The following is a 56221-nucleotide window of genomic DNA, read 5'->3' on the forward strand; positions in this document are numbered from 1 at the left end:
CGAGTTGCCGATCCCCGGCACGATCACGATCGTTTGGTCCATCTCCATCTCCGTCTCCATGAACAGGCGAGCGCTCAGTCTCGTCCGCCGGAAACCGGCCGGGAATGGCAAGTCATCGGTTATTGAGACAATATGCCGATGAATTAACGGAGCGGGAGAACGGACATGTCGAATGGAGAGCTCGATCGCCTGGATCTTTCGATCCTCGAGGCACTACAGGAAAACGCGCGGATGCCGCTGTCCGAAGTGGGCCGGCGCATCGGGCTGTCGCAGCCTGCGACGTCGGAGCGCGTCAAGCGGCTGGAAGAACGCGGCATCATCGCCGGCTACGGCGCGCGCATCGACCCGGCGGCGCTGGGGTTGGGGATGATGGCCATCATTCGGCTGAAGACGACGCACGAACACATCAAGCCCGCGCTGCGCGCATTCGCCGAGATGCCGCACGTCATCGAGGTCCACCGGATGACCGGCGAGGATTGCTTCTTGCTGAAGGTACTCGTGCCGACACCGGGGCAACTGGAAACCATCATCGACGCGATTGCCCGTTTCGGCGCGGTCACGACGTCGCTGGTGCTCCGCTCCGAGCCGGTCAAACCGCTCGGCAAGGCGCTGCTCGGCTGACACGGCATCGGGCCGCCGCCACGCCCGCGCCGAGCGGCGATGCATTCGCATGCATCGCTGCCGCGAACGACGTCGGTCGCCATGATCGAGGCCATCGAATTCCTGATAAAAATTCGCCGAATGCAATGCATCGATTCCGATTCATTTCATTGAAAAAATGACCTGGAATCCGTCAGGCCATTTACCCGCGTTTTACCGCACGCGCCTCGTCAATCCCCGTTGTTTAGCACGCCGAGGCTAAAATCCTTGCAACGCATTGCATTCGTAAATTCGTCAGACTAATATCAACGCCACTCATCCGTCATTCACGAAATGCCTGATGAGGAGTGGCAACTTTTTAGCCGCGCTTTCATGTTGAAACACTCATGTTCACCACAGGAGAATTGACATGCAGGACACCCAGCAGATCGAATTGCTTGACTGGATGCAGGAAGACACGCACCCCGAGGCCATCGACATGATGGTCGAGGACGCCGTGGTGCCGTTCGGCACCGCGCTCTGGCCGGTCTGAGCGGGCCACCCGTTCTCGCGGAAGGGCCGCGGCCCTTCCGCCGCTTCCGGAGACACGCATGCTGAACCTGCACCGCGCACTCGGCTTCCACCCCGCGCTGCGCGACAAACTGGCGCGCGGCGAATCGGGAAAACTGCTGGTCGGCCACGACACCCGCAACCGCGACATCGCGTTGCGCGCATTTGCCGCCCTGCCCGATTCACTCGACGCCACGACACTCTGCCTCGAAAGCACCCCGCCCGCCGATATCACCGCCGCACTCGATGAAGCCGACCTGTTCGTGCTGCTGTACGACTCGTCGTGCCTGCCGACACCGTCGCCGAGCGGGCCGCCGTTCCTCGCCGCGATCCGCCCGGCGATCGTCGAGCACTGGAGCAAGTCGGTGCTGTTCAAGGATTACGGCCCGCATCTCGACGAGGCGTTCGCCGAATCGCTCGACGACATCGCGGCACGCAACGGCCGGCTGATCGACGCGGCCGCGCGCGCATCGCAGATCCGCTTCATCGACGAAGCCGGGAACACGCTGACGGGCTCGCTCGCGCCGGACCAGAAATGGACGAGCGTGGACGGAATGGGCAACCTCGACGTCGTGCCCGGCGAGATCGCGACGCACGTGACCGATCTCAACGGCACGATCGTCTTCAGCGGCACGTTTCTCGGCACCGTGCCGTTCGCGATCAAGTACAAGGTGGCCGAGCGGCTCGCGACGCTGCAGGTCGAGAACAGCACGATCGTCGGTTTCGATACCGACGACACGGGCTTCCGGCGCGATTTCTCGGCCTATCTCGACCGGCATCCGAATCACCGGCGGATCGAGGAATTCGGCATCGGCACGAACCTCGGCATTCGCGGGCTGTACGGCCGCAATGCGGGGTTCGAGGAGCGTCATCCGGGCCTGCACCTCGGGCTCGGCGGCGGCGAAAACGGCAGCCACCATCTCGACCTGATCTTCGCGCGCGGCACGCTCGCGCTCGACGACCGGATCGTGTTCGACGGCGCGTTCGCCGTCTGATTCGCCAGTTGCGCGCTCAGGCTCCGGCGGCAGGTGTGTCGCCGAGCCACTTGAACATCACGAGGCAATCGACGAACCCGAGCCGCGCGTGACGATACGCACGCGGCAGCCGCCCGACGATTTCAAATCCCAGCTTCTGCCACAGCGCGACCGCCACCTCGTTCGTCGAGACGACCGAGTTGAACTGCATCGCGAGGAAACCGCGCTCGCGCGCAACCTGCTGCGAGTGCTCGCACATCAGGCGCGCGACGCCACGGCCGCGCGCGGCCTCGCTCACCATGTAGCCGCAATTGCACACGTGATTGCCGGGGCCGGCCGCGTTCGCCTTCAGGTAGTACGAGCCCAGTACCACGCCGTCCTCCTCGGCGATCCACGTGCAGAGCGGCGCATCGAGCCATAACGCGCGCGCTGCTTCGGGTGTCGCATCGGGATCGAATGCATAGGTTTCCCGAGCAGCGACGATGGCGCGATAGGTCGGCCAGAAGCGCGGGAAATCGTCGTCGGTCATCGGGCGAATCGTGATCATGCGGGTTCTCTCTTGATTGGAATGCCGGCAGGACAGCCGGCGATCGTGGCGTGAGTCAGGAACGGCCGCCGTCCCGTTGCGCCGCGCTGCGATATGCGCCCGGCGGCACGCCGTACCAGCGCTTGAACGCCTGCGAGAAACTCGACAGGTCGCTGAAGCCGAGCCGCTCGGCCACTTCCGCAAGCGACAGGCGTGCGTCGCCGAGCAGCGTCTCGGCCATCGCGCCGCGCGCCTGCGCGAGCAGCGCCCGGAACGTCGTGCCCTCCTCCTGCAGCCGGCGCTTGAGCGTACGCGGGCTCGTGTTCAGCAGCCGCGCCATGTCCTCGAGCGAGAACGGCGCGGGACCGGGCGTCGCGCCCAGGTACTGGCGCACCATCTCCGACGTGCCCACCCGCGCGCGCCGCGCTTCGAGCAGCTGGCCGCACATCTGCTCGCACATCGACACCGTCAGCGGATTCGCGTGCGGCAGCGGCCGGTCGAGCAACGCGCGGTCGAACGCGAGGCTGTTCGCGCGCGCCGAAAAAACCGGCTCGACGCCGGCGATGCGCGGCACCGGCACGGACGGCGCGCGCGTCGCCTGCACCGTGAAGCGCGACAGCTCGAATGCGTCGCCGCCGATTTCCCGCAGCAATACGGCCGCCGCCGTCATGTCGCGCTCGACGAGGAACCGGCTCAGCGCACCATCGAGTTCCGGCGCGCCGAAACTGAGCACGCACGTGCTGCCCTCTTCACGATACGTGATCACGGTGAACGCATAGGTGAGCGGCAGGAAGCGCATCGCCAGCGCGAGTGCGTCGCGCGCGGTCGCGCTCGCGATCAGCCCGTAGCCCCACACGCCGTACGCGGAGAAGTGGTAGCGCAGGCCGACCTCGAACCCGAGGCCCGGCGCCCGCCCGAGCGCGCGCAGCAGGTTGCCGGTCAGCCGCAGTTCCTGCGCGGCCGTCACCTCGACCTTCGGATCGTCGAGCTGAGCGTTGGCGAGCCCCGTGCCGGCCAGCAGCGTCGCGTGCGGCACGCCGCGTTCGTCGCCGAAATCGACCAGCAGCCGGGCGCTGGCCGGACTCCGGGTGAAATCCCAGAAGCTCATGCGGAGAAACCCTCGAAGCGCCGATTTGGCCCAAATACTAAAACAATTGTCCCGAAGCAGCATTGGTGTTTTCCCATGCGGCCAGCACCATCGGCGTCATCCAGTCGTCGCCCGAACGACGCCAACGCCCCCCCGGAGGAGACACCATGCGACGCAGTCGCCCGACCGATCCCGCAACCCGCTTCGCACGCCGGCGCGCCGTGCCTGCACGAACCCCTGCCCCTGCGCGGCCGAGTGCCGGCCGCCCGTGCGCGCTGCCGCGCCCCGCCTGATCCATCGACCATCGGAGGATGAACCCATGAGCAGGACTTTCGACTACATCGTCGTCGGCGGCGGGTCGGGCGGCTGCGTCGTCGCCGGGCGGCTGACCGAGGACCCGGCCGTGACCGTCTGCGTGCTCGAGGCCGGCGGCCGCGGCGACGGCACGCTCGTCAACGTGCCGACCGGCGCGGTCGCGATGATGCCGACCCGCGTGAACAACTGGGCCTTCGACACGGTGCCGCAGCGCGGCCTCGGCGGGCGCATCGGCTACCAGCCGCGCGGCAAGGCGCTGGGCGGTTCGTCGGCCATCAACGCGATGGTCTATATCCGCGGCCATCGCATCGACTACGACGGCTGGGCCGCGCTCGGCAACGAAGGCTGGGCCTACGACGACGTGCTGCCGTACTTCCGCCTGAGCGAGCACAACGAGCGCTTCGACGATGCGTGGCACGGCCGCGACGGCCCGCTGTGGGTGAGCGACCTGCGCACCGGCAACCCGTTCCATGCGCGCTACCTGGAAGCGGCGCGACAGGCCGGCCTGCCGCTCACCGACGATTTCAACGGCGCGCAGCAGGAAGGCATCGGCATCTACCAGGTCACGCAGAAGCACGGCGAACGGTGGAGCGCGGCGCGCGCGTACCTCTTGCCGCACATCGGCCGCCGCGACAACCTGACGGTCGAGACCCACGCGCAGGTGCTGCGCATCCTGTTCGACGGCACGCGCGCGACCGGCGTCGAAGTCCGGCAGCACGGCGAGGTCCGCACGCTGCGCGCCCGGCGTGAAGTCGTGCTCGCGGCCGGTGCGCTGCAAACGCCGCAACTGCTGATGCTGTCGGGCGTCGGCCCGGGCAGCGAGCTCCGGCAACGGGGCATCGCGGTGCACGCCGACCTGCCCGGCGTCGGCCGCAACCTGCAGGATCATCCGGATTTCATCTTCGGCTATCGCACGCGCAGCGTCGACACGATGGGCGTATCCGCGCGCGGCGGCATGCGCATGCTGCGCGAGCTCGCGCGCTTTCGCCGCGAACGGCGCGGCATGCTGACGTCGAATTTCGCGGAAGGCGGCGGTTTCCTGAAGACCCGCGCGGACCTCGACGCACCGGACATCCAGCTGCACTTCGTCGTCGCGCTCGTCGACGATCACGCGCGCAAGCTGCACGCCGGCCACGGGCTGTCGTGCCACGTGTGCCTGCTGCGGCCGCGCAGCCGCGGCTCGGTCACGCTCGACAGCGCCGATCCGCTCGCGGCGCCGCGCATCGACCCCGCGTTCTTCGACGATCCGCGCGACCTCGACGACATGGTCGCGGGCTTCCGGCTCACGCGACGGCTGATGGAAGCGCCGGCGCTCGCCGGCTGGACCACGCGCGACCTGTTCACCGCGAACGCCGACACCGACGATGAAATCCGCGACGTGCTGCGGCGGCGTACCGACACCGTGTACCACCCGGTCGGCACGTGCCGGATGGGGCACGACGCGCTCGCCGTCGTCGATCCGCAGCTGCGCGTGCGCGGCCTGCAGGGGCTGCGCATCGTCGATGCGTCGGTCATGCCGACGCTCGTCGGCGGCAACACCAACGCACCGACGATCATGATCGCCGAGAAGGCCGTCGACCTGATCCGCGGCGTGTGCCGCACGCCCGCGCGGCCGCAGCGCGAAACCGTCAGGACAGCGACGGATACAGTTTCCGCTTCGCGCGCCGCGCACGAAGCCGTCCAGCCTGAGGAGACCCGCCATGTCGTCGCGTGACGCTGCCCACCTGACCGAATCCGCCGCACCGCTCGCGGCGATCATCATCGGCGCCGGCTTCGCCGGCATCGGCATGGCCATTGCGCTGCAACGTGCCGGCATCCACGATTTCGCGATCGTCGAACGCTCGCACGACGTCGGCGGCGTGTGGCGCGACAACAGCTACCCGGGCGCCGCGTGCGACGTGCCCTCGCACCTGTACTCGTTTTCGTTCGAGCCCAACCCGGCCTGGTCGCGTGTGTTCGCACCGCAGCCCGAAATCCATGCGTACCTCCAGCATTGCGCGCGCAAGTACGGCCTCGCGCGCTACCTGCGCTTCGGCGCCGACGTCGCGCATGCGCGTTACGACGAAGCCGCCGCGCTGTGGCGCGTCACGCTCGCCGACGGCACGACGCTCAGCGCCGCCGTGCTCGTCAGCGGCACCGGGCAGCTGAGCCGCCCCGCGATGCCCGACCTGCCCGGCATCGACACCTTCCGCGGCCGCGCATTCCACTCCGCGCACTGGGATCACGACTATGCGCTCGCCGGCAAGCGCGTGGCGGTGGTCGGCACCGGTGCGTCGGCGATCCAGTTCGTCCCCGCGATCGCCGGCGACGTGCAGCGCCTGACCGTATTCCAGCGTTCGCCGGCCTACGTGATGCCGCGCCCCGACCGCGCGTACCGCCCGTGGGAGAAGGCGCTATTCCGCACGCTTCCGTGGGCGATGAAGCTGCATCGCGCATCGATCTACCTGCGCTACGAATCGCGCGCGATCGCGTTCACGCGCCTGCACCGGTTGATGAAGGTCGCGGTGGGCCGGCCGTTCCGCAAGCTGCTCGCGCGCGACGTGCCGGACGCCGCGTTGCGCGCACGGCTCACGCCCGACTACCCGATCGGCTGCAAGCGCATCCTGCTGTCGAGCGACTACCTGGCCGCGATGAGCCGCGACAACGTCGAACTCGTCACGCAGCGGATCCGGCGCGTGACGGAGCACGGCATCGAGACCGTCGACGGCGTGCATCATCCGGTCGATGCCATCGTCTACGGCACGGGGTTCGCGGCGACCGAGTTCCTGTCGCCAATGCGCATCACGGGCCGCGACGGGCTCGACCTGAACGACGCATGGCGGCGCGGCGCGCAGGCGTATCTCGGGCTTACCGTGCCCGGTTTTCCGAACTTCTTCATGCTGTACGGCCCGAACACCAATCTCGGCCACAACTCGATCGTCTACATGCTCGAAAGCCAGATCGCGCACGTGATGCGCTGCCTGCACGCGATGCGGCGCAACGGCGCGCGCGAGATCGACGTCGACGCGCGCCGCTACCGGCGCTTCAACGCGCATGTGCAGCAGCGGCTCGAAGGATCGGTGTGGAACAGTTGCAAGAGCTGGTATGTCGATGCATCGGGACACAACAGCACGAACTGGCCGGGCTTCACGCTGACCTACCGGTGGATCACCCGCTTCACCGGAATGTCCGCCTACCGCTTCACGCATCCGGCGCCCGAATCGGTTGCCCCGACGCGCGACGTCGTAGTCGCGCCGCCCGCCGGCCCGCTGGAGGCGCTCACGGCCGCCTCGCTGCGCGGTTTCCTGCGCGTGGCGTTCCGGCCGCTGATCGGGCCGCCGTTCGGCGCACGCATGCAACGCCGCGTCGTCGCGCTGCTGTCGCCGCTGATGCCCGGCACGGGCGGCACGCTGCGCTACCGTACGCACGCGCACCGCGTGCCGGTCGAAGTGGTTGCGCCGAAACGCGGCGACACGGGCGGCGCGATCCTCTACCTCCACGGCGGCGCATTCTGCCTCGGCGGGCCGCATACGCATCGCGGCGTGACGACGCGGCTCGCGAACGACGCCGGCCTGCCGGTGTGGGTGCCCGATTACCGGCTGGCCCCCGAGCATCCGGGCCCGGCCGCGCTCGACGATGCGCTGGCCGTCTATGACGCGATGCGCGCGCAGGGTCACGCTCCGCACCGGATCGCGATCGCGGGCGATTCGGCCGGCGGTGCGCTGGCGCTGGCACTGGCCATCGCGCTGCGCGAGCGCGGCGAGCCCGCCGCCGCCGCGTTGCTGCTGATCTCGCCCGTGACCGATCCCGCGCTCGGCGGCGCGACGCTGGCCTCGCGCCGCCACGACGATCCGATGATCCGCCGCGGCTGGCTCGAGCAAGGGCTGCGCTGGTATCACGGCGCCGGATCGGCGGCGGCCCGCGGCCCGCTCGATACCGACCTGCGCGGCCTGCCGCCGATGCTCGTCCAGGCCGGCGACCAGGAAGTGCTGCTGTCGGACGCGCAGCGGCTGGCCAGTCACGCGCAGGCCTGCGGCGTGCCGTGCCGGCTGGAGATTCATGCGGCGCGCTGGCATGTGTTTCATCTGCAGTCGTTTTACCTGCGCTCGGCGCGGGACGCGTTGCGCACGCTGGCGGAGTTTGCATCGGCACGCGTTGCCGCGACGGCATGACGATGCAACGGTAACGCACGAGGACTTTCCGGCGGGCGCGCCGCGCGACGCGCCCGCCGTCGGACTGTTCGCGCACTTGCTTCACGTCCCGCTCATGGCGCGTGCCCTCGGCACGCGCCATCGACACCGGCCATTCGGCCGAATCGCCACGTCAGGTGACGGATGAAAGAATGATCTTCGTCCGGGAAGCCGGTTTCGCTGCCTGCACTGCAACTGCCACGCATGCGGCGTCGTGTGTCGTCCCGACTCGCCAATGCGCGCACGCCCCTGCGCGCACCACCCGGCAACTCGCACGACCGCCTCCTTTCTCACCCACCCTTTTTGTAGCTTATAAGTTACAATGCTCTCCAAGTTCGAACTTCTTCGCTACCAGCGCGACGATGGTCGCGAGCCCTTCACCGAATGGTTGAACGCCGTGCGCGACAAGCTTGCACAGGCCCGGATTCGCGAACGCCTGCGCCGCGTGCAGACGGGCAACTTCGGCGATTGCGAGCCTGTCGGCGAAGGCGTGATCGAACTGCGCGTCCACGTCGGCGCCGGCTATCGCGTGTATTTCGGGCGGTACGGCGGCGCACTGGTGCTGCTGCTGTCGGGCGGCGACAAAAGCAGCCAACCCGACGACATCAGGCGCGCCAAGGAACACTGGTCGAACTGGAAACGGAGGCAAACATGACCAAGCTCAAAGGTGCGGTATCGCACCACGACGCGGAAGTCGCCGAACTCGGCGCCGACCGCGAACTCGCAGTGGCCTATCTGCGCGTCGCGATGGAGTCGCTCGACGATCCCGACAACCGCGCGGCCGGCCTGCTCGCGCTGCGCACCGTCGCGGAAGCGTACGGCGGGCTCGGTGCGGTCGCGGCCGAAGCCGGCATCAGCCGCGAATCGCTGTATCGCACGCTGTCCCCCAACGGCAACCCGACGCTGAAAACGCTGCTCGCGGTGCTCAAGACCGTCGGCTTGCGCCTGTCCGTCGTCCCCGCGCAGCCGGCGCACGCGTAAGCGGCGCACGGCCCGCTCAGGGCCTGACCATCCATACCAGCAGCATCTCGGCCGGCGCGGCCGTCGTCCCCGCCGGCGGATGCCCGATCGTCGGCTCGACCGCCAGCGCCTTCGCAATCGACGCCGCATCGTCGATCGTCGTCGAGCGCACGATCGTCATCAGCCGCGCCGGCCGATGCAGCGTCTCGCGATACAGCGCGCCGTACCACAGCGGCCGCATGCCGAGCGCGTCCTGCAACACGTACGGATAACGCCACAGCCGCAGCACGAGGCGGCTTTCCGGCTGGCCCGGATCGACGCGCACGAACACGCGGCGCGTGCTTTCGCCGTGCGTGTAACGCGGCAGCACCGGCAGCGCCTCGGCCGGCGCCTGCGGCAGCAGCCAGCGCAGCGCGGTGGCGGGCGACCACGGCGTCGCGCGCTGCCAGCCGGCCTGCGCGAGATGCCGGTCGAGCGTGTCCGACGTCGCGCTCCATTGCAGCGGCAGATACTCCTCGCGGTCGCCGCCGATCTCGGTGCGCCGCACCGGCACGCGCTGCCATCCGCCGCGCAGCCACTGGTCGACGGTCATCGCGACCACGTCGCCGACATGCGGGCGCGCCGCGCGGTCGAGCTGCCATTGCGCGGGAACCGTCCATACGCCGGCCGTCGCGAGCACCACGGTCACCGCGACGAGCGCGCCCCTCGGCTGCACATGCTCGCGCACGCGCCAGTACGCATAGGCGCCGGCCAGCAACGCGAACCAGGCCAGCCCGAGGCTCCAGCCGCCCAGCAGGCCCGACAGCCACGTGTCTCCGACATACAGCCGCGCGAAGCCGCCGAGCACGATCCACAGCACCACCGCGGTCACGACCGGGATCCGCCACGGCGCGGGCCGGTCACGCGTCAGCACCCAGCCGAGGCCACTGCTTGCGAGAATCGCGAACGCGGCTTCGGCATCGGGCAGCGGTACGTGCAGCGCGCCGGGCGGCAGGCTCGCGGGCGTCGCGCCGGGTACGCCCGCACCGAACGCCGGCACGAGCAAGACGGCGACGCCGACGGTCGCGAGCCACCACGCGGCGGTCAGCCAGCAGCGATGGATCATCAGCCAGACGAGAAACGCGGCCGCGACGATCAGCCCCGTATCGTGCCCGTGCAACACGGCAAGCGCGCGCATCACGGCGTCCACCGGCGGCGTGCGCAGGTTCTGCAGGAACGCGTACAGCGCGATGTCCGCGTGCGTCAGCGGATCGTTCGCGACGACATCCTGCACGAGTCCCGCGAACAGCCACACGCAGCCGACGAACAGCAGCGCGAGCGCGGGCACCGCGCCCGGCAGGCCGCGCACGTATGCGATCGCGTCGTGCAGCCGCGCGCCGAACCGCGGCCAGCGGTGCGCGCATGCGTGCCCCCCTTCGGCGAGCGCACGACGCAACAGCGGCCAACCGCGCCGCAGCGCGACGCGCACGCCGATCCACACGAGCGCGACCAGCGCCGCGACGACCAGCAGGATCACGGCGACCCGCACGCTGATCGCCGCGGCCAGCGCGGCCGACGCGCCGAACACGATGCCTGGCGCGACGTGCACGGGCGCCCAGACGAGTGCCGAGACGACGTTGACCGGATAGAACGACCGGCGCGGCAGCGTCGCGCAACCGACGACGACCGGCACGACCGCGCGCACCGGCGCAAGAAAACGTGCGAGCACGATGCTCTTCACGCCATGGCGCAGCACGAACTCCTCGCCGCGCCCGTAGGCGCCCGCATAACCGAAGCGCGCCCATGCGTTGCGGATCATTCCGCGGTAGTGCCGCCCCAGCTCGTAGCTGATGCCGTCGCCGATCACGGCGCCGACCGCCGCGACACCGATCGTCGTCCAGCCGTCGAGCGCGCCCGCGCCGATCAGCGCACCGGCCGCGAACATCACGGCGCCGGCCGGCACGACCGTGCCGATCAGCGCGATCGCCTCGGCGCACGCGGTCACGAACACGACCGCGAGCACGAGCAGCGGATGCGCGCCGATCGCGCCGATCCACGCGTGGATCGTGTCGCTCATTGCACGCTCCATGGCGAAGCGACCCGGCGTGAGAACACCGGGCCGGCGATGGCATGGGGAGCGTTCATCGGGCGGTGCGCGCGGTCGCGCCGGCGTGGCGGATCAATCGAACTCGTGCTGCCGCGCGTCGGCCTCGAGCGGCGCGTCGTGGTAGCCGACCGTCGCGATCTCCTGCAGATAGCGCGCGAGAAACGCGCCGATCGATCCGGCGGCCTCGTACTGATGCACGTGGCGAAATTCATGGGTCAGCAGGCGGCGCGTGTCCTGTCCGCGCAGCACGTACACCGCATGACCGAGCGTGAGCCCGATCGTCCCCGGCGACAACAGCCCCGTGTCGCGGGCGATCGCGGCGAGCGTCGGCGTCTCCGGAAACGGCATGCGCTCGACGATCACCACGCGGATCCGCTCCGGCTGGGCGACACCCACCTTGCGCGCGTCGTCGGCCTGCGCCGGCGTCAGCGGCGCACCCTGCGCGATCCCGCGCGCCGCCTCCGCTTCGGCCCACGCGACGGCGGCGGGCAGTGCGGACGGCAGGATATCGGCAAGATCGATCATCACGGGGCTCCTCGTTAGTGTCGTGGCATCGGGCACCAGTTTAGTCCCGAATCCGGACGGTTCGCGGGGCGGCTGGCGACCCGCCGCGCCGCCCGGTTCCCGCCGCCGCGACCACTCGGGAATACCCTGATTCGCGCCCGCCCCGCCGCGTATGTTTTCTCGGGAATTATTTCGTTTCAGTGCACATTCGTCGAAAACCTGTCTCGAAAATTTACCGGATGAGTATCGTTTTCGGATTCGGCGGAATATATTGGTCAGAAGAACGGCCGCGGCGACCACCGGACAGCAGGGCGCGGCGTCATCCCGAAGAGGATCGCTAGATGATCAGGGTAATTCTGGCTGACGATCACGCAGTCATGCGGGACGGACTGCGTCACATCCTGGAGACGGCCGGCGGTTTCGAAATCGTCGGCGAGGCGAGCGACGGCTCGGCCACGCTCGCGCTGGTCGAGCGCGGCACCGCCGACGTGCTGCTGCTCGACCTGTCGATGCCCGCGCCGACCGGCATCGAGCTGATCCGGCTGGTGAAGCACCACGCGCCGTCGCTGCGCATGCTCGTGCTGACGATGCATGCGGAGGCGCAATACGCGGCGCGCGCGTTCAAGGCCGGCGCAACCGGTTACCTGACGAAGGACAGCGCGACCGCCGAGCTCGTGGAGGCGGTCGGCAAGGTCGCGGCGGGCGGCGTCTACGTGAGCCCGTCGGCGGCCGAAAGCCTCGCGCTCACGCTGCGCGCGCCGGCCGCGGCACTGCCGCACGAACGGCTGTCCGCGCGCGAGCTCGACGTGATGCGCCGCATCGTCGCCGGCCAGACCGTCACGCAGATCGCGACCGAACTCGCGCTGAGCGCCAAGACGGTCAGCACGTACAAGACACGGATCCTCGAGAAGATGGAACTGCCGCACGAAGCCGCGCTGGTCCGCTACGCGGTGCGCCACGACCTCGACCCCGGCGGCGACGCATGACGGCCGCCTTCCACCTTCCGCCCTCGCCCCCGGACGACGACACCTCCGACGCGTCGCGCCTGTTCATGTCGTCGCTGCCGCCGGGCCGGCGCGAACGGCGGCTCGCGCTCGCGACCGTGCTCGTGTCCGCCGTGATCTTCGCCGCGCTTGCGCCCTTCGCGGGCCGGCCGCTTGCGCCGGGCTGGGCGTTCATCCCCGTGTACCAGTCGGCGATCGTCGTCAACGACATGGTGACGGCCGGCCTGCTGCTCGGCCAGTACGCGATCCTGCGCGAGAAGCCGCTGCTCGTGCTCGCGGGCGGCTACCTGTTCACGGGCTTCATGGCCGGCACCCACATGCTGACCTTTCCCGGGCTGTTCGCGCCGACCGGCCTGCTCGGCGCCGGCGACCAGACCACCGCCTGGCTCTACCTGTTCTGGCACGGCGGCTTTCCGCTGGCGGTCGCCGCGTACGCGCTGCTGCGCGCGGCATCGCCTGCCGCGGGCCCGATCCCGGCGCCGCAACGCCGCGCGGCGATTCCCGTGGTGCTGTGCATCGCGGCCGCGCTCGGCGCGACGGCCGCGCTCGCGCTGCTCGCGACGGCCGGCCACGACCTGCTGCCGCGCATCATGAACGGCAACCGGATGGCCGCGACGATGACGAACGCGATCACGATCGTCTGGGGGCTGAATCTGGTGGCGCTGATGCTGATGTGGCAGCGGCGGCGGCGGCATTCCGTGCTCGACCTGTGGGTGATGACGGTGCTCGTCGCGTGGCTGTTCGACATCGCGCTGTCGGCGATGCTGAATCACGGGCGCTACGATCTCGGCTTCTACGCGGGGCGCGCGTACGGTCTGGTCGCGTCCGGCGTCGTGCTGTTCGCGATGCTGTTCGAAAACGGCCGGCTGCATGCGCAGACGGTGCGCGCGCTGGCCGGCGCGCGCTACCAGCATCTGCTCGTCGTGCAGAAGAGCGCGCAGCTGAACGACGCGAACGAGCGGCTCGAACAGCGCGTTGCCGCACGCACCGCGCAACTGAGCGCGTCGAACCGCGACCTGCGGCGCGAAGTCGAGGAACGCGTACGCGCCGAGCGTGCGCTGCAGGCGTCGCGCGAGGAGCTGCGCGAGATCGCCGCGATCAGCGCGAGCGCACGCGAAGCCGAGCAGCGCCGCATCGCACGCGAGCTGCACGACGAACTCGCGCAGACACTCGCGACGCTGAAGAACGATCTGGAATGGCTGATCGATCGCGTGCCGCAGGACGACGCACTGCTGGCGCGCAAGATCGCGGCGATGCACACGCTGGCGCGCGGCGCGGTGGCCGCGACACGCCGCATCGCGTCTGACCTGCGCCCGCTGATGCTCGACGATCTCGGCTTCGCCGCCGCGATGCAATGGCTCGTGGAGGATTTCCGGCACCGTCACGGCATCGACTGTGCGCTGCATGTCGACCCGCCCGAACTGCAACTCGACGAGCCTTACGCGACGGCGGTATTCCGCATCGCCCAGGAAGCGCTCGCGAACGTCGCACGGCACGCAGCCGCGTCGCATGCGAACGTCGCGCTCGTGCAGGCGAACCAGGCGATCGAGCTGACGATTCGCGACGACGGCGCGGGATTCGATCCCGGCGTGCCGCGCAAATCGGGATCGTTCGGGCTGGTCGGGTTACGCGAGCGTGCGTATCTCGTTGGCGGCACGCTGCGGATCGCGACGACGCTCGGCGAGGGGACGACGGTCGAGGTGGAGATTCCGCTGTCGCCTGCGCCTGCTGCGGTCGCGCATGGCGGGAATGGGGGGGCGAGGATCAATCGCTGATCGAGGCGGCAATATCGGCAAATGCCGGCCGCCGCGTCGATCATGCGTCAGTGGTAGTCGTCTTCCCGTTGATGTCGCACGGCCAGAATCGTGACTTGCCCGGCCGCTTCAATCTCGAACAGCAGGACGTAGCCCCACGTGCCGAAAGACGCGATCGGCTCACGCAGAAACGGATTCCCGTCGTCGATCTTGCGGCATGTGAACGGAAACATTCGGAGCATGGCGATACCTTGTTCGATCGCGTCCGCAGCCCGCTGCATCGGTATCACGTTCGAGCAGGTATCGATGCATCCGCACCAGGTCCCCACGGGCCGCACGTGTATATCGGACCCGATAGATCAATCAGCCGCCTTCGCTGTTCTCGCAGCGTTCAGCACGCCATCGAGTTCGGCCTGCACGTCGGCGGCGTCGACGTATTCGCCGGTACGGCGCGCCTCGTCGCGCGATGCAAGGCCACGGGTGACAAACTCGCGCCGCAGGCGACGACGCGCGATACCATCGCGAAGCGCCGACTCCATGAACGCAGACAACGTCTCGTTTTCCTCAAGGACCGACTCTGCCGCCTCCCGCAATTGCGGATCGACACGCAGCGCCGGTATGGTCGCGGTTTTCATCGCACACTCCATGGATTACATATGTAATCCATGGTAGCAAACCCTCTTTTACGCGTGCAGTCGGCCATTCGGCCTGACCAACGTGTCCGGGACCACAATCCGGCCGCGCCGCGAGCCTCACGCCCGCACCGCCACCATCCCCCGCTCCGAGCGGGTCCACGCGACCAGCGCGCCGATTCCGAGCAGCGCGAGACACACGATCGGCACGATCATCGGCCCGAATGCGGTGCCCGTCACCTTGCCGGCAAACGGCATCAGGTTCTGGCTGAAGAAGCCGCCGAGGTTGCCGATCGAGTTGATCGCCGCGACGCTCGCCGCCGCCCGCGCGCCGGTGAAGTAGCGCGGCGGCATCGACCAGAAGCACGGGTACAGCAGCGGGATGCATGCGCCGCCGAGCACCAGCGCGATGAAGCGCAGCGGCGTCGACGGCAGCACGAGGCTCAGCAGGAAGCCGAGCGCGCCAAGCGCCGCGACGATCGCGATCGTGCGCAGGATGCTCTTCGCGCGGCGCAGTTTCCCCGGCAGCCACACCAGCAGCAGCACGGCAAGCGCCCACGGCAGCATGCTCAGGAAGCCGTTCGTCGTGCTCGACACGCCGAACGATTTCACGAGCGTCGGCAGCCAGTACGTCACGCCGTACAGCGACGTCGACATCAGCATGTAGGTCGCCGCGAACAGCATCACGCGCGGGTCGAGCAGCGCTTTCCACGGCTGGCCGTGCTCGGCCTGCGCGGGTTTCTCGCGTTCGAGCGCGGCCTCGACGATCTGCTTCTCGCGGTCGTCCAGGAAACGGGCGTCGCGCACCGACGCGGGCAGCACGCGGAACACGACGATCGCGACGATCACCGCCGGGATGCCCGTCGCCACGAACACCCACTGCCAGCCCGCGAGCCCCCACACGCCGTTCAGGCTCAGCAACACGCCGCCGACCAGCGAGCCGAGCATGTTCGCGAGCGCGCTGCCGAGCGTGAAGATGCCGAGCACCTTCGCGCGATAGCTCTGCGGAAACCACAACGTCAGGTAGTAGATCACGCCCGGATAGAAGCCGGCCTCGGCGATGCCGAGCACGAAGCGCAGCGCGCAGAAAGCGGGCATCGACGTCGTGAAGCCCATCAGCACCGTGATCAGCCCCCACGTCAGCATGATCCGCGCGAGCCACACGCGCGCGCCGTAGCGATGCAGCGCGAGCGTGCTCGGCACCTCGAACAGCAGGTAGCCGATGAAGAACAGCGACGACGCGAGCCCGAACGCGGCTTCCGTCATCCCGAGGCTGTGCACCATCTGCAGTTTCGCGAAGCCGACGTTCTGCCGGTCGATGAACGCGATCAGGAACATCACGACGAGGATGGGCAGCAGGCGCCGCGCCATCTTCGACATGATGCGCTGTTCTTCGGCGGACGCGGGGTCCAGGGTGTCGGTAGCATTCACTTCAGGCTCCTTGCGTGAATCGGTTGCACAGCGGTTGCATGTCGTTTGAATCGGCGCCGCGCGCGACGATCGCGCGGGTGCGGGGCATGTCGGGGAAAGGACGCGGCGGCATCAGCGCGACCGGTAGTCGTCGAGCATCGGCGCGAACATCTCGTGCCACGCACGCGGCTTCGCCTTGATCGTGCCGGCCAGGTACAGGAATTCGACGTAGTCCATCAGCTGGTTCGGCAGTACCGAGAAACGCGTGTCGGGCGCGGCGAGCATCCGCATCACGTCGTCGTGCGACACGCCGACGCCCGACGACGCCGCATACAGCGCGGCCGCCGCGCGCGGGTCCTGCGCGATCAGGCGGTTCGCTTCGTCGAGCGCGCCGAGAAACGCGACGGCCAGCGCGGGGTCCGTATCGACGAGCCGCTTCGGCGCGAATACGACGTCGAGCGTCAGCGGGCCGAGCACGTCGACCGAATTCACGACGCGGTGAATGCCCGGCTGCCGCAGCTCGAGCGTCGAGAACGGCGGCGACGTGAAGTGCGCGGTCACGCCGTTCTCGCGCCGGATCAGCGCCTGCATCGCCTGCGGATGCGGGAGATTCACGGTGATCGAATCGAGCTGCGCGAAATGCGTCGCGCCGAGCTGCCGGCTCGCGACCATCTGCAGCACGACCGCCGACAGCGACGTGCGGATGCCGGGCACCGCGATCCGGTCGGACGGCGTGAAGTCGCGCAGCGACACGAGGCCCGCGCGGTTCGCGTTCAGCGACAGCGACGTGGTGGACAGCCCGCTGATGCCGATCACCTCGACGTTCGGAATGCCGCGCGCCCGTGCCCACAGCTCGATGAAACCCGGGGCGCCGGCGCCCGCGAAATCGAGCGTGCCGGCCATCATCGCGTCGTTGACGGAATTGCCGCCGTCGAGCAGCACCCAGTCGACCGCGACGTCGCGCACGCCGTGGCGCGCCGCGTGCCGCTCGAACAGCCGCTGCTTCTCCATCACGAGCAGCGGCAGGTACAGCACCCCGAAGCCTTTCGAGATCCGGACGGTGCGCGGCTTCGCGCGCACGAGCGGCGGCACGGCCAGCATGCCGATCCCGGCGGCGATCAACGCGCGGCGGCGCGGCGACGTCGTCATGCGCGGGCCGCCGTGCGACGGACGGAAAACGGCCACGCGACAACCCGCGTCGCGCTGCGCCGCGCGTTCGTCGTGCCCGTGACATGCTGCATGTTGCCGTCTCCTTGAATATTTCTGGTATTAATGCCGTCCTTGCGTGCTGCATCCGGCTCGACACAGGTTATCGACCGAGTCTGAGAAAATGCTGACATCCCGGCCCCGGGAAAACCCCTAACCCACCCATCTGCGAAACGGCACCATGCGTATTCTCGTCGTGGAGGACGATGCCGAAATCGGCGCGGCGATCCGCAGCCGCCTGGCGCGGCTCGGCCATGCCGTCGATCTCGAGACCGACGGCGCGACCGCGAACGGGCTGCTGCGCGTCGAGCGCTTCGACCTCGTCGTGCTCGACGCGAACCTGCCCGGCATGGACGGCTTCACCGTGCTGCGCAACCTGCGCGCGTCGGGCAGCACGACACCCGTGCTGCTCGTCACCGCACGCTCGGCGATCGACGACCGCGTGAGCGGCCTCGGCCTCGGCGCCGACGACTACCTGGTGAAGCCGTTCGACTACCGCGAGCTCGACGCGCGCGTGCAGGCGCTCCTGCGCCGCAACAGCGGCCACGCGAACGACGTGCTGACGCTCGGCGGCCTCGTGATCGACCGCAGCAGCCGCCTGGCGGAACTCGACGGCCAGCCGCTGTCGCTGTCGCGCCAGGAATTCGCGCTGCTCGAAATCCTCGCGAGCCGCCCGCAACGCATCTTCTCGAAGGACGAACTGCTGAACCAGCTGTTCAGCTTCGGCAACGAGCCGACCGCGAATGCGGTCGAGCAGTACGTGACACGCGTGCGCAGGAAGCTGCAGGGCAGCTCGGTCGAGATCCGTACCGCGCGCGGGATGGGGTATCAGATTGCGGCGCACTGACTGGTTCCCGAAGACGCTGTTCGGGCGCACGCTGCTCTTCATCGCGCTCGTCGTCGCGTCCGGCGCGTTCGCGCTCGCGGCGATCGCGCGCTACTACGCGGGCGTCGCGGCCGAACGCGCGTACGACCAGCTGCTTGCCGGCGCGTCGATCCAGGTCGCGGAAAACCTCTACGTGCAGGGCGGCGTGCTCGCGCTGAATCCGCCGGTGGCCGCGCTGTCGACGCTGTCGCGCTACGACCTCGTCTACTACAAGGTCGTCGATTCGCGCGGCATCGTCGTGGCCGGCTACAACGATCTCGCGAGCCCCGTGACGCTCGCCGCCGCGAAACAGGGCCCGGCGTTCGCGAACGGCCTGTACCAGGGGCACCGGATCCGCACCGCGACCATCGCGCGCTACATGCCCGAGGAAAGCACGCCGGGCTGGGCGCTCGTGACCGTCGCGCAAACCACCAACGCGCGCCAGCAGCTCACGAACGACATGAGCCTCAAGGTGTGGACGCTGATCCTGCTGATGAGCGTGCTCGCGATCGGCGCGAGCGGCCTCGCGATCCGGCGCGGCCTGCGCCCGCTCGCGCAGATCGGCACGATCATCGCCGCGCGCGACCCGGCCGACCTGCGGCCGGTGGCCGTCGACACGCCCAGCGAGATCGACGCGATCATCGGGTCGATCAACGGATTGATACACCGCCTGGCCGAGCGGATCAACGCGATGCAGCGCTTCATCGCCGACGCGGCGCACCAGATGCGCACGCCGCTCGCGCGGCTCGACGCGCAGATCGAGCTGCTCGACGGCGAATCCGATCCCGCGCGCCATGCGGCACGCCTCGACGCGCTACGCGCGACCTCTTCGGACGTCGGCCGGCTCACCGGCCAGTTGCTCAATCACGCAATGGTGATCCATCGCACCGAAGCCGTACCGCTGCAGCCGGTCGACCTCGTCGCGCTCGCGAAGGACGTGCTCGGCCGCGCGATTCCGCTCGCGGGCGAGCGCGATGTCGCCGTCGCATTCGCGAGCGACGCGCCGCTCGCCTGGATCGACGGCGACGCGATCAGCCTGCAGGAAGCGTTGTCGAACGTGCTGCACAATGCGCTGCTGCACGGGCATGCGGACGACATCGTCGTGTCGGTCGCGACGAAGGGCGACGCAGGCGACACCGTGACGCTGACCGTCACCGACAACGGCCGCGGCATTCCACGCGAGCATTGGGATGCCGCGCTGCAGCCGTTCGTGCGGATCGCACCGGACGGCAGCGAGCGGCGCACGGGGTCGGGCCTCGGGCTCGCGATCGTGCAGGAAGTGATGAAGGCGCACGGCGGGCGCATCGGGTTTGCGTTTCCCGATGCGGGCGGGTTCGCGGTCGTGCTGACGTTTCCGCGTGCGGCGGGGATCGGCGCCGCGCAGGCATGAAGGGACGGACCGGTGCCGGATCGGGCGCGGCAGGCGCTCAGTCGTCGTCGTTGTCGTCGAGGCGGTTCCGCTCCGCATGCCGCGCGACCAACTGGTCCAACTCGTCATACCGACGATCGCAGAACAGCCGGCACAATGTGTCGACTTCCGCGCGCGTGTCGACGTCGATCGTGTCGACATGCCGTTCCAGCTTGCCTTTGCCGATCCCGAACAGCCCCTTCTTCATCCGCCTCGAAACGGCATTCAACTGGAAACCGTCCGCATGCGCGTCGCTCAGCGCGGTCACCCACAATTCGCGCTGATCGTCGGCGCGCTGCAGCACGAGCGCGGGCAACGGCCCTTCCTGCGTGTCGTCCCATTCGGCATGCTGCGCCGCCCACGGGAACGTGTCGAAGGCGTGCGTGAACGACGCGTAGTCGGTCGCGCCCTGAGGGTCGAGTTGAGTGTAGTCGTAGCCGGTTTTCTGAATGGCGTAGGTCAACATGGCGCGGCGCTCCCGGTGGCGGTAATGGCGACTGCGCGTAATCTACCTGACAATTCGGTGTACCTCGCAGTTTTTCGCGAGGCCGGGTCCGGGCACCGCCATCGGCCACGCACGCTACGCCGCCACCGCCTCGCCACCGAGATACGCATCGCGCACGCGCTCGTCGTCGAGCAGCGCCTTGGCCTGCCCTTCGAGCACGACGCGCCCCGTTTGCAACACATACCCGTAATGCGCGATCTCCAGTGCGAGGCTCGCGTTCTGCTCGACCATGAACACGGTCACGCCCTGCTTGTTGATCGCGTCGATCAGTTCGAGCACCTTGTCGACATAGAGCGGTGACAGCCCCATCGTCGGCTCGTCCATGCAGATCAGCTTCGGCCGCGCCATCAATGCCCGCGCCATCGCCAGCATCTGCTGCTCGCCGCCCGACAGCGTGCCCGCGCGCTGCGTCAGCCGCTCGCGCACCCGGGGAAACAGGTCGAGCACGCGTTCATAATCCTCGGCCACCGCCGCACGGTCGCCGCGCGTGTACGCGCCCATCAGCAGGTTCTCGCGCACGCTCATGTCGCCGAACAGCCGCCGCGCCTCGGGCACAGCCGCGATCCCGCGCCGCACGCGCTGCGGCGTCGCGAGCGCCGTCACGTCGTCGCCGTCGAAGCGCACGACGCCGCGCTTCGGCCGCATCAACCCGAGAATCAGCTTCATCGTGGTCGACTTGCCGCTCGCATTGCCGCCGAGCAGGCTGACGATCTGCCCTCGGCCGACTTCGAAGTTCACGTCGAAATGCACCTGCACCGGCCCGTAGAACGTGTCGAGGTGTTCGAGTTTCAGCAGCGCATCGGTCATGTTCGTTTGCAATCCGGAAGAAGTGGCGCTCATGCGGCTGCCTGCGCCGCACGGTCGGCCGGCGTGCCGCCCGCATGGCGGCGGCCGAGGTACGCCTCGATCACGCGAGGATCGTGCCGCACGTCGCGCGGCGCGCCTTCGGCGATCTTCACGCCGTTGTCGAGCACCATCACGCGGTCGGACACGCGCATCACGAGTTCGAGCTTGTGCTCGATCAGCAGGATCGTCAGGCCGCGCGCCTTCAGCGACTGGATCAGTTGCAGCATCTCGGCCGTCTCCGTCTCGTTCATCCCGGCCGTCGGTTCGTCGAGCAGCAGCAGGCGCGGATGCAGCGCGAGCGCGCGGCCGATCTCCACGCGCCGCCGGTTCGCATACGACAGGCTGTGCGCCGGATGATCGATGCGCGGGGTGAGCCGTTCGCCGAACCCGGCGATGATGTCGCGCGCCTCGTCGCGCAGCGCGGCTTCCTCGCGTCGCACCGACGCGGGCCGCACGAGCGCGCGCCACACCTCGGCCGCCGCGCCGAGCGCGGGCCAGCCCGGCCGCGCCGCACGCAGCCGCGCATGCGCGCCGATCAGCACGTTGTCGAGCACGCTCAGGTTGCCGAACACGCGGCCGTGCTGGAACGTGCGCGCGATGCCGAGCGCCGCGAGGCGTTCGGGCGCGGTGTCCGTGATGTCGCGGCCGTCGAACGTCACGCGGCCGGCGTCGGGTCGGTCGGCGCCCGCAATCAGGTTGAACAGCGTCGACTTGCCCGCGCCGTTCGGGCCGATCACGCTCAACAGTTCGCCGTCGGCGAGCGTCAGGCTCGCGCCGTCGAGCGCGGTCACGCCGTCGAAGCGGCGCGTCAGGCCCTGCACGTCGAGCAAGGGTCGATTGGTGGTCATCGCATGCCTCCTCACACCGTACCCAACAGGCCCTGCGGCCGGAACCGGACGAGCAGCAGCAGCACGAGGCCGTAGATCAGCATCCGGTAATCGGCCGCCCAGCGGAACAGCTCGGGCAGCCCGATCAGCGCGATCGCGCCGGCGATGCCGCCGAGCACGTTGCCGAGCCCGCCAAGGATCACCATCGTCAATGCGAGGATCGACACCTGCGAATCGAAGGTCTGGTGATTGATGTAGCTGTACAGGTGCGCGGCGATCCCGCCGCTCACACCGGCCGCGACGCCGCCGACCGCGAATGCGATCGCCTTGTAGCGGTTCGGCGCGATGCCGTGCGCACGCGCGGCGACGTCGTCCTCGCGCACCGCGCGCAGCGTGCGGCCGAGATGCGAGCGCAGCAGCCGCACCTGCACGAGCGCGAACCCGACGAGCACCGCGAACGTGAACCAGTACGCGGCGCGCGCGGTACTCGCCCACGGCAGCGGCGCGATGCCGGTGACGCCGAGCGGGCCGCGCGTGAGGCTGTCCCAGTTCAGGATCACGAGGCTCACCACTTCGCCGATGCCGAGCGTCGCGATCGACACGTAGTGCCCGCGCAGCCGGAACGCCGGGTAGACGAGCAGCGTGCCGAGCACGGCCGTGATCGCGCCCGCGCACGGGATCGTCACGGCCGGCGACCAGCCGAGATCCGACGACAGCAGCGCCGACGCATACGCACCGATCACGAGCAGCGCCGCGTGGCCGAGCGAGATCTGCCCGACCGTGCCCGCGACGAGCGTGAGGCTCAGCGCGAGCAGCCCGTACAGCCACGCGTTGGTCAGCGTCTGCAGCACGTACGGCGACGCGCCGAGCCACGGCAGCACGGCGGCCAATGCAATCAGCGCGATGAGCACCGGACGCGGCACGCGCACGGCCTTCGCGGCCGCGAGGAAGGTGCCCGTCATCGGCTCGGGCGGCAGCGCGCGGTTCGCGCTGAACAGGCCGTTCGGCCGCCACACGAGGAACACGATCAGCAGCCCGAACGCGAACAGGTCGCGGTAGCTCGTGCCGAACAGCGCGACGCCGTAGCTCTCGACGAGGCCGAGCAGCAGGCTGCCGGCGATCGCGCCCGGCACGTTGCCGAGGCCGCCGATCAGCAGCGCGACCACGCCCTTCAGCGTCGCCTGGAAGCCCATCGCCGGATCGATGCTGTTGTAGTACATGCCGACCAGCAGCCCGCTCACGCCGCCGAGCGCGCACGCGATCGCGAACACGGTCTGGTTCACGCGGTCGACGTCCACGCCCATCTGCAGCGCCGCGTCGCGATCCTGCGCGGTCGCGCGCACGGCCCAGCCGAGTCGCGTGAAGCGCAGGAAGCCGTACAGCAGCGCGGCCGCCGCGATGCCGATGCCCGCGATCAGCAGGTCGAGCGAGCCCAACGTCGCGCCGGCAATGCGCAGATGCCAGTCCGGCAGCGGCGTCGGCACCGCGCGCGGGTCCGCGCCGAAGGCGAGCTGCGCGAGCTGGTCGAGGATGAAGCTGATGCCGATCGTCGCGAGCAGCGGCGCGATGCGCGCCGCGTGGCGCAGCGGCCGCAACCCGATCCGCTCGATCGCGACGCCGAGCGCGCCGCAGCCGACGACGACCGCCGCGAGCGCGACCGGCAGCGGCAGCCCGAAGCGGGTCAGGCACAGCCAGCCGATGAATGCGCCGACCATGTACACCGAGCCGTGCGCGAAGTTGATCAGGTGCGACACGCCGAAGATCAACGCGAGCCCGACCGCGAGCAACGCGTAGATGTTGCCGACGATGAGGCCGTTGAGCGTGTAGTCGAGCCAGGAAGCCATCACGATGCGTCCGTCACGTGCATGCGGTTCGGGGTCAGCGCGCGGCGAGCTGCGGTTTCGCGCCGTCCCACAGCGCCCACTGCCCCTGCTTCACGACGAGATACACGGTGCGCGCGCCCGCGACGCGGCGCGTCTGCGGATCGAAGCGCACCTTGCCGAAGATCACGCTCGGCACGTCACTGATCTTCGCGAAGCCGTCGTGCGCGGCCTGGCGTGTCGTGCCGTAGCGACGCAGCACTTCCGCCGACAGGATCAGCGCGTCGTATGCGCGTGCGACGAACGAATCGGGATCGGCATGGAATTTCGCGCGATAGCGCTGCACGAACGCCTGCACCTCGGGGCGCGGCTCGGCCGGGAAGAAGTTCGATTCGGTATACACACCGTCGACGGCCGCGCCGCCCAGCTCGAGGAATTTCGGCGAATACACGGAGCCGACCGCCGCGATCGGCAGCGTGACGCCCGACGTGCGCGCCTGCCGCACGATCTGCGCGCCGTCCGCGTAGTACGAGATCAGCACGATCGAATCGGGCTTCGATTCGCCGATGCGCACGAGCGTCGAACGGAAATCCTTCTCCGCCGGCTGGTAGCCTTCGGCCGCGACGACCTGCGCGCCGAGGCCGGCCACCGCCTTCGCGAAGATGTCCTTGCTGGTGCGGCCCCAGTCGGTGTTCAGGTACAGCACCGCGATCCGCTTGAAGCCGAGCTCCTTCACCGCGTAGCGCGCGAGCAGCGGCTGCTCCTCGGCCTGGCTCAGCGCGGTGCTCCACAGATAGTCGCCGCCTTTCGTGAAGTCCGGATGCGAGTTCGTGAAGCCGAATTGGATCAACTGCCCGCGCTGGTAGATCGGCGATGCGGCCATCGACGTCGCGCTCGAGAAGTCGCCCAGCTCGATCGCGATGCGCGGATCGGCGACGAACTTCTGCGCGATCGCGACGGCCTGGCGCGGGTCGCTGCGGCTGTCCTGGAAGTCGATCGCGAGCGGCCGGCCATGGATGCCGCCGCTGCCGTTGATCTCGTCGAGCGCGAGATCGAAACCGCGCTTCCATTGTTCGCCGTATTGCGCGTCCTGGCCCGTGAGCGGCCCGCTCACGCCGACCACCACCGGCTCGCCCGATACGCCCGCAGCGAGCGCGCCGCCCGTCGACAAGCCCCATGCGGCAGCGAGCGCCGCCACCGTGCCCAGCACGCGCCGCCATGCGCCGCGTACGTCGTTCCCCGAAACGTTCATGCGTCCCCCAGCTTCAGTCAGTCGAAAAGAGTGAGGGCATGTAACCATCCGGTTCAGGACGATCCAACGAAGTTTTGCGTATATCGATATCGGGCGCGGCGCGAAACCGGCGACGCACGCGAACAATCGCCCGCACGCGCTGCCGCGCGCGATGAGCCGGCATGCATCGCATCGCGTTGATTCGATTGGCGTTTCCTGTACGTCACGCATCGCCACCGGCGCGCCCGCGCGCCCCTCCGGCCATCGCGGCGATCGCGCGCTTCGCAGTTTTCGCGCTGTCGATAGCAAAATTCATTATATGAATCACGCATGCTCACACTCCTACAATGCGCAAATCGCATCATCGGAAGGTGTCATGGAGCTGCATCAACTCGAAGCGTTTTCCGCGGTCATGTCGGCCGGCAGCGTGACCGGCGCGGGCGAACTGCTCGGCCGCTCGCAGCCGGCCGTCACGCGGCAGATCCAGGAGCTCGAAGCCGATCTCGGCTACGCGCTGTTCGACCGGCACGGCCCGCGCGTCACGCCGACGCGGCGCGCCTTCCTGCTCTACGAGGAAGTCGAGCGCTCGCTGGTCGGCCTGCGTGCGATCGAGGCGCGCGCACGGGCGCTCGGCGACGAAACCGCCGAACCCGTGCGCATCGCGGCGACGCCTTCGCTCGCGGCGACGCTCGTGCCGGCCGCGCTCGCCGCGCTGCCCGACGGCGCGCAGGCGCCGCACTACCAGTTGCGCAGCGAATCGGCCGAGCATGTCGTGCACGAGGTGCTGGCCGGCACGGCCGACATCGGCGTCGTCACGCTGCCGATGGCGCATGCGGGGCTCGACGTGCACTGGATCGCGCAGACGCCCTGCGTCGCCGTGCTGCCCGCCGGCGACCCGCTCGCGGCGCAGCCGCGCATCGCGCTGCGCGATCTCGCGCGCCGCCGCATCGTGACGGTCGCGAACCGGCACCGGCTGCGCCAGCGGATCGATGCGGCATTCGCGGCCGCGCGGGTCGACGCACGCGTCTTCATCGAAACCAATGCGTCGCTGAATGCGGTGATGGCGGCGCGTGCCGGTATCGGCATCGGCATCGTCGATCCGGCCACCGGTGTCGCACTGCCGGTGGCCGGCGTCGTCGCCCGCCCGCTCGACGTCGACATCCCGTTCGCGTTCGGCGTCGCGACGCCGGCCGGCAAGGCGCGCACGGCGGCCGTCGATGCGCTGCTCGACGCGCTGCACCGGACGACGCGCACACTGCTCGACGACGTGATCTTTCACGAGGCCGCCGCGCACGACGCGCTGCTGCGCGGCGACCGGCTGCGTGCCGGGCGCCCGTCACGTCCTTCAAGTCCCTCAAATCCTGCACCGCCACGCACGGCACGATCGCGCCGCACGCGCCCGGAGGCCGCATGACGATGCCCGCCGATGCTCTCCACGCACTCGAAACCCGGCTCGCTCAAGACCTGCGCTGGCTCGACCTGCCCGCGCCATCGTGGGTGCCGCCGCGCGAGGCCGACGGCACACGCGTGCTCGACGTCGCGATCGTCGGCGGCGGCATGGCCGGGCTCGCGGCTGCCGCCGAACTGCGCCTGCTCGGCATCGACAACCAGTGCGTGATCGACCGCGCGCCGGCGGGTTACGAAGGGCCATGGGTCACGTTCGCGCGGATGGACACGCTGCGCTCGCCGAAGCAGCTCGCGGGCCCTGCGCTCGGCTTGCCCGCGCTGACGTTCCGCGCCTGGTTCGAAGCGCAATACGGCCGTGACGCATGGGACGCGCTCTACAAGATTCCGCGCACGCAATGGATGGACTACCTGCGCTGGTACCGGCACGTGCTCGACCTGCCGGTGCGCAACGACACCACGCTCGTCGCGCTGCGCCCGCGCGACGACGGCCTGCTCGCGCTCGACGTGCGCGGCAACGGCGAAGCGCAGACGCTGCTCGCGCGGCATGTGGTACTCGCGACCGGCCGCGACGGGCTCGGCGGCCCGTACGTGCCGTCCGTCGCGCACCGCGCGCCGCGCGCGCGTTGGGCCCATTCGTCCGAGCCGATCGACTTCGCGGCGCTCGCGGGCAAGCGCATCGGCGTGGTCGGCGCGGGCGCGTCCGCGTTCGACAATGCGGGTACCGCGCTCGAAGCCGGCGCCGCGCGCGTCGACCTGTTCTTCCGCCGCGCGGACATTCCGCGCATCAACAAGCTGACGGGCATCGGCAGCCCGGGGCTCGTGCACGGCTACGCGGATCTCGACGACGCGACGAAGTGGCGCTTCATGCACTACGCGCTGACGTCGCAGACGCCGCCGCCGCGCGACAGCGTGCTGCGCGTGTCGCGTCACGAGCATGCGCATTTTCATGCGGGCAGCCCGATCGAGACGCTCGCCGAACATGCGGACGGCCTCGACGTGACGACGCCGCGCGGGCGCTACACCGTCGATTTCATGATCTTCGCGACGGGCTTTCATTCGGACTGGACGACGCGCGCGGAATTCGCGTCGTTCGGCTCGCACGTGCGGCGCTGGAAGGATCGTTATCGGCCGGCGCCGGATTTGTGGCTCGACGAACTCGCGGAATCGCCCGATCTCGGCCCCGCATTCTCGTTCCAGGAGCGCGAGCCCGGTGCATGCCCGGCTGTCACGCGAATCCATTGCTTCAACCATGCGGCGAGCCTGAGCCACGGCAAGCTGTCCGGCGATATCCCGGCGATCAGCGCGGGCGCCGAGCGGCTCGCGCGCGGCATCGCGAGCCGGCTGTTCGGCGCGGATCGCGATCGCCACTACGACGCGCTCGTCGCATACGCGAACGCGGAACTGCAAGGCGACGAATGGCGCGACGCCGATGCATGAGCGCGCGTCCATCGACCCCATAAACGACCAAGGAATCCCGAACGATGACTGAATCCATCAGGCCGGCCGATGCGCCGGACACGATCGACGCGGCGGCCGGCCTGCGCGACGGCGACGCGATCGCCGCACTGCGCCGCGCGCGCGAAAAGGTGCTGCTTCATACGCGGCTGAGCGAGGCTGCCCTGTTCGATCCCGCACTGCCCGATCTTTCGTTGATCGAAAGACTGCACACGGCCCGGTATGTCGCGCACAAGTCGAAGGCGCCGGCATTGACCGACACCTATCGTGCACGGCTGATCGACGCGGGCGGCACGCTCGACGATATCGCACGCGCGGACGCCGATGCGTTCGACGCGCTGCCTCGACGCATCGGCGCGATCCTTGCGCATGCACGCCTGCTGACGCTCGCCCCTGTCGATGCGCGCCCGTCCGATCTCAACGCACTGAAGTCGGCCGGGCTCACGACGCCCGCGATCGTCGCGCTGTCGCAGCTCGTGGCGTTCGTCGCCTACCAGTTGCGCGTCGCCGTCGCCGCGCAGGCGCTTCAGGCACGTACCGCAACGGAGGCCGCATGACGACGACCGCTCACGGCTTCACGTCCGACACGCTCGGCTGGCGCGCCTGGCTCGACACCGTTTCGCTCGATGCCGCGACACCCGAGCAACTGGCCGTGCTCGACGCGAGCCACCCGCAAGCGAAGACGTCCGACTATTACCTGCTGCTCGTCCACCTGCCCGAGATCCTGCGGCAACGCTCGGGCGTGTTCAACGCGATCATGTACGGCCCCGGCGGGCTGTCGCGCGCGGAGCGCGAACTGGCCAGCACGGCCGTGTCGCGCGTGAACGGCTGCGTATATTGCGCATCCGTGCATGCGCAGCGCTTCACGCAGCTCGCGAAACGCACCGACGCGATCGAGCAGGTATTCGACGATCCGGCGACGGCCGGCACGACGGCGCGCGAACGCGCGATCGTGCGTTATGCGATCGCGCTGACGGAGCGGCCCGAAACGGTCGACGCGAGCGATGTCGCCGCGCTGGAAGCCGAAGGGCTGACGCATGAGGAGATTCTCGACCTGTCGCACGCGGTCGCGATCTTCGCGTGGGCGAACCGGTTGATGCTGACGCTGGGCGAGCCGGTGTTTCCGGAACCGGCGCCACTCGCCTGATGCCTGGCGCCTGACGCCCGACCCAACCCGAACACGGGCTGACGCAGGCGCCGCCCGCGTCACGCCTTGTGCGTCGACAGCAGGATACTCGTCTCGGTATTCGCGATCCCGTCGATCAACCGGATCGCACCGAGCACACGATCGAAGTGCTCGAGCGAATCGGCATGCACGGGATCGGTACGACGCGCTGACAGGCCAGAAGGCTCCGGCTGCTGGTGGGCTTCGGCGCGGTCGCTAACGCCCCGCAATCAAATCGGCAGCAAATGTTTTCCAATAGTCTGCACTCCATGGCACCCACTATATCCCTTCCGCTCAGAGTTGCCAGCGATACTGGTTACGTAGGCCACCACCTTGCTACCATCCACCTCGGCATCGCATTTGAGCTCAACTCTAGAGTTTTTCCCAGCCTTTCTCGATAACACATCTTTGATTTTTGACAACGACTCTTCCGTCGGAAACCCGCCCCAATAAAGATATCAGGCACATTAATTCCGTGAACATTACCAGAATCTGCCGGAAGTTTTTCTCCGATAATTTCTGTGTTGTGAGGATTTTAGCGCCCACACTCGTAATACCACGTCACACCTGCAGAACTGTACGTCAACACTCCACCATGGCCACCGAGCCAAGTACTAGACTTCCCGTTTGCATACTCGATTGGATAGTCTGGAAATAGCACATTGCAAGCAGCCAAACCAATAAGATCGACATCGCTTACCGGGTTTCCATTTGCATAGCCGTAGACATTGATGCCTCCGGCGTATCCGATCGGCTCCTCGCTAACAAACCGCTCCGCCTCCCTCCGGATCGCAGTACCGGTACCGGTTGGAATGCAGCGCCGTTACCGCGTCATCTGGATGGAAATAGCGAACAACCCTTCTTTAAACTGATTGAAAGTGACCCGTTCGATTTGCTGACGTCCACAAACCTTTCCATTTTCCAATACACTTTGGCCTCGCCATTATTCATCAAATAATTTTCCGGAAGAATGTGCGCCACGCTGTCGATATAAATTCTCTCGCTCCGAACTTGATTAATCGATATTGATACACAAGTGAGGTTGGCCTTTATGTTGATCGCACCAGCACTTGAATCACTTATCTTTATCTTCCCGTATACCAGTGCCTTATCCATTTCGGCTTCTCGATATGCTTTTCCGCCCTCTATCTCGACATGAATTTCTGTTCCGCCAAATTTTTCCGTGGACTGCAGCATGCTCACCTCTTCAGAATATCCAGATGCCGACGGCGCGAGGAAGAAGAACGCAAAAGATACGGCGATCCAAGATGGTTTTCTACTAGGCATCACTTTTGGGGAGAAAGAAGCTTTATCCACGAGTTAGGTCTAAATGTGAACGTTGGATTGGGGACATTTATGCCGGCACAGCCCAACACATCAACCACCGAGTCTTTGCAATTATTTCTATAAAGATTGTATTTTCGTTCACCAGAATTGTGAGCATCCATTGATCCATTGGCGCACATGGCAATTGCCCTGTCTTGATCTGTTGTGGTTTTGTACATAAGCGTCCCATCCGGCGGCATTGCAATGGCTTCGATGCTAACACCGGCAGGCGCATTTGAACCCGTCAAGAATCCGATGTTCCCGCCAGACGATGTTTCGCCAGCAGCGCCTTGGTTGAAAGCGAACCAAGCTCCACGCTCATTCTGGAAATAGAGTGTCGCGTGCCCGTTCCCACCAGCTGCCGCGGGATCAATGCCAATTCCGTAGTCGAGGCCCAAAGGGTCAGCCCATCTGACGGGGCTGGGCGCGTACGCGTGCGGGTTTATACCAGCGGCCAACCTCATCGGGTCCTTGCTCACGAACCGGCCCACTTCCGGATCGTAGTACCGATACCGGTTGTAGTGCAGACCCGTCTCGTGGTCATGGTACTGCCCCTGGAACCGGATCGGGTTCGCGACGGATGCCTTGCCCGGCGCTTTACGGATCGTCTCCTGCGCCACGCCCCACGCGCGATACTCCGCACTCCACACAATCTCGCTGTGCTCATCGGTCAGCTCCTGCGGCGTGCCCAAGTGATCGCACTGATACCAGGCTAAGCCATCTATCGGTGGCGCGGGCGGTGGTGGCATCCACAGCGGGTCTTCGTCCTGTCGGTAGTAGTCGCCGTACTCGGGCTGGTCAAGCAGAAGGATGGCGTCCTGCCTCACCGCCTGCGCCACCGGCACGAAGCTACCCGGCTCGTAGACATAGTGCGTGGTGCGCGCGCCGAAGCCATCCTCGTCGGCGATCTTGCTTTCCCACGCCAGCGTGTCGCCGTCCCAGCCGTAGAGTGTGAAGCCGCATTGCAGGTCGCTGTTGCGCTTCACCCGTTCGGCACGGTTCCAGTGCGGGCCGGCCTCGCGACGTTCCTCGTAGTGGGCCTTGCTGTATTTCGACAGGCGCCGGCCGAGGGCGTCGTAGGTGTAATCGACCGCAAGGCGCTCATCCTCGTAGTGTGTGAGCCGGTCGAACAGGTCCCAGGCGTAGCGGCTTTCCTTGCCCTGGTGCCAGCGCTTGCCGAGATTGCCCCACGCGTCGTACTGGTAGTGGGTACCGGCGTATTGCTTGAGCAGGTTGTCCAGCGCCTTGATGCGCGGCATGCGCTGGCGCTCGGCCTCGCGCTGCTCTGCCGGGTCGATCAGGTTGCCGGCCGGGTCAAACGCAAAGGTTTCATGGCCGAGGCGGCTTTGTGCCTCCAGCAGCCGCCCCACCGGATCGTAGCGGTAGGCCAGTTGGCCGCGCCGCGTGTCGTTGATATCGGTGAGCTGGCCGCTGGCATCGTAGCGGTAGCGGCGCACCAGCAGACGGCTGCCGCCACCGGTCTGCGCGGCCGGCCCCACAGGCTGGAGCGTGTCGCGCGCCAGCACCTGCTCGCTCAGCCTACCCATGGCGTCCCACTGCTGCGTCTGTAGCAGGCGGTTGCCTTGCAGGCGCGCCACCTCGCGGTGCAGGTCGTCGCGCTCATAGCTGACCAGTTCGCGCTCGTCCAGTTGCAGGGCCAGCAGATGGCCGCTGCCGTAGGTGAGCCAGCTTACGCGGTGCCCATCCGGGCGCACGGTGGCCGTGCGCTGGTTGAGCGCGTCGTATTCGTGCTGCCATACCGCCACCAGCGGCTTGCCCAGGCAGATGTAGTGCTGGTGCTCGCGCACCAGGTTGCCGGCCGCGTCGTGGAACCATTGCAGGCGACTGTCGGCATTGGTCGCCAGCGCAAGGTTGCCGTTGAAATCATAGGCAAACTGCTCGCGCTGCCAATCCTTCTCTCCCGGTTCGGCATCGCCGGTTTGCAGCGCCGCACGGCGTTCTACAAGACGGCCCATGGCGTCGAAGGTGTAGGCGGTGATGCGCTGGCCGTCAATGGCCCGCGCCAGCTTGCCGGTTGCTTCTTCGTACTCGTAGCGCGTGGTCACGCCGTCAAAGCCGGTTTCGGCCAGCAGGCGCCCCATCGGGTCGTAGTGAAATTCGGCATCGCGGCCGTTCTCGTTGCGCAGCGCGGTGAGCTGGCCGAGCTTGTCCCACCGGTAGCGCAGGGTCTGGCCGGCCGCGTCCACCCGGCTGGCGAGCAGCCCGGCCTCGGTGTAGTCCCATTCGGTGCGCCGCCCCAGCGCGTCGATGTGGGTCAGCAGGCGGCCTTCGGCATCGCGCTCGAAGTGTTCTTCGCTGTTGTCCGGGTGGCGGATGGCGGCGAGCTGGCCGGCCTCGTAACGATAGCGGGTAACCTGTCCGGCCGCGTCAGTGAACTGGATCATCTGGCCGCGTTCGTCGTAGGCCCACGTACTGGCCTTGCCCGAGCAGTCGACGTAGCGCGTGAGCTGGCCGTTGGCGTTGTACTCGAGCTGCCTGGTCTTGCCGCTGGCGTCGGTGATGCCGATGGGCAGGCCCATCGGGTTGTAGGCGTATTCGGTCTTGTTGCCGAGCGGATCGATACTCTCAGTCAGGCGGCCGCGCGTGTCGTAGTCGCGCAGCCAGAGGCCGCCCTCGGCATCGCTGATCTTGATGAGCTGGTCTTTCGTATCCCACGCGTAGTGCACGGTGGTGCCATCGGCCCGGATGTGTTCGAGCAGGTTGCCGTTCTCGTCGTAGGCGTAACGGTCGTCGCTGCCATCGGGACGGATGTGGTGGACGATGTTCTTGGCATCGTCGCGGAGGAACCACTCGGAGCGTTTGTCCGGATGGATGATGCGGTAGGTGTACCCGAGCCTATCGTAGTAATGCCGTGTTTCCTGCCCGTGGGCATCAGTGACGTAGGTGAGGCGGATGTTCGAGTCCCACTCCAGCCGCACCTCGAAGCTACCGTCGTCGGCCCACTCGTGCACGGCACGAGCGTCGGGGCCTTCGCCCTGCCATTCCAGATTCATCCCGCGGCCGGTACGGTCGGTGTAGCGGGTGATCAGGTGGTGCTGGTACTGATAGGTCCAGACCTCGGCGTTTTCGTCCTGGGCCAGCGTGAGGTCGCCCGCTTCATCGTAGCGGTACAGGCACAGGCGTCGCAGGGGCTCGTCCTCGCCCATCAACCACAGGCCGATGATGCGTCCATGGGCGTCCACGTCGGTGCCCAGGTGGGTGTGCGGCTGGCTCGGGTCGTCCTGATAGGTGACCAGGTCCGACAACACGACGCGCTCGTCCACGCGGTGGTCGTAACCCAGCAGCAGGCCCGCGCCGCCGCGCAGCTCGACCTGCACGAGCAGGAAGCGCTCACCGTGGCGCTGGTAGGTTTCGCGGCGCTCGTAGCCGCGGCACAGGACGAGCTGGTGGTCGCTTGCGCGCACGAGGAGGAGGTCTTCGATGCGATCCTCATGGAACTGCCCGACCTTGGGTAACGGGTAGTCATGGCTGCGGCCGTCGGCGCCGTGATAGCGCAGGCCGTCGCCTTGCACGTCGATGCGTGTGGTGCAGGGGGTGATCCAGCGCGCGCCGAGTTCGTCGTGGTCGTAGGCGTCCAGACTGGAGCGGTAGGTGCGCGACCAGGCAAGGGGGAACGGGCCCGGCAGCGCGAAGTCAGTGTGCGAGCGGGTTTCGGCGCCCGTGGCAAAACTGATGCTGCCGCCGCTGCCCGACGGTGCGCCGTTTTTGCACAGATTGGCGTCCTGCTCGGCGGGCCGCTCCTTGACCCGTACATCAAGGGACTCGCCGGGGATCTGGCGTCCAGCGATGCTGGTCGCGTCGGGCTTGATGCTGGCACTCTGCCCGGCGCCCGCTTTCCGGGCATCAAGCGAGCGGAGCAATCCTGCTGCAACCCACCCCACGCAGCCTGCCTGCGTGGCCTTGCCTTGTTGCCGCACCTGCTTGCCCAACAATGCGGCGAACTGGCGCAATGCCTGAGCGTTGGTGCTGACCAGCGCCGGCGACTCGGGGGACGAACTCTGTTCGAGAGGGGGGCGGGCAGCCGCGTTGCGGCGAAGGAATTGATAGGCTGCGTCGTAGAGGTTGGAAAACGCAGCGGCTGGATCGCGCAGTTCGGTCGTTGCAGATGTGCTTGCCCCCAGGGTGGCCGGCGCAGAAGGCTTCATCCGGGCCAGGGCCTCCAGGCCGTTCGCAAGGTCAGAGAGCAGGCTTTCGCCGAAGGCGGCCGCCGCGTCCAGCAGAGCGGGGAGTCTTGACTGCACCTGTCGCGCGAGGTTGTCCAGTTCCCCCTCGATGCTGTTGTTCAGGTTGGCGGTCAGGGTGCGCAGTGCCGCCTCGCCCACCAGCCCATTACTGGCCTGCAGGAGTTCCTGCCGCGCCAGGAACAGGGTGGGCCGCAGCATCATGCGGGCAGCGGCGGTACCCGGCTCGGGCATCAGGCCGATCAGGTTCAGGCTGACGCTCAACCAGTCAGGGGCGTGAGGTTCGGGGTGGGTCGTGAGGGTGACGATATCGCCGAGCAGATCGGCCAGGTTCAGGATGTTGAGAACGGCGGGAAAATTCCCGGCGACGGTGCGCAGACGGTCCAGGTTCACGCTGCCATGGCTGATTGCGCCGAGCCACTCGTCGAACGCCGAAATGCTGAGGGCCACGTCGCCCAACTGGATCTGGTTGAGCGGGGCAACCGAGATTGAACGCTCACGGGATGCGTTGGTGGAAGTGCTGGATGTCTGGCCTGCCATAGATCTCCCGAAGCCGAGCACCTGCGGCTACGGTACGGCAAACCAGGTTAGCCGCAAGCCCTCAGCAAATGTGGATGTACATGGATTTCTTCAGACGCCAGCATGGGCATTGATCAACGGCGGGGATATGAGACGACACCGAAAATTCATGCCGAAATTCCGCAACTCGTACGAAATTCAATCCACGATCGTCGTTGACGATGTGGATCTTGCCCCTCGGATTGAGTGCCCTCAGGGCTGTGTCGGTGAATGCCATCTGCTTCGTCCATATGTCCAGTAGGGGATGATCTGCCTCCCCTTCCTCCGCGCTCAAGGTGCGATGCGGCGGATATCGAGAAGCGCACCGCAACTCAGCGGTAGAGTGATGCGCTTAGGACGACGCGCGCCACGAGGTGGCGCACCATGTTGACCTATTCGACTCAGAAAGTCGGCTACGACTACAACCAGCTGGATTCCGAAGGAGCGACGGCCTACCCGTCGTTCACGCAGGTATTCGATGCGTTCCCGTGGGCCGCGCAGCATACCGAATGGAACGAATTACAGGATGGCCCGTTGCCCGCGCTCGTGCGGCAACATGGCGGTGATCAGCGTGAATTGTGGATCACTGCGATTGAACGACGCGCATTCGGACGGCTTCCAGTTGAATGCCGTATCCATACGGAGCGATGCACGTCGGTGACTACGCCTTGTGCGTCGACAGCAGGATACTCGTCTCGGTATTCGCGATCCCGTCGATCAACCGGATCGCGCCGAGCACGCGATCGAAGTGCTCGAGCGAATCGGCATGCAGCTCGGCGACGAGATCCCAGCGCCCGTTCGTGCTGTGGATCGATGCGACGTTCGGATGCCCGCGCAGCACCTTCACCACTTCCGCGCCGCGGTTGCCCTGCACGGCGATCGACATCAGCGCGCGGATCCGGTGGCGTTCCGCCGCCGGCTTGAGCCGCACCGTATAACCGACGATCACGCCGTTTTTCTCCAGCCGCGTCAGCCGGTTCTGCACGGTCGCGCGCGCGACGCGCAGTTCCTTAGCCAGCGCGACGACGGGCAGTCGCGCGTTGTCGCGCAGCAGCGCGATGAGCTGCCGGTCGACATCGTCGAGCGTGATCATGGGCGGAGCTTCCTGTTGAACGTGAACCGGCCGCCAGCGTGCCGGAGGCTGCGCATTCTGCGCCAGCGAAACCTGACAAAGTGCCAGATCGGGTTGGCATTCTGCCAAGTCTATCGATAAATCTGCCACTTTTGCTGTCTTTTTGTTGGCTCGACTCGCGGAAATAATGACGTATCGACCGGCCGGACACGCCGCGCCGCCGCTTTCCGGCAAGCCCGAGCCGCGCCGAAGCACCGCCCGGTCGACCAGAACGCCAGGGACATCCGTACCGGCACTGAGAACATGGAGACAGACGCATGACCCGCTTCCTCGACGTTCCCGCCACCGCCCGACTGATCGCCAAAACCGGCGTCACGACGTTCCTGCGCGAACTCGTCGACACGCTGCGCGCCGATTACCTGCACTGGGCCGACTTCGACAAGTCGCCGCGCGTCGCGTGCCACTCGCGCGACGGCGTGATCGAACTGATGCCCGTCGCGAACGCATCGCTGTTCGCGTTCAAGTACGTGAACGGCCACCCCGTCAACGCCGCGCGCGGGATGCACACGGTGATGGCGTTCGGCGCGCTCGCCGAAGTCGACACCGGCTACCCGCTGCTGCTCGCCGAACTCACGCTCACCACCGCGCTGCGCACGGCCGCCACGTCGGTGCTCGCCGCACAGGTACTCGCCCGCCCCGACGCGCGCTCGATGGCGCTGATCGGCAACGGCGCACAGAGCGAATTCCAGGCGATCGCATTCCATACGCTGCTCGGCATCGACGAAATCCGCGTGTTCGACGTCGATCCGCGCGCGACCGACAAGCTCGTGCGGAACCTCGCCGCGTACCCGGCACTGCGCGTCGTGCGTGCCGCATCGACCGCCGACGCCGTGCGCGGCGCCGACATCGTGACGACCGTCACCGCCGACAAGGCATACGCGACGATCGTCACGGCCGACATGATCGAGCCCGGCATGCACCTGAACGCCGTGGGCGGCGATTGCCCGGGCAAGACCGAGCTCGAAGCGGGCGTGCTGCATGCGGGCCGCGTGTTCGTCGAATTCGAGCCGCAGTCGCGCATCGAGGGCGAGATTCAGCAGATGCCGGCCGACTTCCCCGTCACCGAGCTGTGGCGCGTGCTGCAACGCGAGACGACCGGCCGCGAACGCGCGGACGAAGTCACGGTGTTCGACTCGGTCGGCTTCGCGCTCGAGGATTATTCGGCGCTGCGCTACCTGTATGCGCTCGCGCAGCAGCACAACGCGGGCGTCGAGATCGCGCTGATTCCGCCGGCCGTCGACCCGAAGAACCTGTTCGCGCTGATCGACGACCCGGCCGCGATCACGCAGGGTCACGCGGCATACGTGACCGAAGCCGTCGCCGCGTTCGCGCGCTGACCGCGATGCCCGGGCGGCCGGTGCGCCGCCCGTTTTCCTGCCCTTCGTTCCTGCCTGTCATGAATCTCGTATCGATCCAGGCGCCGGCCGCCGTCGTGATGATCCGGCCGCACCGCTTCCTGCCGAACCCGCAGACCGCGGCCGACAACGCCTTCCAGCGCACGGCCGGCAACGGCGCGCCCGACCTGCCGTCGGTATCGGCCGCCGCGCGCGACGAAGTCACGGCCGCCGCGCAGACGCTCGCCGATGCGGGCGTGCGCGTGCATGTATTCGACGACCACGGCGAGCGCGACACGCCCGACTCCGTATTTCCGAACAACTGGTTCTCGACGCACCCGGGCGGCCATGTCGCGCTGTATCCGATGTACAGCCCGAACCGCCGCCGCGAGCGGCGCGCGGACGTGATCGAAATGCTGAAGGCCGAATATCGCGTGCAGGACGTGATCGACTACTCGGGCCTCGAATACGATGACGTGTTCCTCGAAGGCACCGGCGCGATGGTGCTCGACCACGTCGCGCGGATCGCTTACACCGCGCGCTCGCGCCGCGCCGATCCGGTCGCGCTCGAACGCTTCTGCACGCACTTCAATTTCGAGCCGATCTGCTTCGACACGGCCGATGCCGACGGGCGCGCGATCTATCACACGAACGTGATGATGAGCGTCGCCACCGAGTTCGCGATGGTGGGCCTCGACCTGATCGCCGACAGCCGGCGTCGCGGCGAAATCGCGCAACGCCTGACCGAAACGGGGCGCGCGGTGATCGCGCTCGATCCCTCGCAGATCGCGAATTTCGCGGGCAATACGCTGGAATTGTCGGGCAAGGATGGGCGTGTGCTCGCGCTGTCGCGGCGCGCGTTCGATTGCCTCACGCGCGACCAGCGCACCGTAATCGAGCGCTCCGCGCGGCTGCTGCCGCTCGACGTGCCGACGATCGAGCTGGCCGGCGGGTCGGTACGCTGCATGCTCGCGGGGATTCATCTCGCGCGGCGCGCCGTTGCGCCGGATGTGATCGCCGTGGAGTCGGCCGCAGCGTTGCGTGAGGCGATGCCGCAGGTCTGACCGGCGCACGATCCGTACAAACGAAAACGGCCGCCGATGCATCGGCAGCCGTTTTTTCAAGGTCGCCGAATACGTGAGCATCGACGGCATGCTCAGGCATCCGGACGATACCGTCGCCCCAGAGCGCCGCTCACCCCGCCAGCAACTTCAACCCGGCCGGCAGCGTCTCGCCGAACACGCGCACCGTGTCGGCTTCGTCGAACGCGATCGCTTCACGCACCATGTCGATCCACGCCGACGATGCATTCGCAGCCGACAGGCGCTTGATTACCGCGTCGCGCGTCACATCCGGCAAATCCCGCGAACGGTCTCCGGTCATCCGCGCAATCTGCGCAGCGGCAAACGCGGCCGGCTCGACCTGCTTCCAGTCGAGCGCGAACAGCGCATCGAGCCAGCCACCGGCGACTTCCGCCGGCACGACGCTGTGCGCACTGCCGTAAAACGGCCGGCGCGCACCGATGCGCCCTAGCGCCCACGCGCACAGCGCACGCTCGGCAGGCTTCTGCAATTGCGCGATCAGGCGTTCGGCCAGTTCGACCTTGCGCTCGACGGGCAGCCGTTCGAGCGACGCGGACAGCCGCGTCATGTCGGCCGGGCCGACCTTGCCCGGATCGAACGGCAGCTTGCGCCGCTTGTCGTCGGACGGTTCGAGGAACGCGATCGCGTCGCGCACCTGCGTCTGCGCATCGTCGTCGAGGCCGCCGGCCACGCGCCGCCACAGCGTCCACCACTCCGACCACACCTGCCCGTCGGTCACGTACTGGATCCCGTCGTCGAACAGCGGCCACAGCTGCTCGATGCGCCAGGCATCGAGCGGATGACCGAAACCCGGACGCAGGCAATAACCGGCAAGGTTCAGCCACGCGCGCTCGTGATCGGCCGAACGGCGGCGGCGGCGTGCGCGCGCGAGCAGCGCGTCGAACAGCTCGCGCGCGAGCGCGACGTCCCACGCTTCACGCGCGCCGAGCAGTTGTTCGAGTTGTGCGCGCAACCGGCGCGTGTCTTTCGGCGCGACACCTGCGGCCTTGCTGCCGAACGAGCGCTCGATCAGCTCGATCGCCTGATCGAGCCGCGGATGTCGCGCGGGCGCGGCGTCGTCGCCGTGCACCGGCGCATCGCCGCGCAACTGGAATTCGAGCTTCCAGCGGCGCGCCGCGTCGTCGGTCGCGATGCAATGCATCTCGAGCGTGCCGACCTCGGTCAGCGACGCGGTGAGCTTCACCGGCGTTTCGCGTGCGTCGCCGCCCGCCTTCGCGTCGACGACCGTCGCGATCGGCGGCAGCCGCACGAAATCGCCGCCGTCGAGATCGACGAGATCGCCGGGCCGGTACGGGGTCTCGGCCACGGTCGACATCAAGTGAAAACGCACCGGCTGCCCGAGCTGCAACGCGAACGTGCGATCGTCGAGCCGGATCTCGCAGCCCTCTTCCGCACCGCGCGGCAGCAGGCAGACGCCGCGCGCGGCGGAATCGGCCGCGTCGTCGTCGAGCACGAGGAAATAGCTGCGCGCGGACCCGCCGCCGATGCGCGGCGCATGCCCGGCGCGCGCGAGCCCGTACGCGACGGCACCACGTGCGACGGCCACGTCCGGATGCGCGTTGTGCAGCACGTCGAGCGGCGCGCCGCGCCATGCGCCGAGCGTCTGCGCGAGACGGCCGGCGAGCGCGCCCGCGCGGAACACGCCGCCGTTGAGCAGCAGCGTGTCGGGCAGCGGGCCGTCCGCATGGCGGTGCAGGAACGCGGCGACATGCCGCGTGACGGCCGCGTCGCTCGCATACGGCAGCCCGAATTCGACGATCGCGGCGCGCGCACGGCGCGGCAGCTCGCCGGCTTCGACCTGCGGAAAGAACCCGTCGACGACGATCTGCTCGACTTCCTGCCGCGTCAGCTCGGCCGAACGCGCGCCGCCGACGAGCCTGCTGCCCGCGCCGAGCAGCGTGACGGTGACCGACGCCGGCGCATCGTCGCCGAGCAGCCGCTCCTTCGCCGCGCGGCAGCGCTCGACGAGCTGCGACAGGCTCTCGGCCGACAGCCGCGTGCCGGGCTCGGTCAGCCGCGTCTCGACCAGGCGCGCGAGCGCGAGGTCCATGTTGTCGCCGCCGAGCATCAGGTGGTTGCCGACGCCGACACGCGTGAAGGTGGGCTCGCCGTCGTCGCCCGGCGCGACATCGACGAGCGTGAGGTCGGTCGTGCCGCCACCGACGTCGCAGATCAGCACGCGCCGCGCGGCGGCAAACGTGTCGCGCAGCGTGTCGCGCTGGCCGTACAGCCAGTCGTAGAACGCGGCCTGCGGCTCTTCCAGCAGCCGCAGCGCGGGCAGCTTCGCGCGTCGCGCGGCCTCGACCGTCAGTGCGCGCGCGCCGTCGTCGAACGACGCGGGCACCGTCAGGATCACGTCCTGTTTCGCGAGCGGCGCATCGGGAAAACGCGCGTCCCACGCATCGCGCACGTGCGCGAGATAACTCGCGCTCGCGTCGACCGGCGACACCTTCTCGACACCGTCGGCCGCGCCCCACGGCAGGATCGCCGCGAGCCGGTCGACCGACGCGTGCGACAGCCAGCTCTTCGCGCTCGTGACGAGCCGGCCCGGCACCTGCGCGCCGAGCGTGCGCGCGTAGCGGCCGATCACGGCCGGCGGATCGGCGGCCGCGCTCGCGTTTGCCTTCGCGGCGACCGTCCACGGCAGCCGCAACGTGTCCGGCGGCAGCTCGCCCGCCGCCGGGTGATAGCGCACCGACGGCAGCAGCGGCTGCGCGGCCACCGCGCCGGGGCCGACCAGCTGCTCGACGTCGAACACGCGGATCGCGTCGGAACCGGCCTCGACGTAAGCGACGACCGTATTGCTCGTGCCGAGGTCGATCCCGACCGTATAACGCTTCATCGCGCTCAGGCGGCGCCGCGCACGTCGAACTCGACCTTCCAGCGCTCGTTCGTGCCGCTCGGGATCGCCTCGAGTTCGAGCGTGCCGGCTTCGGTCACGCGTGCATGCAGCTTCACGGGCACGACCTCGCCGACGGTGCGCCCTTCGGCCGGCAGCGTCGCCTGGATTTCCTCGAGCTCCTGCAGCTCTTCCGGCGACCAGTAGTCGAGCAGCGTGCCGACCTGGTCCTGGCGGCGCACCGACGAACCGAAGAAGCGGAACTGCACCGGTTCGCCGACGACGAGGCCGAACTCCTGCGGCGGCAGCGCCGCGTCCGAGCCTTCCTCCATCCCGAACGGCGCGACGCACAGCGCCTGCACCGGCGGCTCGAGCCCCGGCACCGCGGGCATCGCCGATTCGATCGCGACGTAGTACGCACGCGCCGTGCCGCCGCGAATGCGCACGCCACGGCCGCGCTTCACGTAGCCGTAATACGCGGCGCCGCGCGCGACCGCGAGATCGAGATCCGCGCCTTCGAGCAGGCGGGCGGGCGGCGCGCCTTCGGCGGCGAGCCAGTTGTTGAGCGTATCGAGCACGCGCTGCGTGAGCAGCGTCGACTTGAACACGCCGCCGTTGAACAGCACGGCAGTCGGGTGCAGGAACGTCGCGCCCTGCGGCAGCGTGCGCTGCACGCCCTCGAGCGAGTCGAGCGCCGCGACCTGGCGGCCGAGGAACGCCGCGAGATGGCGCGTGATGCCCGCATCCTGCGCATACGGCAGGCCGAGCTGCGTCAGGCCGACACGTGCGCGGCTCACCGGGCGCGCGGCTGCGTCGACCTGCGGGAAGAAGCCTTCGAGGATCGTCTGCGTGAGTTCCGCGCGCGTGAGCTCCGTGCGGATCGACCCGCCGATCAGCTTCGAGCCGCGGCTCGGCACGACGAGCGGCACCGCGTCGGTCGACGGATCGGACAGCAGCGTTTCCTTCGCGGAACGGCATGCGTACGTGAGCGCCCGCAGTTGCCACGGATCGGCCTGCGTGCCCTGCTGCGCGAGCTTGCGCGCGACGACGTGCGCCAGCGCGAGGTCCATGTTGTCGCCGCCGAGCAGGATGTGCTCGCCGACCGCCACGCGATGCAGCTCGAGATTGCCGTCGCGCTCGACCACCGCGATCAGCGACAGGTCGGTCGTGCCGCCGCCGACGTCGACGCACAGGATCAGGTCGCCGACCTGCACCTGCTTGCGCCAGCCGCCCTGGCTCTTCTGGATCCAGCTGTACAGCGCGGCCTGCGGCTCCTCGAGCAGCGTCATCCGCGAGTAGCCGGCGGCGCGGGCGGCCTCGGCCGTCAGCTCGCGCGCGGCCGGGTCGAACGACGCGGGGATCGTGACCGTCACGTCCTGGTCGGCGAACGGCGCGTCGGGATGCGCGTGGTCCCACGCTTCGCGCAGGTGCGTCAGGTAGCGGATCGAGCTTTCCAGCGGCGACACGCGCGACACTTCCGGCGGCGCATCGCTCGGCAGGATCGCCGCGCGGCGATCGACGCCCGGGTGGCACAGCCAGCTCTTCGCGCTCGACACGAGGCGGATCGGCGTGCCCGCGCCGCGCGTGCGCGCCATCTCGCCGACGGCGAAGCCGCGCGAGGCCGTCCACGGCAGCGTCAGGTCGCCCTGCGTGAGTTCGCTTTCATGCGGCAGGTAGAGGAACGACGGCAGCAGGTCGCGCGACTCCAGCGCGCCGGGCGCGGTGAGCTGCGCGATCGGCAGCACCTGCTGCGTGATGGTTTCGCCGTCGCTTGCGGCGCTGTCGACATACGACAGCGCGCAGTGGGTCGTACCGAGATCGATACCGATCGAATAGCGCGGATCGCTCACAGTTCCACCTCCGCCGGTGCGACGACCGAGGCGTCGTGGCTGCCCGTCAGCTTCGGCAGGCGCACGTCGGCCACCCGCCAGCCGCGATGGCTGACCGTGCCCGTGAACGGCGCCGAGCCGACCACGTTGCCGGTCACGCGCACGGCCGTCGCGTCGAAACCGGCCGGCAGCGTCACGCGGCTGCCTTCGGCTTCGTCGCGCACCGGCACGATCGTGAAGTGCTCGCGCAGCGCGGCACGGCAGCCGTCGTGCACGAGGCGCGCGGCCGCGCCGATCTCGGCGTCCGCATAGCCGGCGATGTCTTCCTCGACGAAGTCGATGAAGCGCGCGTCGCGCTGCAGCAGGCCGAGCAGTTGCAGCGCGGCCTGCGGGCTCGCTTCGCGCAGCTCGGGAGCAGGCGCCTTCACGGGGGCGGGGGCCGGCGCAACGGGCGCGGTAGCCGGGGCCGGGGTCGGCGCGACCGGTGCCGGGGCGCCGTCGCGCACGCGCAGCACGCCGGCCGCGAACTCGCGATTGCCGAGCACGGAGAAGAACGTGCCGACGGCAAGCGACAGCCGGCCGAAGAAGGACAGGTTGGATTCGGGCATGAGGTCTGGACTCCTGTGGGCTCGCGACACGGCGAGCGATCTTGCCTGGGCGCCCGGCGGCGGCGTGCGGATTGCGCACTGCCGCCGTCCGGCGCGTGATTCGGTCGCGCCCTCGCGGGTGCGGAAAACCCGTATTTTGCCCTGTGGCGGGCGAACCGGGCAGAAGTTGGGGGACAGAACATCGCGGCGCGACGGTTTCGGCCGCGCCGGCGCGCACGGCGGCCGTGCCCGGCCGCGATGCTGCGGCGCGTCAGCGCGGCTTGCGCCGCCGGGCCGCCTTCGCTTCGAAATCGCGCGACAGCATGCCGAGCGTGACTTCGCCGAAGCGTGCGAGCAGCGTCGTCTCGGCCTCCTTCAGCGTGGCCGACAGGTGCGCGTTGACGGCCTGCTCGACCAGGCATTCGGCCTCGTCGTCGGTGACGAGATCGGAGAACAGCGGCGGCTCGCCCACCGCGCCATAGACGTCGAGCAGCGTGATGTCGTCGAGCGCGACACTCAGCGCCCACCCGCCGCCATGCCCCTTCTCCGACTGCACGTAGCCGTGGTCGCGCAAACCGCCGAGCAGGCGTCGCACGACCACCGGGTTCGTGCCCAGCATCGTCGCGATCGTCTCCGACGTCAGCGGGCCGTCGGCCTGGTCCATGTGGATCAGCACGTGCAGCATGCGCGACAAACGGCTATCGGTTCTCACGGGCGGCGCCCCTCTCTCGAAACTTTTGAAGTTGCGTGAATGATACCACCGCCCTATCATGCAACTTCTCGTGTTTCATGAGTTGGATGCCATCGGAACACGTCCTTCATTCACGCAGGTTCAGGAAAGGAGCGGGTGCATGCATGACCATCATGAAGTGATCGTGATCGGCGGCAGCTTTGCGGGGCTGTCGGCCGCGATGCAGCTTGCGCGGGCGCGCCGCCGCGTGCTCGTGATCGACGCCGGCCGGCCGCGCAACCGCTTTGCCGCGCACGCGCACGGCTTTTTCGGGCAGGACGGCAAGCCGCCCGCGCAGATCGTCGAGGAAGCCGCCGCGCAACTCGCCGCGTATCCGACCGTGCAGCGGATCGCAGGCGACGTGCGCACGGCCGAACGCGATGCGGACGGCCGCTTCCACGTGACGCTGGCCGACGGCAGCCGGGCCGGCGCCGACCGGCTGATCCTCGCGACCGGCATCCGCGACGAACTGCCCGCGCTGCCGGGGCTCGCCGAACGCTGGGGCGTCAGCGTGCTGCATTGTCCGTACTGCCATGGGTACGAGGTGAGCGGCCGGCGGCTCGGCGTGCTCGCCACGCATCCGCTGTCCGTGCACCAGGCGATCCTGATTCCGGACTGGGGCCCGACGACGTGGTTCACGCAGGGCGTGGTCGAAGCGAACCACGAAGAAGCCGCGTTGCTCGACGCGCGCGGCGTACGCATCGAGCGCTCGCCGGTCGTCGAAATCCTGGGCGACGCGCCGCGTATCGAAGCGTTGCGGCTCGCCGACGGGCAGGTCGTGCCGATCGATGCGCTGTTCGTCGGCGCGCGTACGGCAATGGCGAGCGATCTCGCGCAGCAGCTCGGCTGTGCATTCGACGACGGGCCGCTCGGCCCTGTCGTGCGCGTCGATGCGGGGAAAGAGACGAACGTCGCCGGCGTGTTCGTGGCCGGCGACGCGTCGACGCCGATGACGAACGCGACGTTCGCGTCGGCGTCAGGCGTGATGGCCGGGGTCGCCGCGCATCGGTCGCTGATTGTCGGGCTGCGCGCGTGACGCGGCGCGCAGCCCCGGGGCACACGATCAGGACTTCGCGATGCTCTCGAGCATGTGGCGCGCATCGTTGATCAGCACGCCGAAGTCGACCGTATCCGGCGCGGTTTCGACACCGGTGATCACCGCCGTGATCACCGCCTTCGACCCGTTGTGGTACGGATACACCTGCGTGACATACGTCATGTCGCGACCATGCAGCGTGGACACGAAGTAGCTGCTGTAGATCTTGCCCGTCACGGGATCGGCCCAGCCCTGCCGCGCGGTCATCGGACGCGCGAGACGCATGAAGTTCGCGGTCACCGATTCCGAGTTGTACGGCGAATCCACCTCGAAACGGTAGACGATTTGCAGCGACGTCAACTGCGTGCGCAGGTCAGCGTCGTTGAAGTTCGGCACCGGAAACTTGCCGATCAGCCCCTGCTGATAGGCATTGCGCGTCATCGGCTGAAACGCGACCTGATAACCCTTCGGCGATTCCTGCACGTTGAAGTTGACGTCGTACTTCACGCCCGACCCGGCGACCCCGTTGTCCGTGCGCGCATGGACGACGAACGATCCGGGCGTCAGGTTCTCGAAGCGAAGCCGGTAGTACTGCGCGTTCGCGATGACCTGCACGCTGCGGCTGTCGTAGCCGACATCGCGGACGATGACCGTCGAATACGGCGCGACCTTGCGTGGCTGGATGCCGGGATCGTTCGGAATCTTCAGGACGACCGGCTTCTGGCTCGACACGTCGGTCCGGCCCGCATCGGACGTCAGCGCGCCCATGATCCCCTGGCCGGCCTGTTGAAGCGGGTTCGTCGCGCCGCACGCGGCGAGCGAAGCGGCCGCGACGACGATTGCGAGGCGGCCTGCCAGGGGACGGGTAAAGACGGACTTCATAAGGTGAGAGGCTCCATTTTTTCGTTGGAATAGGTCCCGGCCTTCCACGGCATGCACCGTGCTGGTCTGGACACGCTGCACAGAAAGCCGGACGTCGTCTCTATATCGGCGCAACGCGACCGTTCTTTAAGCCGTCGACACCGGCCATGTCGCCCGCGCCGCCGCCGCGATGGCTACGACGCGTGATATGCGGTTTAATGCCCTGCATCGTTCACATTAAGAGACACGAAATGCTCGACCTCGACGACCTTCGGCTCGTACGCGCGATCGGTACGTCGCGCTCGCTGGCCTCCGCCGCCCGGCTGCTCGATCTCACGCCGCCCGCGGTCACGATCCGCCTGCAGCGGATGGAGGCGCGCTTGAACGCCAGGCTCGCGGTGCGGCAACCGAAAGGGGTCGCGTTGACCGACGAAGGGCAACGGCTGTACCAGGAAGCCGTCGACATTCTCGAGCGCGTGGACGCGCTGCCGGTCAGCATTTCAGGCGATCACGGCGACGTGCGGGGCACGCTGCGCGTCGTCGCTCCGCTCGGCTTCGGGCGAAAGTACGTTGCGCGGATCGTGCGCGACCTGCAGCGCGCGCACCCGAAACTCGACATCGCGCTCCACCTGTCGGACAGCCCGTTGACCAGCGCGTCGGGGGCCGACGTGGTCGTGCACGTCGGCAGCCTCAAGTCGTCGTCGTGGATCGGCTATCCGCTTGCGCCCAACGAGCGATTTCTGTGCGCGAGCCCTGCTTATGCCCGTCGCATCGAGGCATTGAACCATCCGTCCGACCTGGCCCGATACGACTGCCTGTGCCTGCGCGAGAACGACGAGGACATCCCGCGGTGGCGCTTCTCGTCAGGCGGCGACGTCAAGGGTGCCCCACGCCGGTCCGCCGTGATCCGCGTCACCGGCGCGCTGTCCTCCAACGACGGCACCGTCATCACCGAATGGGCGCTGGCCGGGCTCGGGATCGTCGAGCGCTCCGAGTGGGACGTCGCTCCGCTGCTCGCGAACGGCAGGCTCGTCCGGTTGCTGCCCGACTGGCACCTGCCGCCCGCGCCGGTCACGGCGCTGCTGCCGTCGCGCACCGGCCGTTCCGCGCGGCAACGGGTATTCCTCGAAGCCGCGACGCGGTTGCTGAGCCCGCCGCCGTGGCGCGGCAAGGCATGAGTTGCGCCGGGTTCGGGTTCTCGCGATCCGGTCGATTAAACGGTGTTTAATGCCGGATTAGCGTTGCGTTAAACACGCGGCCCGTCGACGCCTCTACAGTGTTCGCACCGGCAACATTCCGAGGCAACGCATCGTGGATCTTCAAACCCTCAACACCCCGGCCGCCCTGATCGACGTCGGCCGCATGCGTCACAACATCGGCCGCATGCAGGCACATCTGAATGCACTCGGCGTCAGGTTCCGTCCGCACGTCAAGACCACCAAATGCACGCACGTCGCCGATGCCCAGATCGCCGCGGGCGCGCAAGGCGTCACGGTGTCGACGCTCAAGGAAGCCGAACAGTTTTTCGCGCACGGTATCCGCGACATCGTCTACGCGGTCGGCATGGTGCCCGCGAAGCTCGGCCAGGCGCTCGCGCTGCGCCGGCAGGGCTGCGACCTGAAGCTGGTCACGGACAGCCTGCCGGCTGCACACGCGATCGCCGAATTCGGGCGCGCGCATGGCGAGCGCTTCGAAGTGTGGATCGAGGTCGACGTCGACGGCCACCGCTCGGGGATCCCGCCCGACGCCGGCCTGCTGATCGACGTGGGCCGCGCGCTGGTCGACGGCGGGCTCGTGCTCGGCGGCGTGCTGGCGCACGCGGGCTCGAGCTACGAATACAGCACGCCCGAAGCGCTGGCGGCCATCGCCGAACAGGAGCGCAGCCGCACCGTGCGCGCGGCAGAACGCCTCCGGGCCGCCGGGCTGCCCTGCCCGGTTGTGAGTATCGGCTCGACACCCACCGCGCTCGCGGCGCGACACCTCGACGGCGTCACCGAGGTGCGTGCCGGCGTGTATGTGATGTTCGACCTCGTGATGCACAACATCGGCGTGTGCGACCTGTCCGACATCGCGCTGTCGGTACTGACCACCGTCATCGGGCACCAGGAAGAGAAAGGCTGGGCGATCGTCGACGCAGGCTGGATGGCGATGAGCCGCGACCGCGGCACGCAGCGTCAGGCGCGCGATTTCGGCTACGGGCAGGTCTGCACCGAACACGGCGACGTGCTCGGCGACTACGTGATGAGCGCCGCCAACCAGGAACACGGGATCGTGTCGCGCGCGAGCGCGCCCGACTCCGGCATCGCGCAACGGTTTCCGATCGGCACCCGCCTGCGCATCCTGCCGAATCACGCGTGCGCCACCGGTGCGCAACATCCCGAGTATCAGGCGATCGGCGACGACGGCAGCGCGCAGGCGTGGCCGCGCTTCTACGGGTGGTGAGCCGAACCGCGCACCCGCACCGTGTCGCCGACGCATTGACTATTTGTCCAAATCTGGACAAAATTTAAACGCTATCTTTTTGCATTGCGCCGAAAACGCTTGCCCGAACATGCCGACAGACGCCCGACTCCTGCTTCTCGACCGCGATGCCGTCGAACCCGCCCTCGAGGCCGCGCAAGTGACGGCGGCGGTTCGCGAAGCCTTCGTGCTGCACAGTCAACGGGCCGGGCGCGTGTTTCCGGTGGTTCGCGAGAAGCTGCACACGGGCGGCGTATTCGGGATCAAGTCGGGCGACGTCGCGCGCCAGGAACTGCTCGGCTTCAAGGCGGCCGGGTTCTGGCCCGGGAACCGGGCGCTCGGCGGCGAACCGCATCAGGCCACCGTCGCGCTGTTCGATCCGGCCACTGGCCGCCCGCTGTGCATCATGGACGGCAATGCGATCACCACCGCGCGAACCGGTGCCGCCGGCGGCCTCGGGCTGCAACTGCTCGCGCGTCGCGACAGCACGCGAATCTGCGTGTTCGGCACGGGCGTGCAGGCGCGCGTCCAGCTCGACTACGCGCTCGGGCTGCTGCCGCAACGGTGCACGGTGCGGTACGTGAACGTCAGCGGCGAGCCCGACCCGGAGTTCGAATCGGCGTTCCGGGAGCGATGCACGATCGGCGTGGCACGCGACCGGAACGACGCGGTGGCCGATAGCGACGTGGTCATCACGGCCACACCGGGCGGCGGCGCGCTGTTCGATGCGGATGCGGTTCGGCCGGGCACCCACCTGACCTGCGTCGGCGCCGACACGGCCGGCAAGCGCGAGCTTCCGGCAGGCGTGCTGGAACGCGCGCGCATCGTCGTGGACGATCACGATCAGGCCCGCAGCATCGGCGAGTGCCAGTGGGCGCCGGATTTGCCACGCACTGAAATCGGTGACATCCTCGCCGGAACCGCGTCGGTCGACCGCGCGCCGCACGAGATCACCGTCTTCGACATGACCGGGCTGGCGCTTCAGGACCTGACCGTCGCCCGCTTCCTGTATCGACAGGCCCTCGAAAACGGCACCGGAATTTCCATTCCGTGGCCGTGGTAAACGAAACCCTCTCGTCAACCGCCATGCGTCTCGCCAAAGTTTCCGCCCTCTCGTTCGACCTGGACGACACCCTGTGGCCGTTCGGGCCGGCCGTCGTACGGGCCGAAGCGGCGCTTCACGCATGGTTGATCGAGCACGCGCCCGGCACCGCGCGCGTGCTGTCCACGCAGCAGGCGCTGAGCGGGTTGCGTGAGGAATACGAACGATTGTGCCCCGGGCTCGCCGGCGATTTCCGCGCGATGAGGATCGGATCGATCCGGCTTGCGCTGGAGCGTGCGAACGAGGATGTCGCGCTCGCCGAGCACGCGTACGCGGCGTTCTTTGCCGCGCGCAACCGGGTCGAATTCTATGACGATGCGTTGCCCGCGCTCGCGTGGTTGAGCGCGCGGTTTCCGTTGATCGCGGTGACCAACGGCAACGCCGACCTGCAAATGACCGGCGGCGGCGAATACTTTCGCGCGACGCTCAGCGCGCAGGCGTTCGGGGTCGCGAAGCCGGAGCCCGGGATCTTCCATGCGGCGGCGGAAACGCTCGACGTGCAGCCGGCGGAACTGCTGCACGTCGGGGACGACTATCACCTCGATATCGTCGGTGCGTTGAAAGCGGGGCTTCAGGCAGCGTGGGTGGTTCGCGACACGCATCCTGAACCGGAACGTGTGCAGCAGCAGGCCGCCGCGCCGCACCTTACGCTCAACGACCTGTCGATGCTGTGTCGCGCGCTCGGCGGGCCTGACGACGTAGCGTGAGCGCAAGCGCCTGCGTGCGCTGCGCGCGCGACGCACGCATTACCGCCATGACACACGGCCGGCAGGCATCCGCCCACTGCGCAAACGGAACGGCCGGCCTGGCCGATGCGTCCCATGGCCGGCCGCCGCACGCTCACGCCGCCTTGCGCGCGTCCGCGATCCGCTGCGGCGCCTTCGGCCGCGCATACAGCCGTTCGAGGTACGCCCGCAACTGCGGGAACGATTCGATCAGGTTGCATTCGCCGGCCCAGTCGATCAGGTAAGCCGTCACGCAATCGGCCACCGTCAGCGTGTCGCCGACGATGAACTCGCGCCCTTCCAGATGCTTGTCCAGAATCGCGGCCATCGTCCTGAAATCCTCGCGCGCCAGCTCGATGTCGGCCGGCGAGCGCTTCTCCGGCGGATAGAGGAACGAATGCCGCGTGATCCGCCACAGCGGCTGCTCGAGCTCGGTCACCGCGAACATCACCCACCGGTAGGCCTGCGCGCGCAGCGCCAGATCGACCGGCAGCAGCGCCTTCTCCGGGTACTTGTCCGCGAGATACAGCACGATCGCGGCCGATTCGGGAATCACGAGGTCGCCGTCCACCAGCACGGGCACCTTGCCGGCCGGATTGAGGCGCAGGAATTCGGGCCGCTTGTGCTCGCCCTGGAGCAGGTTCACCGAGACGAACTCGAAGTCGGCATCCAGCTCCTTCAGCCCCCACAGCGCGCGCTGAGTGCGGGTGCCGGCAAATCCGTAAAGCTTCATCGCCAGTCTCCATCCAGAATGTCGGAAATTTCCGCATGCCGGCCACGGCGCCTCGCCGATCCGCAACGCCTGGCCTCGCTCGTCGTTTACGCGCCGGGAATCTCCAGCACGGGCATCACGTCGATCGCCACACCCGGGAACAGCGTGAAATGCGGATGGCCTTCGAACAATGCGGCCGCCGCGTCGTGCGACGCCGCCCGCACGACGGTAAAGCCGCTCATCGCGTTCGCCGTGTCGGTGACGCCGGCCGCATCGATCGTCTTCGTCTTGCCGAGCGGCCCGCCCATCTCGACGATCGCGTCGCGATTGCGGTCGACCCATGCATGCCACGCGGCGATGCCGTCGCGCTCGCGCGTGCGCCGCTCGTCTTCCGGCAACGCCAGCCAGGCCTTCATGGCCGGGCTATCCTTGGCGCCGAGAAATACCGCGAGATACAACTGCTGTTGAGCACTCATGCCGCCTCCTCCGGTGACGGGCACGACGGACTGCCGCGCCTCGACCTTGACACGATAGGTTGATATCAACACAATTGCAACATGGCACGAAAAGAAAAGCTCCCTTTCGAAACGACGCTGATGGTGCGCGATTGCTGCCTGTGCCTGCACATGCAGCGCGCGGCGCGCAATCTTGCGCGGATCTTCGACGATGTGCTGCGCCCGCTCGACCTCACCAACGGCCAGTTTTCGCTGCTGATGTCGCTGAACCGGCCGCAGCCGGCGCCGATGAAATCGGTCGCATCGGTGCTCGCGATGGATCGCACCACGCTCACGGCCGCGCTCAAACCGCTCGAGCGGCGCGGCCTCGTCACGATCGCGCAGGACCCGGACGACCGGCGCAGCCGTCTGCTCGAACTGACGCAGGCCGGCCACGACCTGCTGGCCGAGGCATTTCCGCTGTGGCAGCAGACGCATGCCGAGATCGAACGGCCGTTCGCACCGGGGGAAGTCGATCAGTTGCGCGGCCAGTTGCGTGTGCTGTCCGTCGATCCGGCCGAACGCGGCTGAACGGAACCGGCGCGCGACTTACCGCGGCAGGCCGGCCTGCTTCCGGCCCTTCTTCGGCAACAGCAGTTGGGCGAATTCCTGCAGGAAGGCCACGGGCCCGTGCGCATGCAGCGCCTGCCCGCTGCTCAGCGCGCCGTCGATGACGGTCGCGAGCCGCAGCGCGAAGGTTTCCGGTTCGTCGACGCCCATCGCGCCCGCCAGTTCGGTCAGCCGGCGCCGCAGCTCCTGCTTGTGCGCGACGGCCACCTTGCGGGCCGGATGATTGCCGTCCGCGTATTCGGCGGCGATGTTGATCTGCGGGCAACCGCGATAGCCGGGGCGCGCGATGCGTTCACCGATCCATTGCAGCTGCGCATCCAGTTCCTCGCGCGGCGTGCGCCGGTACTGCGCGGCCACCGCATCCCAATGCGCCCAGAAATCGGCGTCCTCGCGCAGCAGGAACGCTTCGATCAGGTCGTCCTTCGTCGCGAAGTGACGATAGAGGCTCGTCTTCGCCACGCCCGCCTGCGCGACGATCAGGTCCACGCCGACCGCGCGCGTGCCCTCCCGGTAGAACAGCTCGCTGGCCGTTTGCAGAATGCGTTCGCGCGTATCGGGCGCGTTCCCTGGTGTACCTGTTTCCTTTTTCATCCCGACCCGGCCATGCTGGCCGCCCTTGCCGCAACAGTGAGCCGATCATAGCACCGCGGGATTGACGACGATACAGGTCTGTACTATAAAACAGACCGATCTGTATCGGAGTTGATCATGGACGATCGAATGACGGTTGCAGTCTATGGCGCCACGGGTCATACCGGGCGGTTTGTCGTCGCCGAACTGGCACGGCGCGGCCTGCGCGCGATCCGCATCGGCCGCGATGCAGCGCGGCTCGCGGAAGGCGGCGGCGAAGCGTCGCTCGCGCGCGTCGCCGCGATCGACGATCCGGCCGCGCTCGACACCGCGCTGCGCGGCGCGGATACCGTGATCAACTGCGCGGGGCCGTATCTCGATACCGCGCTGCCGCTGGCCGATGCCGCACTGCGGGCCGCCATCCCCTATCTCGACCTGACGGCCGAGCAGCCGTCGGTGCTGGCGCTGGCCGAACACTGCGATGCCCGGGCACGTGCCGTGGGCGTGACCGTCGTGCCGGCCGCGGCGTTCTACGGCGGACTGGCCGACCTGCTCGTCACGGCCGTCGTGGACAGGAATCAGCCGATCGAGCGCGTCGATATCGCGACCGGGCTCGACCGCTGGCACCCGACGCGCGGCACGCGCGTGACGGGCGAACGCAACCGCGCGGTACGGCTCGTGCAGAAGGACGGAAAGCCGACGCCGGTGCCGTCGACCGCACGCGAACGCGCATGGCCGTTCCCGCCGCCGATCGGTCAGGTCGACGTCACGCTGCTGCCGTTTTCGGAAGTGATGACGCTCTCGCGCCACCTGCGCATCGACACGATCGAATCGTGGCTCGCGACGCTCGCGCTGCGCGACGTGCGCGATGCCGCCACGCCGCCGCCCGTGCCGACCGACGCGCTGGGCCGCTCGGCGCAGCAGTTCGCGATGGACGCGATCGTCGTGCAGGGCGGCACGACGCACCGCGCGACCGCATCCGGGCGCGACATCTACGCGGTCAGCGCACCGATCATCGTCGAGGCCGCCGTGCGCCTGATGACGGGCAACACCGTGGTGTCAGGCGGCGTGCGCAGTCTCGGCGAACTGTTCGACGCGCGCGATTTTCTCGCGGCGCTCGATTCGGTGGCAGTATCGTTCGGCACGACGACCGACCCGGTTTTCCACAAGGAGACACAAACATGAGCAGCAACGAGAAAGGCGCGTATTTCCGGTCGCTTCACCGCGCGGGCCAGCCGCTGGCGCTATTCAACGTGTGGGACGCCGGCAGCGCGCGCACGGCGGCCGACGCGGGCGCCGTCGCGCTGGCAACCGGCAGCTGGTCGGTCGCGGCGGCCAACGGGTTCGTCGACGGCGAGCAGATGCCGCGCGCGCTCATGATGGAGGTGCTCGAGCGCATCACGCGCGCGACCGACCTGCCCGTCACCGTCGATCTCGAAAGCGGGTACGGCGAGCGGCCGGAAGATGTCGCCGAAACGATCGCGCTCAGCATCGAGGCCGGCGCGATCGGCTGCAACCTCGAGGACAGCTTTCCGGCGACGGGCGAACTGCGTGACGTCGAAGCTGCCGCAGCCCGTCTCGCGGCAGCACGGCAGGCGGCCGATCGCGCGGGCGCCGACTACTTCATCAACGCGCGTACCGACGTGTTCTTCAAGGCGCCGGCCGACACGCACGACGAGCGCCTGCTCGATGCCACGCTGGCCCGCGCACGCGCGTACGCGGCGGCCGGCGCCGACGGGCTCTTCGTGCCGGGGCTGCGCTCGCCGGCGCTCATTCGCGCGCTGACGGCCGCATCGCCGCTGCCGGTGAACGTGATGCGCGTCGCGGAAACGCCGACATTGGCCGAACTCGCGGACTACGGCGTGGCCCGCATCAGTCACGGGCCGTATCCGTACCTGCAGGCGATGAAGACGCTGGCGGAGATGGTCAGGCAGGGCGGCTAGATGATGCACGATGAACGCCGGCCGCCGCGATCGGCACGCGCCGCCGCATGAACCGGGCCGGTTGCTGCGCGACTGGCGCGACGGGCGCGGCGTCACGCCCGCGCAGATCGCGCAGGGCCGGCGGATTTGCGACATCGTGTGCGTGCAGAACCGCTACAACGTCGCCCATCGCGGCGACGACGCGCTGATCGTCGCGCTCGCCCGCGACGGCATCGCCTATGTGCCGTACTTTTCTCTCGGCGGCTTCTCGCCGCTGCAGTCGTCGACACAGTCCGACGTGGCGGCGCGACGCCGATGCAGGTCGCGCTCGCGTGGCCGCTGCGCCGCGCGCCGAACGTCCTGCTGATTCCCGGCACGTCGTCGCTCGCGCATCTGCACGAGAACCTCGCGGCGTCCGGCCTCGTGTTGCCGGGCGATGCGCTCGCGGACCTCGACCGCATCACGGGCGCCGGCACCGCCTGATGCCCGACGGGCGGACGGCCGCCGGCGGGCCCGCACCACCGAGCGGTCCTGCCGGCCGGTCAGGACGCGGCGACGCCGACCCGCTTCGGCACGCCCGTCACGATCGCCGCGACCGCGACGGCCAGCACGACGGCCGCGCCCACGAACACGCCAGCCGCGCCGTTCGCGTCGAACACGACGCCACCGGCCGCCGCCCCCGTCGCGATGGCAAGCTGGATCGCTGCGACGATCAGCCCGCCCGCGCTTTCGGCTTCATCGGGCACGGTGCGCGTGACCCAGGTCGACCACGCGACCGGCACGCCGCCGAAGGCCATCCCCCACAACGCGACGAGCACCGCATC

52 protein-coding genes and 3 pseudogenes (2 of these 55 cut by a window edge) are annotated in these 56221 nt (G+C 68.3%); 27 read left to right on the forward strand and 28 right to left on the reverse strand.

The annotated features are described in order from the left end of the window. A protein-coding gene (locus ABIC51_RS14915) for an RBBP9/YdeN family alpha/beta hydrolase (protein WP_146252495.1) crosses the window boundary here: on the reverse strand, positions 1-42 show its beginning. It extends 504 nt beyond the left edge of the window; the window shows 42 of its 546 coding nt (coding positions 1-42); its start codon is at positions 40-42; its stop codon lies beyond the left edge, outside the window. Positions 43-165: 123 nt separating this feature from the next. On the opposite strand from ABIC51_RS14915, the gene ABIC51_RS14920 reads away from it, so the two are divergent. The 3 genes from ABIC51_RS14920 to ABIC51_RS14930 all read left to right on the forward strand — a co-directional run bounded on the left by ABIC51_RS14920 (position 166) and on the right by ABIC51_RS14930 (position 2144). Further along, positions 166-621, forward strand: a complete 456-nt coding sequence (locus ABIC51_RS14920) for an Lrp/AsnC family transcriptional regulator (protein ID WP_027790822.1) — start codon at positions 166-168, stop codon at positions 619-621. 388 nt (positions 622-1009) lie between these two features. Then, positions 1010-1132, forward strand: a complete 123-nt coding sequence (locus tag ABIC51_RS14925; RefSeq protein ID WP_021158412.1) for a hypothetical protein — start codon at positions 1010-1012, stop codon at positions 1130-1132. Between the two features lie 58 nt (positions 1133-1190). Further along, a complete protein-coding gene (locus ABIC51_RS14930; RefSeq protein WP_027790821.1) occupies positions 1191-2144 on the forward strand; it encodes a CgnE/CgnB domain-containing protein in 954 nt (317 codons plus the stop codon). Between the two features lie 16 nt (positions 2145-2160). Here ABIC51_RS14930 and ABIC51_RS14935 read toward each other — a convergent pair whose 3' ends face one another. Then, positions 2161-2670, reverse strand: a complete 510-nt coding sequence (locus ABIC51_RS14935) for a GNAT family N-acetyltransferase (protein ID WP_059693755.1) — start codon at positions 2668-2670, stop codon at positions 2161-2163. A 55-nt stretch (positions 2671-2725) separates the two neighbouring features. Then, on the reverse strand, positions 2726-3757 hold the full coding sequence (locus ABIC51_RS14940) for an AraC family transcriptional regulator (RefSeq protein WP_027790819.1): 1032 nt from the start codon (positions 3755-3757) through the stop codon (positions 2726-2728). Between the two features lie 298 nt (positions 3758-4055). Between ABIC51_RS14940 and ABIC51_RS14945 the strand changes: the two genes are divergently transcribed. The 4 genes from ABIC51_RS14945 (at position 4056) to ABIC51_RS14960 (ending at position 9201) form a co-directional block, all read left to right on the forward strand. Continuing rightward, a complete protein-coding gene (locus tag ABIC51_RS14945; protein ID WP_146252492.1) occupies positions 4056-5765 on the forward strand; it encodes a GMC family oxidoreductase in 1710 nt (569 codons plus the stop codon). Further along, on the forward strand, positions 5752-8202 hold the full coding sequence (locus ABIC51_RS14950; protein WP_175899371.1) for a flavin-containing monooxygenase: 2451 nt from the start codon (positions 5752-5754) through the stop codon (positions 8200-8202). Before ABIC51_RS14945 ends, ABIC51_RS14950 begins: the two co-directional genes overlap by 14 nt. Before the next feature lie 340 nt (positions 8203-8542). Beyond that, on the forward strand, positions 8543-8875 hold the full coding sequence (locus ABIC51_RS14955) for a type II toxin-antitoxin system RelE/ParE family toxin (RefSeq protein ID WP_048020341.1): 333 nt from the start codon (positions 8543-8545) through the stop codon (positions 8873-8875). After that, positions 8872-9201 (forward strand): helix-turn-helix domain-containing transcriptional regulator, encoded by a 330-nt coding sequence (locus tag ABIC51_RS14960; RefSeq protein ID WP_011356110.1) that lies wholly within the window; start codon positions 8872-8874, stop codon positions 9199-9201. Before ABIC51_RS14955 ends, ABIC51_RS14960 begins: the two co-directional genes overlap by 4 nt. Positions 9202-9217: 16 nt before the next feature. On the opposite strand, the gene ABIC51_RS14965 is transcribed toward ABIC51_RS14960, so the two are convergent. Next, entirely contained in the window at positions 9218-11236 is a 2019-nt protein-coding gene (locus ABIC51_RS14965; protein WP_175899369.1) for a VTT domain-containing protein, read from the reverse strand. Positions 11237-11338: 102 nt separating this feature from the next. Further along, the gene (locus tag ABIC51_RS14970; RefSeq protein ID WP_060196642.1) at positions 11339-11791 is read right to left on the reverse strand and encodes a hypothetical protein; all 453 of its coding nucleotides are present in this window, start codon (positions 11789-11791) and stop codon (positions 11339-11341) included. A 320-nt stretch (positions 11792-12111) separates the two neighbouring features. Between ABIC51_RS14970 and ABIC51_RS14975 the strand changes: the two genes are divergently transcribed. Next, complete coding sequence (locus ABIC51_RS14975) at positions 12112-12756, forward strand: response regulator (RefSeq protein WP_027790813.1); 645 nt, start codon at positions 12112-12114, stop codon at positions 12754-12756. Then, the gene (locus ABIC51_RS14980; RefSeq protein WP_226228104.1) at positions 12753-14549 is read left to right on the forward strand and encodes a sensor histidine kinase; all 1797 of its coding nucleotides are present in this window, start codon (positions 12753-12755) and stop codon (positions 14547-14549) included. The genes ABIC51_RS14975 and ABIC51_RS14980 overlap by 4 nt, the downstream gene beginning before the upstream one ends. A gap of 47 nt (positions 14550-14596) precedes the next feature. Here the strand turns inward: ABIC51_RS14980 and ABIC51_RS14985 are convergent. The 4 genes and pseudogenes from ABIC51_RS14985 to ABIC51_RS15000 form a co-directional block, all read right to left on the reverse strand. Further along, a pseudogene (locus ABIC51_RS14985) lies at positions 14597-14891 on the reverse strand (type II toxin-antitoxin system RelE/ParE family toxin). Further along, the gene (locus ABIC51_RS14990; RefSeq protein WP_146252487.1) at positions 14888-15163 is read right to left on the reverse strand and encodes a YlcI/YnfO family protein; all 276 of its coding nucleotides are present in this window, start codon (positions 15161-15163) and stop codon (positions 14888-14890) included. Before ABIC51_RS14990 ends, ABIC51_RS14985 begins: the two are co-directional and overlap by 4 nt. A 117-nt stretch (positions 15164-15280) precedes the next feature. After that, complete coding sequence (locus ABIC51_RS14995; protein ID WP_021158399.1) at positions 15281-16591, reverse strand: MFS transporter; 1311 nt, start codon at positions 16589-16591, stop codon at positions 15281-15283. A gap of 111 nt (positions 16592-16702) precedes the next feature. Then, entirely contained in the window at positions 16703-17719 is a 1017-nt protein-coding gene (locus ABIC51_RS15000) for an ABC transporter substrate-binding protein (RefSeq protein ID WP_091920238.1), read from the reverse strand. 238 nt (positions 17720-17957) lie between these two features. Here ABIC51_RS15000 and ABIC51_RS15005 point away from each other — a divergent pair, with 238 nt between their 5' ends. Both ABIC51_RS15005 and ABIC51_RS15010 read left to right on the forward strand, forming a co-directional pair. After that, positions 17958-18623, forward strand: a complete 666-nt coding sequence (locus ABIC51_RS15005) for a response regulator transcription factor (protein WP_021158397.1) — start codon at positions 17958-17960, stop codon at positions 18621-18623. Continuing rightward, positions 18610-20031: a sensor histidine kinase gene (locus ABIC51_RS15010; RefSeq protein ID WP_175852248.1), complete on the forward strand. Its 1422-nt coding sequence runs from the start codon at positions 18610-18612 to the stop codon at positions 20029-20031. Before ABIC51_RS15005 ends, ABIC51_RS15010 begins: the two co-directional genes overlap by 14 nt. Positions 20032-20068: 37 nt before the next feature. Here ABIC51_RS15010 and ABIC51_RS15015 read toward each other — a convergent pair whose 3' ends face one another. The 5 genes from ABIC51_RS15015 to ABIC51_RS15035 all read right to left on the reverse strand — a co-directional run bounded on the left by ABIC51_RS15015 (position 20069) and on the right by ABIC51_RS15035 (position 25299). Then, positions 20069-20515 carry a hypothetical protein gene (locus ABIC51_RS15015; RefSeq protein ID WP_175852247.1) on the reverse strand — a complete coding sequence of 149 codons (447 nt, stop codon included), beginning with the start codon at positions 20513-20515 and terminating at the stop codon, positions 20069-20071. A gap of 114 nt (positions 20516-20629) precedes the next feature. Then, the gene (locus tag ABIC51_RS15020; protein ID WP_027790807.1) at positions 20630-21394 is read right to left on the reverse strand and encodes an ABC transporter ATP-binding protein; all 765 of its coding nucleotides are present in this window, start codon (positions 21392-21394) and stop codon (positions 20630-20632) included. Beyond that, positions 21391-22248, reverse strand: coding sequence for an ABC transporter ATP-binding protein (locus ABIC51_RS15025; protein ID WP_175899365.1), 858 nt, complete (start codon positions 22246-22248; stop codon positions 21391-21393). Before ABIC51_RS15025 ends, ABIC51_RS15020 begins: the two co-directional genes overlap by 4 nt. Positions 22249-22259: 11 nt before the next feature. After that, positions 22260-24071, reverse strand: coding sequence for an ABC transporter permease (locus ABIC51_RS15030; protein ID WP_175899363.1), 1812 nt, complete (start codon positions 24069-24071; stop codon positions 22260-22262). Between the two features lie 34 nt (positions 24072-24105). Further along, the gene (locus ABIC51_RS15035) at positions 24106-25299 is read right to left on the reverse strand and encodes an ABC transporter substrate-binding protein (protein ID WP_060086394.1); all 1194 of its coding nucleotides are present in this window, start codon (positions 25297-25299) and stop codon (positions 24106-24108) included. Positions 25300-25597: 298 nt separating this feature from the next. Here ABIC51_RS15035 and ABIC51_RS15040 point away from each other — a divergent pair, with 298 nt between their 5' ends. From ABIC51_RS15040 to ABIC51_RS15055, 4 genes are read left to right on the forward strand one after another with little or no spacing between them, the layout of a single operon-like run. Further along, a complete protein-coding gene (locus ABIC51_RS15040) occupies positions 25598-26692 on the forward strand; it encodes a LysR substrate-binding domain-containing protein (RefSeq protein ID WP_502916215.1) in 1095 nt (364 codons plus the stop codon). Continuing rightward, positions 26689-28122, forward strand: coding sequence for a flavin-containing monooxygenase (locus ABIC51_RS15045; protein WP_175899358.1), 1434 nt, complete (start codon positions 26689-26691; stop codon positions 28120-28122). The genes ABIC51_RS15040 and ABIC51_RS15045 overlap by 4 nt, the downstream gene beginning before the upstream one ends. 44 nt (positions 28123-28166) lie before the next feature. After that, on the forward strand, positions 28167-28697 hold the full coding sequence (locus tag ABIC51_RS15050) for a CMD domain-containing protein (protein WP_175899357.1): 531 nt from the start codon (positions 28167-28169) through the stop codon (positions 28695-28697). After that, positions 28694-29287, forward strand: a complete 594-nt coding sequence (locus ABIC51_RS15055) for a peroxidase-related enzyme (RefSeq protein WP_124840264.1) — start codon at positions 28694-28696, stop codon at positions 29285-29287. The genes ABIC51_RS15050 and ABIC51_RS15055 overlap by 4 nt, the downstream gene beginning before the upstream one ends. A gap of 59 nt (positions 29288-29346) precedes the next feature. On the opposite strand, the pseudogene ABIC51_RS15060 reads toward ABIC51_RS15055, so the two are convergent. The 4 genes and pseudogenes from ABIC51_RS15060 to ABIC51_RS15075 form a co-directional block, all read right to left on the reverse strand. Beyond that, positions 29347-29457 (reverse strand): annotated as a pseudogene (locus ABIC51_RS15060) (Lrp/AsnC ligand binding domain-containing protein); the annotation flags it as partial. A gap of 383 nt (positions 29458-29840) precedes the next feature. After that, a complete protein-coding gene (locus ABIC51_RS15065) occupies positions 29841-30119 on the reverse strand; it encodes an RHS repeat-associated core domain-containing protein (protein ID WP_175862850.1) in 279 nt (92 codons plus the stop codon). 17 nt (positions 30120-30136) lie between these two features. Next, the gene (locus ABIC51_RS15070; RefSeq protein WP_175862817.1) at positions 30137-30622 is read right to left on the reverse strand and encodes a hypothetical protein; all 486 of its coding nucleotides are present in this window, start codon (positions 30620-30622) and stop codon (positions 30137-30139) included. After that, a complete protein-coding gene (locus ABIC51_RS15075) occupies positions 30592-35373 on the reverse strand; it encodes an RHS repeat-associated core domain-containing protein (protein ID WP_175899355.1) in 4782 nt (1593 codons plus the stop codon). Before ABIC51_RS15075 ends, ABIC51_RS15070 begins: the two co-directional genes overlap by 31 nt. A gap of 402 nt (positions 35374-35775) precedes the next feature. Here ABIC51_RS15075 and ABIC51_RS15080 point away from each other — a divergent pair. Then, positions 35776-36034: pseudogene (locus ABIC51_RS15080) on the forward strand (hypothetical protein); the annotation flags it as partial. An 18-nt stretch (positions 36035-36052) separates the two neighbouring features. On the opposite strand, the gene ABIC51_RS15085 reads toward ABIC51_RS15080, so the two are convergent. After that, positions 36053-36484, reverse strand: a complete 432-nt coding sequence (locus ABIC51_RS15085; RefSeq protein WP_006479718.1) for an Lrp/AsnC family transcriptional regulator — start codon at positions 36482-36484, stop codon at positions 36053-36055. Positions 36485-36780: 296 nt separating this feature from the next. On the opposite strand from ABIC51_RS15085, the gene ocd reads away from it, so the two are divergent. Both ocd and ctlX read left to right on the forward strand, forming a co-directional pair. Next, on the forward strand, positions 36781-37860 hold the full coding sequence (gene ocd / locus ABIC51_RS15090) for an ornithine cyclodeaminase (protein WP_175899353.1): 1080 nt from the start codon (positions 36781-36783) through the stop codon (positions 37858-37860). A 59-nt stretch (positions 37861-37919) separates the two neighbouring features. Continuing rightward, positions 37920-38921 (forward strand): citrulline utilization hydrolase CtlX, encoded by a 1002-nt coding sequence (ctlX, locus tag ABIC51_RS15095; protein ID WP_136469378.1) that lies wholly within the window; start codon positions 37920-37922, stop codon positions 38919-38921. A 130-nt stretch (positions 38922-39051) separates the two neighbouring features. Here the strand turns inward: ctlX and ABIC51_RS15100 are convergent, their stop codons facing one another. From ABIC51_RS15100 to ABIC51_RS15115, 4 genes are all read right to left on the reverse strand, one after another. Then, the gene (locus ABIC51_RS15100; RefSeq protein WP_354006532.1) at positions 39052-41802 is read right to left on the reverse strand and encodes an Hsp70 family protein; all 2751 of its coding nucleotides are present in this window, start codon (positions 41800-41802) and stop codon (positions 39052-39054) included. Positions 41803-41807: 5 nt separating this feature from the next. Then, positions 41808-43649: an Hsp70 family protein gene (locus tag ABIC51_RS15105; protein ID WP_027790795.1), complete on the reverse strand. Its 1842-nt coding sequence runs from the start codon at positions 43647-43649 to the stop codon at positions 41808-41810. Then, a complete protein-coding gene (locus ABIC51_RS15110; RefSeq protein ID WP_175899349.1) occupies positions 43646-44236 on the reverse strand; it encodes a DUF2760 domain-containing protein in 591 nt (196 codons plus the stop codon). Before ABIC51_RS15110 ends, ABIC51_RS15105 begins: the two co-directional genes overlap by 4 nt. A gap of 250 nt (positions 44237-44486) precedes the next feature. Continuing rightward, entirely contained in the window at positions 44487-44927 is a 441-nt protein-coding gene (locus tag ABIC51_RS15115) for an Rrf2 family transcriptional regulator (protein WP_042974024.1), read from the reverse strand. Positions 44928-45066: 139 nt separating this feature from the next. Between ABIC51_RS15115 and ABIC51_RS15120 the strand changes: the two genes are divergently transcribed. Then, a complete protein-coding gene (locus ABIC51_RS15120) occupies positions 45067-45981 on the forward strand; it encodes an NAD(P)/FAD-dependent oxidoreductase (RefSeq protein ID WP_124840268.1) in 915 nt (304 codons plus the stop codon). Positions 45982-46008: 27 nt separating this feature from the next. Here ABIC51_RS15120 and ABIC51_RS15125 read toward each other — a convergent pair whose 3' ends face one another. Then, entirely contained in the window at positions 46009-46863 is an 855-nt protein-coding gene (locus ABIC51_RS15125; protein ID WP_060064914.1) for a hypothetical protein, read from the reverse strand. A gap of 230 nt (positions 46864-47093) precedes the next feature. Here ABIC51_RS15125 and ABIC51_RS15130 point away from each other — a divergent pair, with 230 nt between their 5' ends. The 4 genes from ABIC51_RS15130 to ABIC51_RS15145 all read left to right on the forward strand — a co-directional run bounded on the left by ABIC51_RS15130 (position 47094) and on the right by ABIC51_RS15145 (position 51111). Next, positions 47094-48020, forward strand: a complete 927-nt coding sequence (locus ABIC51_RS15130; protein ID WP_175899347.1) for a LysR family transcriptional regulator — start codon at positions 47094-47096, stop codon at positions 48018-48020. Positions 48021-48153: 133 nt separating this feature from the next. Beyond that, positions 48154-49284: a DSD1 family PLP-dependent enzyme gene (locus ABIC51_RS15135; protein WP_175899345.1), complete on the forward strand. Its 1131-nt coding sequence runs from the start codon at positions 48154-48156 to the stop codon at positions 49282-49284. Between the two features lie 109 nt (positions 49285-49393). Beyond that, a complete protein-coding gene (locus tag ABIC51_RS15140; RefSeq protein WP_174393311.1) occupies positions 49394-50365 on the forward strand; it encodes an ornithine cyclodeaminase family protein in 972 nt (323 codons plus the stop codon). Between the two features lie 23 nt (positions 50366-50388). Beyond that, complete coding sequence (locus ABIC51_RS15145; RefSeq protein ID WP_175852234.1) at positions 50389-51111, forward strand: HAD family hydrolase; 723 nt, start codon at positions 50389-50391, stop codon at positions 51109-51111. 133 nt (positions 51112-51244) lie between these two features. Here the strand turns inward: ABIC51_RS15145 and ABIC51_RS15150 are convergent, their stop codons facing one another. Together ABIC51_RS15150 and ABIC51_RS15155 are read right to left on the reverse strand one after the other, a co-directional pair. Beyond that, positions 51245-51862: a glutathione S-transferase family protein gene (locus ABIC51_RS15150; RefSeq protein ID WP_059693726.1), complete on the reverse strand. Its 618-nt coding sequence runs from the start codon at positions 51860-51862 to the stop codon at positions 51245-51247. A gap of 86 nt (positions 51863-51948) precedes the next feature. Further along, positions 51949-52317, reverse strand: coding sequence for a hypothetical protein (locus tag ABIC51_RS15155; protein WP_301764556.1), 369 nt, complete (start codon positions 52315-52317; stop codon positions 51949-51951). Positions 52318-52398: 81 nt separating this feature from the next. Between ABIC51_RS15155 and ABIC51_RS15160 the strand changes: the two genes are divergently transcribed. Then, entirely contained in the window at positions 52399-52866 is a 468-nt protein-coding gene (locus ABIC51_RS15160) for a MarR family winged helix-turn-helix transcriptional regulator (RefSeq protein ID WP_027790785.1), read from the forward strand. Positions 52867-52884: 18 nt separating this feature from the next. On the opposite strand, the gene ABIC51_RS15165 is transcribed toward ABIC51_RS15160, so the two are convergent. Then, a complete protein-coding gene (locus tag ABIC51_RS15165; protein ID WP_027790784.1) occupies positions 52885-53496 on the reverse strand; it encodes a TetR/AcrR family transcriptional regulator in 612 nt (203 codons plus the stop codon). Positions 53497-53613: 117 nt separating this feature from the next. Between ABIC51_RS15165 and ABIC51_RS15170 the strand changes: the two genes are divergently transcribed. From ABIC51_RS15170 to ABIC51_RS15180, 3 genes are all read left to right on the forward strand, one after another. After that, positions 53614-54660 (forward strand): saccharopine dehydrogenase family protein, encoded by a 1047-nt coding sequence (locus tag ABIC51_RS15170; RefSeq protein ID WP_175899343.1) that lies wholly within the window; start codon positions 53614-53616, stop codon positions 54658-54660. Continuing rightward, positions 54657-55418: an isocitrate lyase/PEP mutase family protein gene (locus ABIC51_RS15175; protein ID WP_091920277.1), complete on the forward strand. Its 762-nt coding sequence runs from the start codon at positions 54657-54659 to the stop codon at positions 55416-55418. Before ABIC51_RS15170 ends, ABIC51_RS15175 begins: the two co-directional genes overlap by 4 nt. A gap of 138 nt (positions 55419-55556) precedes the next feature. Beyond that, the gene (locus tag ABIC51_RS15180) at positions 55557-55880 is read left to right on the forward strand and encodes an aldo/keto reductase (protein WP_175899341.1); all 324 of its coding nucleotides are present in this window, start codon (positions 55557-55559) and stop codon (positions 55878-55880) included. Positions 55881-55939: 59 nt separating this feature from the next. On the opposite strand, the gene ABIC51_RS15185 is transcribed toward ABIC51_RS15180, so the two are convergent. Beyond that, positions 55940-56221, reverse strand: the final stretch of a protein-coding gene (locus tag ABIC51_RS15185) for an MFS transporter (RefSeq protein ID WP_021161683.1). The gene runs 921 nt beyond the window's last position; 282 of the gene's 1203 nt are visible here — the last part of the coding sequence; the start codon falls outside the window, past its right edge; its stop codon occupies positions 55940-55942.

It is taken from the genome of Burkholderia sp. 572, from assembly GCF_040545135.1.
In the GTDB taxonomy this organism is placed as follows: domain Bacteria; phylum Pseudomonadota; class Gammaproteobacteria; order Burkholderiales; family Burkholderiaceae; genus Burkholderia; species Burkholderia cepacia.

Excerpts from the sequence above, each read along its gene's own strand:
- ABIC51_RS14920 (WP_027790822.1), top strand. The coding sequence starts at position 166 with ATGTCGAATGGAGAGCTCGATCGCCTGGATCTTTCGATCCTCGAGGCA.
- ABIC51_RS14925 (WP_021158412.1), top strand. The coding sequence starts at position 1,010 with ATGCAGGACACCCAGCAGATCGAATTGCTTGACTGGATGCAGGAAGAC.
- ABIC51_RS14930 (WP_027790821.1), top strand. The coding sequence starts at position 1,191 with ATGCTGAACCTGCACCGCGCACTCGGCTTCCACCCCGCGCTGCGCGAC.
- ABIC51_RS14935 (WP_059693755.1), bottom strand. The coding sequence starts at position 2,670 with ATGATCACGATTCGCCCGATGACCGACGACGATTTCCCGCGCTTCTGG.
- ABIC51_RS14940 (WP_027790819.1), bottom strand. The coding sequence starts at position 3,757 with ATGAGCTTCTGGGATTTCACCCGGAGTCCGGCCAGCGCCCGGCTGCTG.
- ABIC51_RS14945 (WP_146252492.1), top strand. The coding sequence starts at position 4,056 with ATGAGCAGGACTTTCGACTACATCGTCGTCGGCGGCGGGTCGGGCGGC.
- ABIC51_RS14950 (WP_175899371.1), top strand. The coding sequence starts at position 5,752 with ATGTCGTCGCGTGACGCTGCCCACCTGACCGAATCCGCCGCACCGCTC.
- ABIC51_RS14955 (WP_048020341.1), top strand. The coding sequence starts at position 8,543 with ATGCTCTCCAAGTTCGAACTTCTTCGCTACCAGCGCGACGATGGTCGC.
- ABIC51_RS14960 (WP_011356110.1), top strand. The coding sequence starts at position 8,872 with ATGACCAAGCTCAAAGGTGCGGTATCGCACCACGACGCGGAAGTCGCC.
- ABIC51_RS14965 (WP_175899369.1), bottom strand. The coding sequence starts at position 11,236 with ATGAGCGACACGATCCACGCGTGGATCGGCGCGATCGGCGCGCATCCG.
- ABIC51_RS14970 (WP_060196642.1), bottom strand. The coding sequence starts at position 11,791 with ATGATCGATCTTGCCGATATCCTGCCGTCCGCACTGCCCGCCGCCGTC.
- ABIC51_RS14975 (WP_027790813.1), top strand. The coding sequence starts at position 12,112 with ATGATCAGGGTAATTCTGGCTGACGATCACGCAGTCATGCGGGACGGA.
- ABIC51_RS14980 (WP_226228104.1), top strand. The coding sequence starts at position 12,753 with ATGACGGCCGCCTTCCACCTTCCGCCCTCGCCCCCGGACGACGACACC.
- ABIC51_RS14990 (WP_146252487.1), bottom strand. The coding sequence starts at position 15,163 with ATGAAAACCGCGACCATACCGGCGCTGCGTGTCGATCCGCAATTGCGG.
- ABIC51_RS15000 (WP_091920238.1), bottom strand. The coding sequence starts at position 17,719 with ATGACGACGTCGCCGCGCCGCCGCGCGTTGATCGCCGCCGGGATCGGC.
- ABIC51_RS15005 (WP_021158397.1), top strand. The coding sequence starts at position 17,958 with ATGCGTATTCTCGTCGTGGAGGACGATGCCGAAATCGGCGCGGCGATC.
- ABIC51_RS15015 (WP_175852247.1), bottom strand. The coding sequence starts at position 20,515 with ATGTTGACCTACGCCATTCAGAAAACCGGCTACGACTACACTCAACTC.
- ABIC51_RS15020 (WP_027790807.1), bottom strand. The coding sequence starts at position 21,394 with ATGAGCGCCACTTCTTCCGGATTGCAAACGAACATGACCGATGCGCTG.
- ABIC51_RS15025 (WP_175899365.1), bottom strand. The coding sequence starts at position 22,248 with ATGACCACCAATCGACCCTTGCTCGACGTGCAGGGCCTGACGCGCCGC.
- ABIC51_RS15030 (WP_175899363.1), bottom strand. The coding sequence starts at position 24,071 with ATGGCTTCCTGGCTCGACTACACGCTCAACGGCCTCATCGTCGGCAAC.
- ABIC51_RS15035 (WP_060086394.1), bottom strand. The coding sequence starts at position 25,299 with ATGAACGTTTCGGGGAACGACGTACGCGGCGCATGGCGGCGCGTGCTG.
- ABIC51_RS15040 (WP_502916215.1), top strand. The coding sequence starts at position 25,598 with ATGAATCACGCATGCTCACACTCCTACAATGCGCAAATCGCATCATCG.
- ABIC51_RS15045 (WP_175899358.1), top strand. The coding sequence starts at position 26,689 with ATGACGATGCCCGCCGATGCTCTCCACGCACTCGAAACCCGGCTCGCT.
- ABIC51_RS15050 (WP_175899357.1), top strand. The coding sequence starts at position 28,167 with ATGACTGAATCCATCAGGCCGGCCGATGCGCCGGACACGATCGACGCG.
- ABIC51_RS15055 (WP_124840264.1), top strand. The coding sequence starts at position 28,694 with ATGACGACGACCGCTCACGGCTTCACGTCCGACACGCTCGGCTGGCGC.
- ABIC51_RS15075 (WP_175899355.1), bottom strand. The coding sequence starts at position 35,373 with ATGGCAGGCCAGACATCCAGCACTTCCACCAACGCATCCCGTGAGCGT.
- ABIC51_RS15085 (WP_006479718.1), bottom strand. The coding sequence starts at position 36,484 with ATGATCACGCTCGACGATGTCGACCGGCAGCTCATCGCGCTGCTGCGC.
- ocd (WP_175899353.1), top strand. The coding sequence starts at position 36,781 with ATGACCCGCTTCCTCGACGTTCCCGCCACCGCCCGACTGATCGCCAAA.
- ctlX (WP_136469378.1), top strand. The coding sequence starts at position 37,920 with ATGAATCTCGTATCGATCCAGGCGCCGGCCGCCGTCGTGATGATCCGG.
- ABIC51_RS15100 (WP_354006532.1), bottom strand. The coding sequence starts at position 41,802 with ATGAAGCGTTATACGGTCGGGATCGACCTCGGCACGAGCAATACGGTC.
- ABIC51_RS15110 (WP_175899349.1), bottom strand. The coding sequence starts at position 44,236 with ATGCCCGAATCCAACCTGTCCTTCTTCGGCCGGCTGTCGCTTGCCGTC.
- ABIC51_RS15120 (WP_124840268.1), top strand. The coding sequence starts at position 45,067 with ATGCATGACCATCATGAAGTGATCGTGATCGGCGGCAGCTTTGCGGGG.
- ABIC51_RS15125 (WP_060064914.1), bottom strand. The coding sequence starts at position 46,863 with ATGAAGTCCGTCTTTACCCGTCCCCTGGCAGGCCGCCTCGCAATCGTC.
- ABIC51_RS15130 (WP_175899347.1), top strand. The coding sequence starts at position 47,094 with ATGCTCGACCTCGACGACCTTCGGCTCGTACGCGCGATCGGTACGTCG.
- ABIC51_RS15140 (WP_174393311.1), top strand. The coding sequence starts at position 49,394 with ATGCCGACAGACGCCCGACTCCTGCTTCTCGACCGCGATGCCGTCGAA.
- ABIC51_RS15145 (WP_175852234.1), top strand. The coding sequence starts at position 50,389 with ATGCGTCTCGCCAAAGTTTCCGCCCTCTCGTTCGACCTGGACGACACC.
- ABIC51_RS15150 (WP_059693726.1), bottom strand. The coding sequence starts at position 51,862 with ATGAAGCTTTACGGATTTGCCGGCACCCGCACTCAGCGCGCGCTGTGG.
- ABIC51_RS15155 (WP_301764556.1), bottom strand. The coding sequence starts at position 52,317 with ATGAGTGCTCAACAGCAGTTGTATCTCGCGGTATTTCTCGGCGCCAAG.
- ABIC51_RS15160 (WP_027790785.1), top strand. The coding sequence starts at position 52,399 with ATGGCACGAAAAGAAAAGCTCCCTTTCGAAACGACGCTGATGGTGCGC.
- ABIC51_RS15165 (WP_027790784.1), bottom strand. The coding sequence starts at position 53,496 with ATGAAAAAGGAAACAGGTACACCAGGGAACGCGCCCGATACGCGCGAA.
- ABIC51_RS15170 (WP_175899343.1), top strand. The coding sequence starts at position 53,614 with ATGGACGATCGAATGACGGTTGCAGTCTATGGCGCCACGGGTCATACC.
- ABIC51_RS15175 (WP_091920277.1), top strand. The coding sequence starts at position 54,657 with ATGAGCAGCAACGAGAAAGGCGCGTATTTCCGGTCGCTTCACCGCGCG.